44 protein-coding genes and 1 pseudogene (2 of these 45 only partly in view) are annotated in these 57,671 nt (G+C 56.1%); 28 read left to right on the forward strand and 17 right to left on the reverse strand.

Annotated features, from left to right (window positions below; genetic code table 11):
• Nucleotides 1-314: the 3' portion of an LTA synthase family protein gene (locus H8S11_RS01665; protein ID WP_186851954.1), read on the forward strand. It extends 1,513 nt beyond the left edge of the window; 314 of the gene's 1,827 nt are visible here — the last part of the coding sequence; its start codon lies beyond the left edge, outside the window; the stop codon is at nucleotides 312-314.
• A 90-nt stretch (nucleotides 315-404) separates the two neighbouring features.
• Complete coding sequence (locus H8S11_RS01670; protein WP_186851955.1) at nucleotides 405-1,091, forward strand: RsiV family protein; 687 nt, start codon at nucleotides 405-407, stop codon at nucleotides 1,089-1,091.
• Nucleotides 1,092-1,105: 14 nt separating this feature from the next.
• Here the strand turns inward: H8S11_RS01670 and ppk1 are convergent, their stop codons facing one another.
• The 3 genes from ppk1 to H8S11_RS01685 form a co-directional block, all read right to left on the reverse strand.
• On the reverse strand, nucleotides 1,106-3,268 hold the full coding sequence (gene ppk1, locus H8S11_RS01675) for a polyphosphate kinase 1 (protein ID WP_186851956.1): 2,163 nt from the start codon (nucleotides 3,266-3,268) through the stop codon (nucleotides 1,106-1,108).
• Nucleotides 3,265-4,170 carry a Ppx/GppA phosphatase family protein gene (locus H8S11_RS01680; RefSeq protein ID WP_186851957.1) on the reverse strand — a complete coding sequence of 302 codons (906 nt, stop codon included), beginning with the start codon at nucleotides 4,168-4,170 and terminating at the stop codon, nucleotides 3,265-3,267. Before H8S11_RS01680 ends, ppk1 begins: the two co-directional genes overlap by 4 nt.
• 107 nt (nucleotides 4,171-4,277) lie before the next feature.
• On the reverse strand, nucleotides 4,278-5,681 hold the full coding sequence (locus H8S11_RS01685) for an alanine/glycine:cation symporter family protein (protein WP_186851958.1): 1,404 nt from the start codon (nucleotides 5,679-5,681) through the stop codon (nucleotides 4,278-4,280).
• Between the two features lie 192 nt (nucleotides 5,682-5,873).
• Here H8S11_RS01685 and nrdR point away from each other — a divergent pair, with 192 nt between their 5' ends.
• Complete coding sequence (gene nrdR / locus H8S11_RS01690) at nucleotides 5,874-6,329, forward strand: transcriptional regulator NrdR (protein ID WP_147571434.1); 456 nt, start codon at nucleotides 5,874-5,876, stop codon at nucleotides 6,327-6,329.
• 57 nt (nucleotides 6,330-6,386) lie between these two features.
• On the opposite strand, the gene H8S11_RS01695 is transcribed toward nrdR, so the two are convergent.
• On the reverse strand, nucleotides 6,387-8,501 hold the full coding sequence (locus H8S11_RS01695) for a glutamine synthetase III family protein (protein WP_436233171.1): 2,115 nt from the start codon (nucleotides 8,499-8,501) through the stop codon (nucleotides 6,387-6,389).
• A 210-nt stretch (nucleotides 8,502-8,711) separates the two neighbouring features.
• On the opposite strand from H8S11_RS01695, the gene dapF reads away from it, so the two are divergent.
• From dapF to gdhA (H8S11_RS01725), 6 genes are all read left to right on the forward strand, one after another.
• Nucleotides 8,712-9,503 carry a diaminopimelate epimerase gene (dapF, locus tag H8S11_RS01700; RefSeq protein WP_186851960.1) on the forward strand — a complete coding sequence of 264 codons (792 nt, stop codon included), beginning with the start codon at nucleotides 8,712-8,714 and terminating at the stop codon, nucleotides 9,501-9,503.
• 92 nt (nucleotides 9,504-9,595) lie between these two features.
• Nucleotides 9,596-10,819: an LL-diaminopimelate aminotransferase gene (locus tag H8S11_RS01705; protein WP_147571431.1), complete on the forward strand. Its 1,224-nt coding sequence runs from the start codon at nucleotides 9,596-9,598 to the stop codon at nucleotides 10,817-10,819.
• A 132-nt stretch (nucleotides 10,820-10,951) separates the two neighbouring features.
• Nucleotides 10,952-11,548 carry a sugar O-acetyltransferase gene (locus H8S11_RS01710; RefSeq protein ID WP_186851961.1) on the forward strand — a complete coding sequence of 199 codons (597 nt, stop codon included), beginning with the start codon at nucleotides 10,952-10,954 and terminating at the stop codon, nucleotides 11,546-11,548.
• A gap of 332 nt (nucleotides 11,549-11,880) precedes the next feature.
• Nucleotides 11,881-13,716 (forward strand): glutamine--fructose-6-phosphate transaminase (isomerizing), encoded by a 1,836-nt coding sequence (gene glmS, locus H8S11_RS01715; RefSeq protein ID WP_147571429.1) that lies wholly within the window; start codon nucleotides 11,881-11,883, stop codon nucleotides 13,714-13,716.
• A 365-nt stretch (nucleotides 13,717-14,081) separates the two neighbouring features.
• A complete protein-coding gene (gene gdhA, locus H8S11_RS01720) occupies nucleotides 14,082-15,428 on the forward strand; it encodes an NADP-specific glutamate dehydrogenase (RefSeq protein ID WP_186851962.1) in 1,347 nt (448 codons plus the stop codon).
• 12 nt (nucleotides 15,429-15,440) lie between these two features.
• Nucleotides 15,441-16,784 carry an NADP-specific glutamate dehydrogenase gene (gene gdhA, locus H8S11_RS01725; RefSeq protein WP_186851963.1) on the forward strand — a complete coding sequence of 448 codons (1,344 nt, stop codon included), beginning with the start codon at nucleotides 15,441-15,443 and terminating at the stop codon, nucleotides 16,782-16,784.
• 46 nt (nucleotides 16,785-16,830) lie between these two features.
• Here the strand turns inward: gdhA (H8S11_RS01725) and H8S11_RS01730 are convergent, their stop codons facing one another.
• The 3 genes from H8S11_RS01730 to H8S11_RS01740 all read right to left on the reverse strand — a co-directional run bounded on the left by H8S11_RS01730 (nucleotide 16,831) and on the right by H8S11_RS01740 (nucleotide 18,474).
• Nucleotides 16,831-17,250 (reverse strand): hypothetical protein, encoded by a 420-nt coding sequence (locus H8S11_RS01730; RefSeq protein ID WP_186851964.1) that lies wholly within the window; start codon nucleotides 17,248-17,250, stop codon nucleotides 16,831-16,833.
• Between the two features lie 150 nt (nucleotides 17,251-17,400).
• Complete coding sequence (locus H8S11_RS01735) at nucleotides 17,401-17,781, reverse strand: DUF4363 family protein (protein ID WP_147571427.1); 381 nt, start codon at nucleotides 17,779-17,781, stop codon at nucleotides 17,401-17,403.
• 12 nt (nucleotides 17,782-17,793) lie between these two features.
• Complete coding sequence (locus H8S11_RS01740; RefSeq protein WP_240288094.1) at nucleotides 17,794-18,474, reverse strand: DUF421 domain-containing protein; 681 nt, start codon at nucleotides 18,472-18,474, stop codon at nucleotides 17,794-17,796.
• Nucleotides 18,475-18,711: 237 nt separating this feature from the next.
• Between H8S11_RS01740 and H8S11_RS01745 the strand changes: the two genes are divergently transcribed.
• From H8S11_RS01745 to guaA, 4 genes are all read left to right on the forward strand, one after another.
• Nucleotides 18,712-19,794, forward strand: a complete 1,083-nt coding sequence (locus H8S11_RS01745; protein WP_186851965.1) for a carbamoyl phosphate synthase small subunit — start codon at nucleotides 18,712-18,714, stop codon at nucleotides 19,792-19,794.
• The gene (gene carB, locus H8S11_RS01750; protein ID WP_186851966.1) at nucleotides 19,794-23,003 is read left to right on the forward strand and encodes a carbamoyl-phosphate synthase large subunit; all 3,210 of its coding nucleotides are present in this window, start codon (nucleotides 19,794-19,796) and stop codon (nucleotides 23,001-23,003) included. The genes H8S11_RS01745 and carB overlap by 1 nt, the downstream gene beginning before the upstream one ends.
• A 124-nt stretch (nucleotides 23,004-23,127) precedes the next feature.
• Nucleotides 23,128-23,661 (forward strand): hypothetical protein, encoded by a 534-nt coding sequence (locus H8S11_RS01755; RefSeq protein WP_186851967.1) that lies wholly within the window; start codon nucleotides 23,128-23,130, stop codon nucleotides 23,659-23,661.
• Nucleotides 23,662-23,919: 258 nt separating this feature from the next.
• Complete coding sequence (guaA, locus tag H8S11_RS01760; protein ID WP_186851968.1) at nucleotides 23,920-25,461, forward strand: glutamine-hydrolyzing GMP synthase; 1,542 nt, start codon at nucleotides 23,920-23,922, stop codon at nucleotides 25,459-25,461.
• A 291-nt stretch (nucleotides 25,462-25,752) separates the two neighbouring features.
• On the opposite strand, the gene H8S11_RS01765 is transcribed toward guaA, so the two are convergent.
• Nucleotides 25,753-26,241 carry a helix-turn-helix domain-containing protein gene (locus H8S11_RS01765; RefSeq protein WP_186851969.1) on the reverse strand — a complete coding sequence of 163 codons (489 nt, stop codon included), beginning with the start codon at nucleotides 26,239-26,241 and terminating at the stop codon, nucleotides 25,753-25,755.
• 300 nt (nucleotides 26,242-26,541) lie between these two features.
• On the opposite strand from H8S11_RS01765, the gene H8S11_RS01770 reads away from it, so the two are divergent.
• The 11 genes and pseudogenes from H8S11_RS01770 to H8S11_RS01820 all read left to right on the forward strand — a co-directional run bounded on the left by H8S11_RS01770 (nucleotide 26,542) and on the right by H8S11_RS01820 (nucleotide 37,946).
• A complete protein-coding gene (locus tag H8S11_RS01770) occupies nucleotides 26,542-26,745 on the forward strand; it encodes a helix-turn-helix domain-containing protein (protein ID WP_186851970.1) in 204 nt (67 codons plus the stop codon).
• Nucleotides 26,746-26,747: 2 nt separating this feature from the next.
• Entirely contained in the window at nucleotides 26,748-27,830 is a 1,083-nt protein-coding gene (locus H8S11_RS01775; RefSeq protein WP_072684426.1) for a site-specific integrase, read from the forward strand.
• A 4-nt stretch (nucleotides 27,831-27,834) separates the two neighbouring features.
• Nucleotides 27,835-28,137 (forward strand): annotated as a pseudogene (locus H8S11_RS14145) (plasmid mobilization protein); the annotation flags it as partial.
• Nucleotides 28,138-28,155: 18 nt separating this feature from the next.
• Entirely contained in the window at nucleotides 28,156-29,346 is a 1,191-nt protein-coding gene (locus H8S11_RS01785; RefSeq protein WP_186851971.1) for an AAA family ATPase, read from the forward strand.
• Between the two features lie 93 nt (nucleotides 29,347-29,439).
• Nucleotides 29,440-29,673: a complexin-2 gene (locus H8S11_RS01790; protein WP_186851972.1), complete on the forward strand. Its 234-nt coding sequence runs from the start codon at nucleotides 29,440-29,442 to the stop codon at nucleotides 29,671-29,673.
• Between the two features lie 629 nt (nucleotides 29,674-30,302).
• On the forward strand, nucleotides 30,303-30,542 hold the full coding sequence (locus H8S11_RS01795; RefSeq protein ID WP_186851973.1) for a DUF6061 family protein: 240 nt from the start codon (nucleotides 30,303-30,305) through the stop codon (nucleotides 30,540-30,542).
• A 227-nt stretch (nucleotides 30,543-30,769) separates the two neighbouring features.
• Nucleotides 30,770-30,994, forward strand: coding sequence for a helix-turn-helix domain-containing protein (locus tag H8S11_RS01800; RefSeq protein WP_186851974.1), 225 nt, complete (start codon nucleotides 30,770-30,772; stop codon nucleotides 30,992-30,994).
• A gap of 10 nt (nucleotides 30,995-31,004) precedes the next feature.
• On the forward strand, nucleotides 31,005-32,156 hold the full coding sequence (gene tcmP / locus H8S11_RS01805; RefSeq protein ID WP_186851975.1) for a three-Cys-motif partner protein TcmP: 1,152 nt from the start codon (nucleotides 31,005-31,007) through the stop codon (nucleotides 32,154-32,156).
• A 12-nt stretch (nucleotides 32,157-32,168) separates the two neighbouring features.
• Nucleotides 32,169-32,933, forward strand: coding sequence for a radical SAM protein (locus H8S11_RS01810; RefSeq protein WP_243200887.1), 765 nt, complete (start codon nucleotides 32,169-32,171; stop codon nucleotides 32,931-32,933).
• 10 nt (nucleotides 32,934-32,943) lie between these two features.
• Nucleotides 32,944-35,034 carry a site-specific DNA-methyltransferase gene (locus H8S11_RS01815; protein WP_186851976.1) on the forward strand — a complete coding sequence of 697 codons (2,091 nt, stop codon included), beginning with the start codon at nucleotides 32,944-32,946 and terminating at the stop codon, nucleotides 35,032-35,034.
• 5 nt (nucleotides 35,035-35,039) lie between these two features.
• Complete coding sequence (locus H8S11_RS01820) at nucleotides 35,040-37,946, forward strand: DEAD/DEAH box helicase (protein ID WP_186851977.1); 2,907 nt, start codon at nucleotides 35,040-35,042, stop codon at nucleotides 37,944-37,946.
• 327 nt (nucleotides 37,947-38,273) lie between these two features.
• Here the strand turns inward: H8S11_RS01820 and H8S11_RS01825 are convergent, their stop codons facing one another.
• The 3 genes from H8S11_RS01825 to H8S11_RS01835 all read right to left on the reverse strand — a co-directional run bounded on the left by H8S11_RS01825 (nucleotide 38,274) and on the right by H8S11_RS01835 (nucleotide 44,316).
• Nucleotides 38,274-41,861 (reverse strand): S-layer homology domain-containing protein, encoded by a 3,588-nt coding sequence (locus H8S11_RS01825; RefSeq protein WP_186851978.1) that lies wholly within the window; start codon nucleotides 41,859-41,861, stop codon nucleotides 38,274-38,276.
• Between the two features lie 32 nt (nucleotides 41,862-41,893).
• On the reverse strand, nucleotides 41,894-43,021 hold the full coding sequence (locus tag H8S11_RS01830) for a zinc-ribbon domain-containing protein (RefSeq protein WP_207721876.1): 1,128 nt from the start codon (nucleotides 43,019-43,021) through the stop codon (nucleotides 41,894-41,896).
• 449 nt (nucleotides 43,022-43,470) lie between these two features.
• Nucleotides 43,471-44,316 carry a tyrosine-type recombinase/integrase gene (locus H8S11_RS01835; RefSeq protein ID WP_147571420.1) on the reverse strand — a complete coding sequence of 282 codons (846 nt, stop codon included), beginning with the start codon at nucleotides 44,314-44,316 and terminating at the stop codon, nucleotides 43,471-43,473.
• Nucleotides 44,317-44,696: 380 nt separating this feature from the next.
• Between H8S11_RS01835 and H8S11_RS01840 the strand changes: the two genes are divergently transcribed.
• Nucleotides 44,697-48,794: a DUF6923 family protein gene (locus tag H8S11_RS01840; protein WP_186851979.1), complete on the forward strand. Its 4,098-nt coding sequence runs from the start codon at nucleotides 44,697-44,699 to the stop codon at nucleotides 48,792-48,794.
• A 124-nt stretch (nucleotides 48,795-48,918) separates the two neighbouring features.
• On the opposite strand, the gene hslO is transcribed toward H8S11_RS01840, so the two are convergent.
• Genes hslO through H8S11_RS01855 form a run of 3 tightly spaced genes read right to left on the reverse strand, consistent with a single transcriptional unit; the run spans nucleotide 48,919 to nucleotide 50,848 of the window.
• Nucleotides 48,919-49,797, reverse strand: coding sequence for an Hsp33 family molecular chaperone HslO (gene hslO, locus H8S11_RS01845; protein ID WP_186851980.1), 879 nt, complete (start codon nucleotides 49,795-49,797; stop codon nucleotides 48,919-48,921).
• A gap of 5 nt (nucleotides 49,798-49,802) precedes the next feature.
• Nucleotides 49,803-50,555: a class I SAM-dependent DNA methyltransferase gene (locus tag H8S11_RS01850; RefSeq protein ID WP_186851981.1), complete on the reverse strand. Its 753-nt coding sequence runs from the start codon at nucleotides 50,553-50,555 to the stop codon at nucleotides 49,803-49,805.
• Nucleotides 50,555-50,848, reverse strand: a complete 294-nt coding sequence (locus tag H8S11_RS01855) for a YerC/YecD family TrpR-related protein (RefSeq protein ID WP_147571416.1) — start codon at nucleotides 50,846-50,848, stop codon at nucleotides 50,555-50,557. Before H8S11_RS01855 ends, H8S11_RS01850 begins: the two co-directional genes overlap by 1 nt.
• Nucleotides 50,849-51,085: 237 nt before the next feature.
• On the opposite strand from H8S11_RS01855, the gene H8S11_RS01860 reads away from it, so the two are divergent.
• On the forward strand, nucleotides 51,086-51,643 hold the full coding sequence (locus H8S11_RS01860) for an RNA polymerase sigma factor (protein ID WP_186851982.1): 558 nt from the start codon (nucleotides 51,086-51,088) through the stop codon (nucleotides 51,641-51,643).
• Nucleotides 51,640-53,316: a hypothetical protein gene (locus H8S11_RS01865; RefSeq protein ID WP_186851983.1), complete on the forward strand. Its 1,677-nt coding sequence runs from the start codon at nucleotides 51,640-51,642 to the stop codon at nucleotides 53,314-53,316. Before H8S11_RS01860 ends, H8S11_RS01865 begins: the two co-directional genes overlap by 4 nt.
• A gap of 36 nt (nucleotides 53,317-53,352) precedes the next feature.
• Here H8S11_RS01865 and H8S11_RS01870 read toward each other — a convergent pair whose 3' ends face one another.
• From H8S11_RS01870 to H8S11_RS01880, 3 genes are all read right to left on the reverse strand, one after another.
• On the reverse strand, nucleotides 53,353-54,669 hold the full coding sequence (locus H8S11_RS01870) for a helix-turn-helix domain-containing protein (protein WP_186851984.1): 1,317 nt from the start codon (nucleotides 54,667-54,669) through the stop codon (nucleotides 53,353-53,355).
• A 131-nt stretch (nucleotides 54,670-54,800) separates the two neighbouring features.
• Nucleotides 54,801-56,129, reverse strand: a complete 1,329-nt coding sequence (locus H8S11_RS01875) for a putative ABC transporter permease (protein ID WP_186851985.1) — start codon at nucleotides 56,127-56,129, stop codon at nucleotides 54,801-54,803.
• A gap of 9 nt (nucleotides 56,130-56,138) precedes the next feature.
• Nucleotides 56,139-57,287, reverse strand: coding sequence for an alanyl-tRNA editing protein (locus tag H8S11_RS01880; protein ID WP_366460524.1), 1,149 nt, complete (start codon nucleotides 57,285-57,287; stop codon nucleotides 56,139-56,141).
• A gap of 227 nt (nucleotides 57,288-57,514) precedes the next feature.
• On the opposite strand from H8S11_RS01880, the gene H8S11_RS01885 reads away from it, so the two are divergent.
• A protein-coding gene (locus H8S11_RS01885) for a hypothetical protein (RefSeq protein ID WP_186851987.1) crosses the window boundary here: on the forward strand, nucleotides 57,515-57,671 show its 5' portion. The gene runs 14 nt beyond the window's last position; 157 of the gene's 171 nt are visible here — the first part of the coding sequence; the start codon lies at nucleotides 57,515-57,517; its stop codon lies beyond the right edge, outside the window.

The following is a 57,671-nucleotide window of genomic DNA, read 5'->3' on the forward strand; positions in this document are numbered from 1 at the left end:
TTCCCTTCTTCATCTGGGCCAACTACGATATCGAGGAGCGGAGAGATGTGGTCATCAGCCCCAACTATCTGGGAGTGCTGACTGCCCAGACCGCTGGACTGCCGCTGACGGGTTATATGGAGTTTTTGGCCGACTGCTACGAGGTGCTGCCGGCAGTCACTCCGGTAGGCTTTTGCACGGCGGGTGGAGAATTTTTGGAGGAAAAGGAATTGAACGAGGAGCAGCGGGAGTGGCTCCGAAAGTACGAGATATTGAATTACTGCGGCATGGTGGACCTGTTTGACGAAGCACGCCCCATGTTCTGCCTGAACTGACCAAGAGGGGGGCGCTGCAGCGCCCCCCCCTCTCACCCTTCGCTCTGGTGGTACATAGGATGTACCAAGAAGGATAGAGGAGGGACCGCTATGAAGGAAAGGGGAGCGGGGCGGACAGAGCCCCAGGTCCTGTGGCATGAGGAGAAGGGGAGCCTGACCCTGGAGGGAGAGCCGGTGCTGGAATATACCCTGTCCTGGCCGGAGGTCCAAAACGCCGGCCTGAGCGGCCGGTGGATTAGTCGTTACTACGACCGGCTGGCCCGATCCTGGAAACAGCGGTGGCAGAGAGAGGTGTACCTAGCCGCCTGCCTCTCTTTCGCCCAGAAGCGGGAGCGGTCCCGTCCCTTCCAGTGCTGGACGGGGCGGCTGGGAGGAGAGGTGACCGCCTTGGAGGGCGGGCTGCTGTCCATCCGGCTGGAGGGAGAGGAGATCCGTGGGGACGGAAAGCCCTGCCGGGTGACCTGGGGAGATGTGTGGAAGGTGAGAGAGGGGCGGCCAGAGCCCCTGAAACGCTTTTTTCCTGGGGAAAGGCGGTGGAAAGGCAGGCTGACCACTGCCATTCGAGAGCAGGGAGAGGCCCGCCAGACGGGCGGAGACTGCTTTCTGGACCAGGGCTGGGAGAAATACATAGGGAAGCTGCTGCCCAGCCGTGACTTCTGGCTGCAGGATGGGGAGTTGGCATTTGCCTTTCCCCAGTGCGCCATCGCTCCGGCGGCCGAGGGAACCCCAGTGTTCCGTTTCCCACTGGCAGAACGGGAGGAGCGGCCGGAAGCATAAGCAGAGGGCCCAGGTCACTCGGACCTGGGCCCTCTGCGTTCCCTTTTTCTGGGCAGGAGCCGTCGAAGCCAGGCGGGGAGCCTGTTCCGATTTGCCCTTGAGCTGCTGCCGTGGAGGGGAGGGAGGACAGGGGGAGAAACGGTTTCCTGCTGAAATATCTCCTGGCAGTTGACCGGCTCCTGTCCGTTTGCCTCACGGGGATGGTAGCCGCCGCCCGGCTTCAGTTCCCGGGCCTTGGCGTTGTCCCGCTGGAGCAGGTCAATGATGTGGAACAGCCGCCCTCGAACCCAGGGGTCCAGAACCGGACAGGCCAGCTCCACTCGGCGCTCTGTATTCCGGGTCATGAAGTCGGCAGAGGAGATGTACAGGTCTGCCTCCTCACCCCGGCCGAATTGATAGATGCGGCTGTGTTCTAGATACCGACCAACGATGGAAAAGACGGTGATCCGGTCAGTCAGTCCCGGTACCCCCGGCATCAGGCAGCAGATGCCCCGGACGTTCATGACGACCTCCACCCCGGCCTGGGAAGCCTGGGCCAGCTTGTCAATGAGCGTTCGGTCGGTGATAGAGTTGAGCTTGAAAAAGAGGTAGCCTTGGCTGCCCTTGGCGATCTCTCGGTCGATGAGGGCCATGACTCTGTCCCGAAGGCCAAGGGGAGAGGCCAGCAGGCGCTGGTATTCTCCATGGAAATTGCCGATAGCCATGTTCTGAAAGAAGGCGGCGGCATCCGCCCCAATGACCGGGTCAGCGGTTATGAGGGATAGGTCGGTATAGAGTTTGGCGGTCTTTTCGTTGTAGTTGCCCGTACCAACTTGGGTGATATATTGGACTCCGGCTTTGGTCCGGCGGGTGATGAGACAGATCTTGGAGTGGACCTTGAGCGCCTCGGAGCCGTAGAGGAGGGTGCAGCCTGCCTCCTCCATCCGCTCGGCCCAGCGAATGTTGTTCTGCTCGTCGAACCGAGCCCGCAGTTCCATGAGTACGGTGACATCCTTGCCGTTCTCCGCGGCGGCGGACAGATATTCAGCCAGTTTGGCTCGGGAGGCCAGACGGTAGATAGTGATTTTGATGGAGGCTACCTGGGGGTCAAAGGCAGCTTCCCGAATCAGGTGGAGAAAGGGGTCCATCTGCTCGAAGGGATAGAAAAGAAGGACGTCCCGTTCCAATACCTGGGGCAAGATGGGTCTCTGGGGGTCCAGGCAGGCGGGAAAGCGAGGGGAGAAGGGCGGGTCACACAGGGCGGCCGCGCTTTCAGCCGGCAGGAGGGCGGCCAGGGCATAGGCATACTCCAGGCGGATGGGACAGCGGGTCTTAAAGACCTGATCCCGGTTTAAGCCCAGGCGCTGGCAGAGAAATGGGATGAGCTTATCCCCCTTTCCCCCCTGGAACTCCAGCCGGACCGGAGAGAGGCGGGCCCGCTTTTTGACCAGCTTTCGCATGTGCTGGCGGAAATCCTCATCTACATCATAGCTCTCGTCCTCCGGGCTGATATCCGCGTTCCGGGTGACGGCCACCACGGCCTTTTCCGTGACTGTGAACTGGTCGAAGATCTGGTCAGCGTAGGAGAGAAGAAGATCCTCCAGAAGAATGTAGTGCAAGCCCCGCTCCTCCAACCGCAGAAAGGGGGGCAGGCTGGTGGGGACAGGGAGAAAGCCAAAGGAGTCCCGGCCGTCCCGCTTTAGGCATAGGGCCACCGCCAGCCCCTTGTTGGGCAGGTGGGGGAAGGGGTGGTGCAGGTCTACCACCAGTGGGGAGAGGATGGGGCGCACCTGGCTTTGAAACCAACTGTCCGCCTGCTTCCTGGCCTTGCTGTCCAGCTGTTCCATAGACAGCCGGCAGATGTTACAGGAGCGCAGCCGCAGGTCTAACTGGTCAAAGACCTTGTCCCGCTGCTTGTACAGGGGAGGGACCGCCTTGAAGATGGCCTCCAACTGCTGCTGGGGAGTGCGGCCGCTCTTATTGTCTATGTGCTCCTCTTTCACCAGGGCCATATCAGTAATAGAACCCACCCGAACCATGAAGAACTCGTCCAGGTTGCTGGTGAAAATGGCGGCGAATTTCAGCCGCTCCATCAGGGGAACGGACTCGTCCCTGGCCTCAGCCAGTACACGCTCATTAAATTTCAGCCAGGACAGCTCACGGTCCTGGGTATACCGGTAGTCCGTTGGAAGGCTCATCCCGCTTCCCCCTTTAGTACCCTGTGGTGGAGGTAGCCCTCCCGGACGCCACAGGAACTGACCAAAATCTCTTGAAGCTGGTAGGCCTGTGCCACTGTGTCCAGCACTAGAAGGCCGGGGATCAGCGTGTGGATGCGGTCAGGGGCGGCCTTGAGCAGCAGATGCAGGTGGTCGTGGTCCGGCTTTTTCAGAGTTTTCAGCAGGCGGCGAAGCTCCTGGGCGGACAGGGTATGGCAGTCCTGAGGGCGGCCAAACAGGCGGTTTGCCACCTTACAGGCCGCACGGGCCGTACCGCCCACCCCGCAGGCCTGGGGGATAGAAGGGGGAGCGGGGACAAAGTGGTCCAGCTGCTCCCTGATATGGGCCCGGATGGCCTTCCGCTCCTTCCCTGTGGGGTGTAGGTGAGCGACATACTGGCTAAACAGGGATAGGGAACCCAGAGGGAGGGAGCAGGAGGACAAGATCTGTCCCTCCCGATAGTGGACTAGCTCGGTGGAGCCGCCGCCCAGGTCGATGAGCAGGCCGCTGTTAGGCCCAGTGGGGCCGACAGCCCCCAGGTAGGAGAGACGGGCCTCCTCCGCTCCAGACAACACATCCACGGACAGGCCGGTGTCCCGCTGGAGCTGGGCCACAGCGTCCTCGGTATTGGAGATGTTGCGCAGGGAGGCGGTGGCAAAGACATGAGGCTGGTCAAAGCCCAGGTTTTTCATCAGATCCTGATATTCCATCAGGATTTGGCTGGCAGTCTGAATGCCCTGGGGCGTCATGGTGCCCCCCTCTACATAGTCGGCCAGACCGGCGGTCACCTTGCGGTTCATCAGCAGCCTGGCGCTGCCCTCCTCGCACTGATAGATGGACAGTCGAACCGTATTGGAGCCAAGGTCTACTACGCCGTGTATCATGGCAGATACCCCTTTCCCATATGAAAGATCGATGGGTACAGTGTTCCCAGATCTGACAAAAATAAAGCGATCCTCTCTGCCAAACCGGGGCAGGCGGATAAATTTTATTATAGCATATCAGGGTGGGGTTTTCTTTGATGAAATGGTAAAATAGAGGTTAAATTTGCGTGCCGCAGCTCTGTCCACTGCCGCAGGGTGGAGAGAGCCTCAGGGGCCAGCATAAGGAGGGCGGCCAGATTGGGAAGGGCCATCAGGGCGTTGGACAGGTCCACCAGCAGCCAGATAGCGCCCGGCTCCCACAGAGCGCCGGCCAGAGTACAGGCCAGAAAAACCGTCCGATAGGCCGGGAGTAAACGATCACCTCCTGAGAGATAGCGCAGGCACTGCTGTCCGTAGTAGCTCCAGCCTAGGATAGAGGAGAAGGCAAAGAGGAGGAGGGACAGGGCTACCACCCCCTCCCCGGCCCGGCCTAGTACAGAGCCGAAGGCGGCGGCGGTAAGCGGGGCACCCGTCAGCATGGATGGATTCGCCGGTTCCCACACGCCGCTGACCAGGATGGTAAGAGCGGTGACGGTACATACCACCAGCGTAGATAGAAATACCTCAAAGACACCCCACATCCCTTGTCGGGCAGGGTGGTCCACCTGGGCGGCCCCGTGGGCCATGGCAGAGGTGCCCAGCCCCGCCTCGTTAGTAAACACTCCGCGTGCCACCCCATACCGCAGGGCGGAGGCCACCGTCCAGCCAGCTCCGCCGCCCAGAGCGGCGGAGGGGGACAGGGCGCAGGTAAAGATGAGCTCCACAGCTTCAGGGATAGCCCGCCAGTTGCCGGCCAGTACAAGAGCACCGCTGCCCAGATAGAGCAGAGCCATGGCTGGGACCAGGGCGGAGGATACCTTGGCGATGCGGCCGATGCCGCCCACCATCACCAGTCCTGCCAGCAGGGTGGTGACCACGCCTGCCCAGACCCGCTCCAGGCCGAAGGCGGCCTCCAGGGAGAGGGCGATGGAGGAGGACTGAACTAAGTTGCCCCCGGCCAGAGTAGCGGGCAAACAGGCCAGAGCAAACCAACCTGCTAGCAGAGAAGAGCACACGCCGTCCCGTAGGTAAAACATGGGCCCGCCCTGGAGTCCCCCGCCGGGAGCCGGCCGCTGATACTTTACGGCCAGCAGCTTCTCCCCGCAGCCTGTCATCATAGCCAGCAGGGCCGAGATCCACATCCAGAAAACGGCCCCAGGCCCGCCCAGGGTCAGGGCGGTGGCCACCCCGGCGATGGAGCCAGTTCCCATGGTGGAGGCCAAGGCGGTGGCCAGAGCTTGGAGGGAGGACAGGCCGTCCCCCGCTTTTTTCCTACCATGGAACAGGGAACCGAGCGTGGAGCGCAGCCACAGGCGGAAACCGAAGATTTGAAAGAAACCGGAACCCAGAGAGTAGACCAGGCCGGTGAGAAGAAACAGCCCCAACAGCCAGGGCGACCAGATGAAGTCTGTCAGACGGGCTAGAAATTCCATATCGTATCACCTCGCTGTACCACAGATATGCCGGAAAAGAGGGGGACAGTCCTGTTTTTTACCCTTGTCTAGTTCTGACCTGCTGTGTTATAATAACCATATAATGGTTATAAAAACTTGATTTTGCCCTGCTCCTTCGTCGGGACCGCGAGAGATGGCGGAGAGAAAGACAATACCTGGGAGGTATGTGGTATGAAGTGTCCCTACTGTGCCTATTTGGAGAGCAAGGTCGTGGATTCCCGCCCCGCGGACGAGGGGGCCAGCATCCGCCGCCGCCGGGAGTGTCTATCTTGCCACAAGCGGTTCACCACCTATGAGACTATGGAGAGTCTGCCCCTGATGGTGGTGAAAAAGGACGGCAGCCGACAGAGCTTTGACCGGAACAAGGTACTCAGCGGCCTGATCCGGGCCTGTGAGAAGCGCCCAGTGCCCTACCATATGCTGGAGGAGATGGTCAATGAGATCGAGCAGGTCCTCCAGAACAAGATGGAGCGGGAGATCAGCTCCTCCGAAGTGGGCGAGCTGGTCATGGAGCGGCTGAAGAAAATCGACGAGGTGGCCTATGTCCGCTTCGCCTCGGTATACCGTCAATTCAAGGACATCAACACCTTCATGCATGAGCTGAACAAGCTGCTGGAGGACAAATAGGGAAATAAGAGACCTCCCCGCCGGCGGCGGGGAGGTCTCTTCATGTTGCGGACAAGATCATACTTCGAAAAGGAGGTCACCGTAGGTGGGGACAGGCCACAGGTCCTTATCCACCAGAAGCTCCAGTTCATCCACCGGGTGTCGGAGGGCGGCCATAGCGGGCACCACAGCGTCGTGATAGGCGTGGGCCATCTCCTTGATGTCCTGGATGGCGTCCACACGGTCCATCAGAGGTTTGAGCTGGTCCAGGGCGGCGGAGGCGTCGGCCAGATAGGAGCTGACTTGGATGAGCAGCTTGCGCTGGACGGTGAGGTCGGCCTGGGGACAGCCGGAGGCCACAGCGGTTATGGACTGGCCCAGCCGGGTGGTATAGGCGATAGCGGTGGGGATGTAGTGCTTGGAGGCCATATGGATCATGGTGTTGGCTTCGATCTTGATCATCTTCACATAGGTTTCGTACATGATCTCCGCCCGGGCCTCCAGCTCGGTCTTGGTGTAGATGCCGAACTTGGAGTACAGCTCCTCGGCCTTGGGGGTGGTGAGGGCGGGGATGGCGTCCACCATAGAGGGGAGGTTGGGCAGGCCCCGGCGGACAGCCTCGGCCACCCACTCATCAGAATAGCCGTCGTCGTTGAAGATGATGCGCTGGTGCTGGCTCATCCAGTCGTGGATCAGCCTGGAGCATGCCCCGTGAAAGTCCTCGGCCCCCTCCAGGATATCGGCAGCCTGGCAGAAAGCCTCGGCCACGATGGCGTTCAGGGCCACATTGGCCTCAGCGATGGAGTCGGAGGAGCCCACCATGCGGAACTCAAACTTGTTGCCAGTGAAGGCGAAGGGGGAGGTGCGGTTCCGGTCGGTGCCGTCCTTGTCCAGGACAGGGATAGTGGATACGCCGGAGTCCAGCTTGCCGCTGGCCAGCAGCTTGATGGATTCAGAGTTGGACACGATCTGTGCCACCACGTCGTCCAACTGGTCCCCCAGGAAGATAGAGATGATGGCGGGCGGGGCTTCCTGAGCGCCCAGACGGCTCTCGTTACCCACGCAGGAGGCGGAGCAGCGCAGCAGGTCGGCGTGGTCGTCCACCGCCTTCATGATACAGGCCAGCACCAACAGGAACTGGAGGTTTTCGTTGGGCGTGTCGCCTGGAGCCAGCAGGTTCTCCCCCTGATCGGTGGAGATGGACCAGTTGTTGTGCTTGCCAGAGCCGTTGACCCCCACGAAGGGCTTTTCGTGGAGCAGGCAGACCAGGCCGTGGCGGGTGGCCACCCGCTTCATGGTCTCCATGGTCAGTTGGTTCTGATCAACGGCCAGGTTACAGGTGGTATAGATGGGGGCCAGTTCATGCTGGGCGGGGGCAGCCTCGTTGTGCTGGGTGGTGGCGGGGATCCCCAATTTCCACAGCTCCCGGTTCAGGTCAGCCATAAATTCGCCCACCCGTGGGCGGATCACGCCGAAATACTGGTCGTCCATCTCCTGCCCCTTGGGGGCCGGAGCCCCGAAGAGTGTTCTGCCGGTATAGATCAAGTCACGGCGCTTGAGGTACTTCTCCCGGTCTACCAAGAAATACTCCTGCTCGGCCCCTACGGAGGGGGTAACTTTTTTTGCCTGGGTGTTGCCGAACAGCCGCAGGATGCGCAGAGCCTGGGTGTTGATGGCCTCCATAGACCGGAGGAGGGGGGTCTTCTTATCCAAGGCATCGCCAGTGTAGGACACGAAGATGGTGGGAATGCACAGGACGGTGCCGCAGGACATCTCCTTGACAAAGGCGGGGGAGGTCATGTCCCAGGCCGTGTAGCCCCGGGCGTAGTGGGTGGCCCGGAGGCCGCCGGAGGGGAAGGAGGAGGCGTCTGGCTCTCCCATGATCAGCTGCTTGCCGGTGAACTGAAGCAGGGTTCTGCTGTCCTGCGGCGGCGTGAGGAAGGAGTCGTGCTTCTCGGCGGTGATGCCGGTAAGGGGCTGGAACCAGTGGGCGTAGTGGGTAGCGCCCTTTTCCACGGCCCAGTCCTTCATGGCAGTGGCCACGATGTCAGCGGTGGCCATGGAGATGTTGCCGCCGTTATCCATCACATCTACCAATTCGGCGTATACCTTTTTGGGCAGGCGTTCCTGCATGACGGTTCTGCTGAATACGTTGGAAGCAAAAATTTCAGTGATACAGTCGCTCAAGCTGATCAGCCCCTTTCAAATTACTACCATAATAGCCTATCTCTCCCCCCTATGGCAAGAAAAAATCTTGCAAATATCCCGTCGGAGCCAAAAGAAGTTGTAGAGAAAATCCACAAAGGGGGCCACCCGGAGGGCGGCATGAGAGGAGAGGGGGACGCATAGGCTGGACCGGGGTGGCGGCGCTTGCGCGCCTTCACCCCAGAAAGGGGCGAGAATATGCGTTTTACAAAGATGGAGGGGCTGGGCAACGACTATATTTATGTAAACTGCATGGAAGGGGAGCCGGAGGATTTACCGACTCTGGCAGTCCGGTTGTCTGACCGGCACTTCGGAGTGGGCGCGGACGGACTGATTTGTATCAAACCAGGGCGGACCGGAGATTTTACCATGGAGATGTACAATGCCGACGGTTCTCGGGGGGCCATGTGTGGGAACGGCATCCGCTGTGTGGGCAAGTACGTCTATGACAGGAAGCTGACCCGGAAGACCTGCCTGACTATTGACACCGATGCCGGCCCCCGTGGGCTAGAGCTGGCGGTGCGGGGAGGGAAGGCGGAACAGGTCACCGTAGACATGGGGCAGGCGATTCTCTATCCAGAGGTGGAGCTGGAGGCGATGGGGGAGCAGTACACGGTCCACCAGGTTGGAGTGGGGAACCCTCACGCCGTCATTTTCTGCCCAGACCCAGAGGGGGTCAGGCTGGAAGAACTGGGCCCGGTGCTGGAATGTCATCCCAATCTGCGGGAGCGGTCCAATGTGGAATTTGTGTCCTGTCAGGATGGGCATGATCTCCACGTCCGGGTGTGGGAACGAGGGAGCGGGATCACCCTAGCCTGCGGCACCGGGGCCTGCGCTGCTTTTGAGGCGGCCAGACGGCAGGGATTGTGCGGAAGTCGGGCGGAGGCTCGTCTGCCCGGAGGGACGCTGGGATTGGAGTGGAGGGAGGGACGGATCTTTATGACCGGCCCAGCCCGGACGGTGTTCGAGGGAGAGATAGAGATGGGATGAAAATTTCAGTTTTCCATTGACAACCCCCTGTCCATCAGGGATAATATCAACCATTAAGACCTTAGAAACTGCCATACGAAGGAGTTGGTACCATGGTAAAGATCAATGAGAACTATCAGAAGCTGCCCGGCAGCTACCTGTTTTCTGAGGTAGCCCGGCGCATCTCTGTCTATTCCGCCGCCCACCCGGAGGCCAGGATCATCAAGCTGTCTATCGGGGATGTGACCCGGCCGCTGGCCCCAGCGGTCATCCAGGCCATGCAGAAGGCCGTGGAGGAGATGGGGACTTTTGCGGGGTTCCACGGCTATGGTCCGGAGCAGGGCTATGACTTCCTGCGGCAGGCCATCGCCCAGCATGATTATGCCGCCCGCGGGGTGGATATCAAGCCGGAGGAGATCTTTGTGTCCGACGGTGCCAAGAGTGACTGCGGCAACATCGGGGACATCTTTGGAGTAGACAACATTGTGGCCGTCTGTGACCCGGTCTACCCCGTCTATGTGGACACCAATGCCATGGCTGGCCGGGCCGGCAGCTATCAGGAGGAGTTAGGCAAGTGGGATCGGCTGGTCTACATGCCCTGTGTGGAGTCCAACGGTTTTTCCCCGGAGCCCCCCAAGGAGAAAGCGGATATCATTTATCTCTGCTTCCCCAATAATCCCACTGGCGCTGTGGCCAGCCGGGAACAGTTGAAGGCCTGGGTGGACTACGCCAACAAAAACGGATCTGTCATCCTCTATGACTCGGCTTACGAGGCATTTATCACCGAGGAGGAGATTCCCCACACCATCTTTGAGATCGAAGGTGCCCGGACCTGTGCCATTGAGTTCCGGTCCTACTCCAAGACTGCCGGCTTTACCGGCAACCGCTGCGCCTACACCGTGGTGCCCATGGAACTGGAGCGCCAGGGTGTCAAGCTGAACAGCCTGTGGAACCGCCGTCAGTGCACCAAGTTCAACGGTGTCCCCTATGTGATTCAGCGGGGAGCCGCGGCCATCTATACCCCAGAGGGCAGAGAGCAGACCCGCGCCGCCATCGCCTATTACCAGAACAACGCCAAGGTCATCCGGGAGGGGCTGTCCGCCGCCGGGCTGGAGTGCTTTGGCGGAGTCAACGCCCCCTATATCTGGCTCAAGACGCCGGATGGCATGGGCTCCTGGGACTTCTTTGACCTGGTGTTAGACCGGGCCAATGTGGCCACTACCCCAGGCGCCGGGTTTGGTCCCAGCGGCGAGGGCTATATCCGTTTGACCGCCTTCGGAGACGCGGACGCCACCCAGGAAGCGGTGGACCGCATCCGAGCCATGCTGGACAAGTAAACGCACAGAGGGAGAACGCACGCGGGGGAGTCATCTTCCGCGCGCGTTTCCCTGTCCACGGCAATTTTTTCTTTACGGGACAGGTGACCGCGTACTATAATGCAGAGGACAGCTTGGAAAGGAGGGTGAACCATGACGGAAAAGGAGAAGATGCTCTCTGGCGCCCTGTATAACGCCGGAGACCTGGAGCTGGTCTGGGAAAGGGACAGGGCCAAGGCTTTGTGTGAGAAGCTCAACGTCCTGCCCAGCGGGGACGGTCCGGCCAGAGAGCGGGTACTTTCCCAACTCTTTGGACACACCGGAGGAAATATTGTGGTAAATTCGGTCTTCTGGTGCGACTACGGGTATAACATCCGAGTGGGAGATGATTTTTATGTCAACCATAATTGCGTCATTTTGGACTGTATGCCTGTCACCTTTGGGGACAACGTGATGATCGGCCCCAACTGCGGCTTTTACACGGCCAGCCACCCGATGGACGCGGAGCGGCGTCGGGCCGGCTGGGAGTATGCCGCCCCCATCACTGTGGGCAGCGATGTATGGTTCGGCGGCGGAGTGACGGTGCTGCCTGGAGTGACCATCGGGGACGGGGCGGTCATCGGCGCGGGAAGCGTGGTCACCCGGAACATCCCGCCCCATGTGCTGGCGGCAGGCAATCCCTGCCGTCCGGTTCGGCCTATCACCCAGGAGGACGGGACGATTCAATTTCCAAGGGAATCAAAGACTTGATATGAGAGCTGAATAGGCTTTTATATACCAAATGTCGCAGAAAGAAAGGAGGACTATGGGCTTGGGCCCATCAGAAGCGCCAGTGCCCCCGGCTGAACTGGGGGACGACGAGGAGAGGGGAAAATGGCTGGGAAGGACTGTTTCCTTCAATATCCGGCCATGATCGAAAGATTCGGCGGATGCCCCTCCGTGCGGGCTCCGGGTGCGTGACACAGTCAGAAATATGCGGGCGACCGCAAAACAGAGGGGCTGTGACCGGGGGACGAGGCAAATGGCTGCGAGTTTGTCCTCTTGAAGAAATCAAACGTGTGAAATCAGGAGGAAAACAGAATATGTGCGGAATTGTAGGCTATATTGGCAAGGAGCAAGCGGCTCCCATTCTTCTGGAAGGACTGTCCCGACTGGAGTACCGGGGCTATGACTCGGCAGGGATGGCGGTCTATGACCAGGATCGGGACACCCTTTCTGTCCACAAGGCTAAGGGCCGGCTGAAGGTGCTGGCCGACCAGCTCCAGAACGGGGCGGCGGTCAAGGGCACCGTGGGCATCGGTCACACCCGCTGGGCCACCCACGGGGCGCCCAGCGATGTCAATTCCCATCCCCAGGTGAGCCAAAGCGGCAAGATCGCCGTGGTCCACAACGGGATCATTGAAAACTATGGGGAATTGAAGTCCTTTTTGATGGGTAAGGGCGTTTCCTTCCTGTCCGATACGGATACGGAGGTGGTGGCCCAGCTCATTGAGTATTTCTATCAGGGGGATCTGCTGAAGGCGGTGGGGCAGGTGCTTCACCGGATCCAAGGGGCCTATGCCCTTGGCATCCTGTGTGCCGACTATCCGGACCAGATCATCGCTGTCCGAAAAGATAGCCCGCTGATCTTGGGGTATGGAGACGGATGCAATTTTCTGGCCAGCGACGTCACGGCCATCATCAAGCATACCCGGCGGGTGGGCTATATGGAGGATGGAGAGCTGGCCGTCCTGACCCGGGAGGGCATCCAGTGCTATGACCGGCTGTTGGAGCCTGTGGACAAAGAGATATCCTATGTGGACTGGGAGATCGACGCGGCGGAGAAGGGCGGTTATGAGCACTTCATGTTCAAGGAGATCATGGAGCAGCCCCAGGCTCTGCGTCGGGCTATCCTGCCCCGTATCCGGGAGGGAGAGGTCTGCTTTGAGGACTTTGGACTCAGTCAGGACTATGTCCGGGCGATGAGCAAGGTGTACATTGTGGCCTGTGGCTCCAGCTACCATGTGGGCATGGTGGGCAAATATGTGCTGGAGCGGCTGACCCGCAGGCCGGTGGAGGTGGCGCTGGCCTCTGAATTCCGGTATATGGATCCCATCGTAGACGGGAGTACGCTGGTGGTAGTCATCAGCCAGTCGGGAGAGACTCTGGACACCATGGCCGCCCTGCGGGAGGCCAAACGGCTTGGGGCCAAGGTTCTGTCCATCGTCAATGTGGTGGGCAGCTCCATCGCCCGAGAGTCTGACGAGGTGCTGTACACCTGGGCGGGTCCGGAGATTGCCGTGGCCACCACCAAGGGTTACTCCACCCAACTGGCGGTGCTGGACCTGCTGGCCCTGTGGTTTGCCAGAGTGCTGGGCACTGTCGCCCCAGAGGAGTACCACACGATCTTGGATGAGATGACCCGCCTGCCAGACAAGATGGAGCGGGTACTGGCTGAACGGGACAGCATCCAGTACTTTGCCTCCCACTGGTTTAACCACAACTCCATTTTCTTCATGGGCCGCAACCTGGACTATGCTCTAGGGCTGGAGGGGTCGCTGAAGCTGAAGGAGATCTCCTACATCCACTCGGAGGCCTACGCCTCCGGTGAGCTGAAACACGGTACCATCAGCCTGGTGGAGGAGGGGACCCTGGTGGTGGCACTGGGGACATACGACAGGCTTTTTGAAAAGGCTATGAGCAACGTGGTGGAGGTAAAGGCCCGTGGGGCCGACGTGTTGGCCCTCACCACCGAGAGCCACAGCGGGGAGATGGAAAAGACCGCCGACGGCGTCATGACCATCCCGGATACCCATGAGCTGCTCCTGCCTTCTCTGGGCGTGGTGCCCCTCCAGCTTTTCGCGTACTATGTGGCGTTGATGCGGGGCTGTGACATCGATAAGCCCCGGAATTTGGCTAAGAGCGTTACAGTGGAATAGGCTGCTGTTTGGACAACAGCGGGCTGATATTAAGTTAAAAGAGCTCCCCTGTGTAAAAACACAGGGGAGCTCTTTTGAATGTAAAAAGGAAAAAATGAAAATTTTGGGACATAAAAAATGAAGGGATTCTGTTAAAAAGGAACCATCTTGCAGGATAATTTTCAAGTTAGTTAAAAAATAAACGAAAAATATTGAGAGATGCATATGAAATGTGAATAATCCTACAAAGATTAAAAATGCAAGAAAACAATCATTGACTTGCAAAACAGAGAAGTGCTATAACGGTATCACACTAAAGCGCCAAAGAGCAGAGAAGGGGGACATGAGGAGCGGAGCTCTGCAAAAAATTTTTAGGAGGTAACGATATGGGCATCCGAAATGAGTATTTGAATGGTCTGATGGAGCGGGTGGTAAGCAATAACCCGGCCCAGCCAGAGTTTCACCAGGCGGTGCGGGAGGTGCTCTCCTCTCTGGCACCTGTGGTAAACGCCCGGCCGGAGCTGATTTCCCAGGGTGTGATGGACTGCCTGGTGGAGCCGGAGCGTACCATCTCCTTCCGGGTGCCCTGGGAGGATGAACAGGGGAAAATCCATGTAAACCGGGGTTACCGCATCCAGTTCAACAGTGCCATCGGCCCCTATAAGGGCGGGCTGCGGTTCCACCCCTCAGTCAATGAGAGCATCATCAAGTTCCTGGGCTTTGAACAGACCTTCAAAAACAGTCTGACCGGACTGCCCATCGGTGGCGGCAAGGGCGGCGCCAACTTTGACCCAAAAGGCAAGTCGGACCTGGAGATCATGCGGTTTTGCCAGTCCTTCATGAATGAGCTGTTCAAATACATCGGGCCGGACACCGATGTTCCGGCTGGAGATATCGGTGTAGGGGCCAGGGAGATCGGCTATCTCTTCGGACAGTATAAGAAGCTGCGCAATGAGTTTACCGGAGTTCTTACTGGCAAGGGGTTGACCTATGGCGGCTCCTTGGCCCGCAAGGAGGCCACCGGCTATGGACTGTGCTATTTTGCCGACAATATGCTGCGGGAGGCGGGGCGGTCCTTTGACGGGTCCACCGTGGTCATCTCCGGTTCAGGCAACGTGGCTATCTACGCCTGCAAAAAGGCCCGCCAGATGGGAGCCAAGGTGGTGGCCATGTCCGACTCCAACGGCTATATTTATGATCCGGAGGGCATCGACCTGGACTTGGTCAAGCAGCTCAAGGAGGTGGAGCACGCCCGGATCCGAGAGTATGTTCAGCGCCGGCCTTCCGCGCGCTATCAGGAGGGCTGCTCCAACATTTGGCAGATCCCCTGTCACATTGCCCTGCCCTGCGCCACCCAAAATGAGCTCAACGGGGAGGCGGCCAAGGCACTGGTGGCCAACGGCTGCTTCGCCGTGGCGGAGGGGGCCAATATGCCCTGTACGCCTGAGGCGGTGGAGGTTATCCAGGGCTCCGGCCTGCTGTTCGCCCCCGCTAAGGCGGCCAACGCCGGCGGCGTGGCCGTGTCCGCCCTAGAGATGAGCCAAAATTCCATGCGCTTCTCTTGGACCTTTGAGGAGGTGGACCAGCGGCTCAAGACCATTATGGATGACCTGTACCGCAACGCCTCCAATGCCGCCGCCCAGTACGGCATGGCAGGTGACCTGGTGGCGGGGGCCAATATCGCGGGCTTCCTGAAGGTGGCCGACTCCATGCTGGCCTACGGCATCGTGTAAAGGAGGAATACGATGAATGAGTACGCTGTCCGGGTGGCCGCCCAGCTGCGGCGGCGCTACGCCCACGAGCCCGAGTACCTCCAGTGTGTTTTGACCTGGCTGGAGATGATCGATCCAGCCCTTGACGACCCCAGGTATGAGAAGCTGGACCTGCTCACCAGGATGGTGGAGCCGGAGCGGATGTTTACCTTTCTTGTCCCCTGGGTGGATGATAGGGGTGTGGCCCACACCAGCCACGGCTACCGCGCCCAGTTCAGCAGCGCCATCGGTCCTTATAAGGGCGGGCTGCGCTTCCATCCGGGGGTGACCTCCTCGGTGGTGAAATTCCTGGGCTTTGAGCAGACCTATAAAAACGCCCTTACTGGATTGCCCATTGGCGGCGCCGCGGGTGGCGCTGACTTTGACCCAAGGGGAAAGAGCGACCGAGAGATCATGCGTTTCTGCCAGTCCTTCATGAATGCGCTGTACCGCTATATCGGCGCGGACACCGACGTGCCCGCCGGGGATATTGGAGTGGGCAGCCGGGAGATCGGCTACCTCTATGGCCAGTATAAGCGCCTGATGGGAAAAGCGGAGAGCAGCGCCCTGACCGGCAAGGGACTGACTTACGGGGGCAGTAAGGTCCGCCAAGAGGCCGCCGGTTCCGGCACTATCTATTTTCTGGCCAGAATGCTGGAGCATCAGCGGGATACCCTGGAGGGCAAGACCATTGCGGCCTCCGGCTTTGGCAACATGACCTGGGGCGTCTGCCGTAAGGCGGCCCAACTGGGTGCTAAGGTGGTTACCCTGTCCGGCCCGGACGGCTATATCTACGACCCGGAGGGTGTGTGTACCCAGGAGAAGCTGGATTTCCTGCTGGAGCTCCGGGCCAGCGGCCGGGACAAAGTGGCGCCCTATGCCCAGCGGTTCGGAGTAGAGTTTTTCCCAGGCAGAAAGCCCTGGGAGATAAAGACAGACATAGTCATCCCCTGCGCGACTCAGAACGAGCTGGATGTGGAGGATGCGGTACGCATCCTGGCCAACGACGTGGGCTTTTATGTAGAGGGGGCCAATATGCCCGCCACCGCCGAGGCGCTGAAGCTCCTCCGGCTCAGTCCCAAGATTTTGACAGCCGGGGCCAAGGCCTCGGGCTCTGGGGGCGTGGCCGTGTCCGCCCTGGAGATGGCCCAAAACTCCATACGGTACAACTGGGACCGGGAAGAGGTGGACAATAAGCTGCGAGAGATCATGAGCGGCATCTATGACGCCTCTGCCGCCGCAGCCCAGGAGTATGGGCTGGGCTATGACCTGATCGCCGGCAACGACATCGCCGCGTTCAAGAAGATATCGGAGGCCATGATCGCCCAGGGGCTTTGATACCGGAACAAGCAGAAACGAGGGACAGCGCTGCTGTCCCTCGTTTTTATGCGTGCTCCGAAAGCCGCTGGTAGGCGAGATAGAGAAAGACAAGGATCAAAGCCGACAGAATAAGAGCCGGAGGAAAGCGGCCGAAGAAGGTCATCCACAGCCCATACCAGAGGCTGTACAGGACATGGGGCGTGAACAGCAGGAAAAACCAGCGCCTCCAGTTTCTCCGCCAGGGGGGAGAAACGGTGATCAGATGCTCCCGCCGGACAAAAATGGTGGAGTAACTCAGGATTTCACACAGGATGCTGTACGAAACGAAGATGACAACAGCGGCTCCCTCCCAGCCGGGCTTAAACAGCCGGAGCCGGACGCCGCACAGCCAATAGAAGAGCTGCGATGCCAGGACGAGGAGCTGGACGAGCATAAGAAAATACTCCGGGCGAAGAAGTTTTCTCCCAGCTTTGTGGGTCTCCATACAGCACTGCCCCTTTTCTTCTATAATAGGGCTGATAACTATTTTTAATAATTTAATTTTACCATATTAACATAAAACTGTAAATATCGAACATAAAATCGTTGATATAAAAGTGAATTTTATATATATTTGTGAATTTTTGAAAGCAAATCACAGCACATTGACCAGGCTGGCCTGCTCCATCTCAGCCAACAGCTGAATCTGTGCCGCCAGGTCGGCGTTGGCCGCGGCATACTGGTCCAGCTCCTGGAGCTCCAGATATTGGAGGACAGATTGAAAGGTCCGTAAAATCTGATCGGTGTCCGAGTGGCGCATGACCACATGGAGATAAAAGTGGCTGTCCTGCCAGTCCTGGTAGACCTGCCGGGTCAGCTCCTCCGCCTGGTCCCACTGCTCCCGCTCCACCAGAGTCTGGGCCTGGTTCAGCCGGCCGGACAGGCTGTCTGCCAGCTGTTGGCAGTAGTAGGCGTTGACCAGGGTTGCCCCGCACATGGCCGCCAGCAGGGCGACGGCGATCCAGAGACGCTTCATGGCGATCCCTCCTTATACGCTCATATCCTTCCGGGCCAGGTAGATGCTGCCCGTTTGATCCACCAGCAGCAGAAAGACGGCCTCAAGGCCGGAGCAGCCCCGCTCCTCCAGACGCTGGTCCAGCCACTTCCGGTCCCGGCCCAGAGCCCGCAGGTTATGCTCCAGCAGTCGGCCGTCGCTGATTACCACCAGGGGCAGGCCCGATTCCTCCGCCGACACCTGCAGCTGCTGGGCGGTGGGGGGCTTCTGGTTGGCATAGGGCAGGACGGACAACTGTCCATTGGTTTCCAGGATTGCGTATTTCACTGTGGCCGGATCGGTGTAACCCTTGGCCCGCAGCTCTTCCAAAAGCTCATCTATGGTCAGCCGGTTTCGGGCCATCTCCCGCTGGTCTACCAGCCCATCCCGGATGACGATGCTGGGTCGGCCGCACATGAGGGCCCGGAACCGGACGCTTTTCATAGTGAGGACGGACAGGATCATGGTCATGGCCAATAGGGCCAAAATGGGGAGGATGCCGGTGAGCAGAGGGATGCCGTAATCCTGCATAGGGACGGAAGCCAGGTCGGCGATGATGAGGGACAGGACCAGCTCGGAGGGCTCCAGCTCCCCAACCTGGCGCTTGCCCATCAGGCGGATTCCTATAATAATGAAGATGTATAGGATGATAGTGCGGATCAGTCCTGTGAACAAAAGATCACCTCGCGGTATCGATGTCCGCGCCCTTTGGGGAGGGCCGCGGGATATGGACGGCTCTTTCTTTCAGTCTTTCCCCGCCGGATGGAAAATATCCTGCAAATTGCCCAAAAGCTCCCCCGAAAATTCTGCTGAAAAAAGGAAAGATACATCTTGCCAACCAGACGATTTTTCGATAAAATAACTTGATTTAACCAAACAATAGAACTGGAACGGAAGGCGTGTGAGAATTCAATGAAAGCGACTTTGATCCTGGCCAACGGAAGCGTATTTTCCGGCGCCAGCATCGGCAGCACCTCCGACCGGATCTGTGAGATGGTGTTTAACACCTCCATGGCCGGGTACCAGGAGATCCTGACCGACCCATCCTACGCGGGGCAGGGCGTGGTCATGTCCTATCCCCTCATTGGCAACTATGGTGTCAACAGCGAGGACAACGAGTCCAGCCGCCCCTGGGTGGAGGCTCTGGTGGTCCGGCATCTGTCCCCCCGCGGGAGCAACTTCCGCTGTGAGGACACCTTGGATGATTTTTTGAAGCAGCATAATATTTCCGGCATCCAGGGTGTGGACACTCGGGCGCTGACAAAGATACTCCGCAACCAGGGGAGCATGAATGGTATGCTCACCTGTGCGGAGCATTTTAATGTCGCTGAGGCCCTGGAAAAGCTGAAAGCCTATAAAGTGGAACATGCCGTGTCCAAAGTCACCCGGACTCAGCCACAGGTGTTCCCCGCCCAGGGAGAGGAGAAATGCCGCCTGGCGGTGATGGATTACGGTGTCACTCAGGGCGTGGTGGACAGCCTGACCCGCCGGGGCTGCGCGGTGACCGCTCTGCCCGCCTCCACCCCGGCCGAGGAGGTGCTGGCCGGCGGGTATGACGGAGTGCTGCTGTCCAACGGTCCGGGCGACCCGGCCGAAAACACCGCCCTCATCGCCCAGGTGAAGAAGCTGTATGACAGCTCCCTGCCCCTCTTTGGGCTGGGGCTGGGCCACCAGCTGCTGGCCCTGGCCACCGGGGCCAGGACCGAGAAGCTGCCCTACGGACACCGGGGAGGCAACGTGCCTGTCCGGGATCTGGAGCTGGGCAGGGTATTCATCACCAGCCAGAACCACGGCTATGCCGTGGTCCGGGACTCTGTGGACCCGGCGGTGGCCCAAGTGTCCCTGGAGAATGTGAACGACGGAAGCTGCGAGGGATTGAGATATGCCCGCCCCAACTGCTTCTCCACCCAGTTCCACCCCGAGGGCAATACCGGCCCCAAGGCTGTGGAGTATCTGTTTGACCGCTTTGTTGGATCCATGGGAGGTGCCAAGTAATGCCGAAATATACAGACATAAAGAAGGTACTGGTGCTGGGCTCCGGCCCCATCGTCATCGGTCAGGCCGCCGAGTTCGATTACGCCGGGACCCAGGCCTGCCGGGCTCTGAAGGAAGAGGGGCTGGAGGTGGTGCTGGTCAACTCTAACCCCGCCACTATCATGACGGACAAGGATATCGCCGACCATGTGTATATCGAGCCAATGAATATCCCCTCTATTACCCAGGTCATCGAGAAGGAGCGCCCTGATGCCCTGCTGCCTAACATGGGCGGCCAGACCGGCCTGAATATGGCTATGGCTCTCCATGAGAACGGGACTCTGGCGAAATATGGGGTGCGCCTGCTGGGTACCAGCCCTGCCTCTATCCACAAGGCGGAGGACCGCCAGGGTTTTAAGGACTGCATGGAGTCCATCGGGCAGCCCTGCGTGGTGTCCAAAGTGGTCAACACCGTTCAGGATGCGGTGGACTTCACCAATGAGATCGGCTATCCCGTCATCGTCCGTCCCGCCTATACCCTGGGCGGAACCGGCGGCGGCATCGCCTATGACGAGGCATCCCTGCGGGAGATCTCTGAGCGCGGCATCGCCCTGTCCCGGGTGAACGAGGTGCTCATCGAGCGGTGCATCTCCGGCTGGAAGGAAATCGAGTTCGAGGTCATGCGGGACTCCGCCGGCAACGTCATCACCATCTGCTCCATGGAGAACATCGACCCCGTGGGCGTTCACACCGGCGACTCCATCGTGGTGGCCCCTACCCAGACCCTGGCCAACCGGGAGTTTCAAATGCTCCGCTCCGCCGCCTTGGACATCATCACCGCCCTGGAGATCGAGGGGGGATGTAATGTTCAGTTTGCCCTGAATCCGGACAGCTATGAGTACGCGGTCATCGAGGTCAACCCCCGTGTGTCCCGTTCCTCCGCCCTGGCCTCTAAGGCCACAGGCTACCCCATCGCCAAGGTGGCCGCCAAGGTGGCTCTGGGCTATACCCTGGATGAGATCCCCAACGCGGTGACCGGCACTACCATGGCCTGCTTTGAGCCCACCATTGATTACTGTGTGCTGAAAATTCCCCGCCTGCCCTTTGACAAGTTTACCACCGCCAGCCGCACTCTGGGTACCCAGATGAAGGCCACGGGCGAGGTCATGTCTATCGCCAACTCCTTCGAGGGCGCTCTGATGAAGGCCATCCGCTCCCTGGAGCTGAATGTTCGTGCCCTGAAGCTGGACAAGCTGGAAGGACTGTATACCGACGAGATCGAGGATATGCTGGTCCAGGTCACGGACGAACGCCTATTCGTGGTGGCCGAGGCCCTGCGCCGGGGCTTCTCTCCCCAGAAGATCAATCACATCACCAAGATGGATGTCTGGTTCCTGGACGGCTTCAAGCGCATCATCGACATGGAGGAGGAGCTGAAGGCCTGCAAGGGTGTTCCTGACGCCGACCTGCTGAAGCGGGCCAAGGAGATGTGCTTTGCCGACAGCTATATCGGCACCCTCTGCGGCATGAAGCAGGCGGAGGTCAAGGCCCTGCGGGAGAAGTACGGCATTATTCCGGCCTTTAAGAAGGTGGACACCTGCGCCGCCGAGTTCGACGCCGCCACCCCCTACTACTACTCCTCCTATGACGGGGAGAATGAGGCTGTGGACAACGGGGGGGACCGCAGGAAGGTGCTGGTGCTGGGCTCCGGCCCCATCCGCATCGGCCAGGGCATCGAGTTCGACTACTGCTCTGTCCACTCTGTTTGGGCCTTCAAGCGCCTGGGCTATGAGACCATCATTATCAACAACAACCCGGAGACCGTATCCACCGACTTCGACGTGGCGGACAAGCTCTACTTTGAGCCCCTGACCGCTGAGGACGTGCAGAACATTGTGGAGCAGGAGAAGCCCTGGGGAGCTGTGGTTCAGTTCGGCGGGCAGACCGCTATCAAGCTGGCTAAAGCCCTGACTGACATGGGAGTGCGCATCCTGGGCACCCCCGCCGACGGCGTGGACGCGGCCGAGGACCGGGAGCGGTTCGACGAGATCTTGCAGAAGTGCAACATTCCCAGAGCCAAGGGTCGCACCGTCTATACCACCGAGGAGGCTTTGGCCGCCGCCCATGAACTGGGCTATCCTGTCCTGGTCCGGCCCTCCTATGTGCTGGGTGGACAGGGGATGGAGATCGCTTACTCTGACCGCAACATCGAGGAATTCATGCGCATCATTAATATGACCGTCCAGGAGCACCCCATCCTCATCGACAAGTACCTGATGGGCCGGGAGCTGGAGGTGGACGGCGTATTCGACGGGGAGGATATCCTTATTCCCGGTATTATGGAACACGTGGAGCGGGCCGGCGTCCACTCGGGCGACTCCATCGCCGTGTATCCCCCCCTTCATCTGGAGCAGAAGCACCGGGATCTCATCCTCCAGCACACCCGGAACATGGCCCAGCACCTGGGTGTCATTGGCCTGATCAACGCCCAGTATATCCTCTATAACGACGACATCTACGTCATTGAGGTCAACCCCCGCTCCTCCCGCACCATCCCCTATATCTCTAAGGTCACCGGCGTGCCTATCATCGACCTGGCCACAAAGGTCATGCTGGGCCAGAAGCTGAAGGACCTGGGCTATGGCACGGGCATCTATAAGGAGGCCAGCTACTTCGCCGTGAAAGCCCCTGTCTTTTCCTTTGAAAAGCTCACCGACGTGGATACCGGCCTCGGCCCTGAAATGAAGTCCACCGGTGAGGTGCTGGGACTGGCCGAGACCTTCCCCCAGGCGCTGCTCAAGGCGTTCAAGGGCTCCGGAATGCGGGCTCCCAAGAAGGGCGGCCGGGTCATCCTTACGGTCAAGGATGAGGACAAGAGCGAGGTGATCTCCATTGCCCGGGGCTTTGAGGACATGGGAGTGGAGCTCTATGCCACCTCTGGGACCTGTGACGCGCTGAACGAGGCTGGTATTGAGTGCAAGCGGGTGAACCGGGTATCCCAGGCCCACCCCAATATCCTGGATATGATCGCCTCCGGGACTGTGGACCTGGTCATCAACACCCCGACGCGGGGCCGGAAGCACGACTCTGACGGATTCCGGATCCGCCGCTCCGCCGTGGAGCATGGGGTGGGCTGTGTTACCGCCATCGATACCGCTCGGGCCCTTCTCACCGTCCGGCAGCAGAGCCGCAGTGAGGACCTGACACCCATAGACATCACCAAGATCTAAGCTCCCCGCGGGGGAGGGAAATTCCCTCCCCCGCTCATCTTTTTCAAAATCTTTTTCATCTGTCCGCAACTCCGCCCTATGATTTCCGTCTTATACAATAGAAAGGATTTGGGAGGCGTAAAGGATGAAAAACGCGGTCAAAAAATGGGGACCCTTCTGTGGGATGCTGGCTATCCTTCTGGGAGGGCTGGCGGCCTTTGCCTGGTTTACCTCCCGGCCCGTGTCCCTGCGGGCGGAGGAGCTGACCCCGGCAGAGACGATGGAAGCCTATTCTGGCGCGGAACTGACCCTGGAAACCACTGGGTATCAGCTGTATCTGACCTTTTCCAATTTCAGCGATGCGCGGCTGGAGTCGGGGGCCTCGGTGGACCGGGAGGGGAAGCTCTTGTTCGATGCCGGGCTGACTGCCCTGCTGGACGGACAGTGGTACTGGGTCCCCCATAAGGAATACGACACTGCCGGGGTGGGACTGGAAGCGGAGCCGGGGGATACTGTTCAGGGACAGGTATTTCTGTCGCCCTATGGAAAACTGCCCGACGGACAGTACCGGATCACCTTCGGCTATTGGCACAGGAGTTCCGACGGCCCCCTTCAAGAACAGGACTATTATGAGTCATATGCCCAGTTCCGCGTAGAGGGCGGGAGATACATCCCATAAAACAAAAAACCCCACACCCTTCGGTGTGGCTTCTTGCACAGATCTGTTCGTGTTACCGCTCACTGGCGACGGTCTGCTGGTCCTCATAAATCAGATCCTCCAGATCAGAGCGGCTGTTCCAGTAAAAATCATTCATGGCATGACCTCCTTTCCTTGTGTTCTGCGTTTATCATAGCGCCGCTGGAGGTAAAAAGCAAGGCGGGGACGGTTAAATCTTTGTAAATTATTCCATTTTATGAAGCAAGGAAGGATGTTTCCATGTCCCATCAGACTGTCATCGTTCTGGACTTCGGCGGACAGTATAACCAACTCATCGCCCGCCGGGTCCGTGAATGCAATGTGTATTGCGAGGTAAAGCCGTACACGACCCCCTTGGCCGAGCTGAAGGCCATGGACCCCATCGGCATCATTTTCACCGGCGGTCCCAACTCTGTGTACCTGGATGATTCCCCCCATGTGGATTCGGACATTTTTACCTGGGGCGTGCCCATCCTGGGCATCTGCTATGGCTGTCAGCTGATGGCCCACGCTCTGGGTGGACAGGTCACCGAGGCCCAGGACGACTCCGCCCGGGAATACGGCAAGACCCAGACCTACTACGATACGGCCTGCAAGCTGTTCCACGGACTGCCGGCCCAGGGCATTTCCTGGATGAGCCATGGGGATTATATGGCCAAAGTGCCAGAGGGCTTCGCCTTGGTAGCCCACAGCGACGCCTGCCCCAACGTGGCTATCGCCGATGAAACGCGGGGATTCTACGGCGTTCAGTTCCATCCGGAGGTGAATCACAGCGAAAATGGTGTGGCGATGATCCGCAATTTCCTCTACGAGGTGTGCGGAGCCAAGGGCGACTGGACTATGGAGGATTATAAGAACACGGCTATCTCCGCCGTCCGGGAAAAGGTGGGACAGGGAAAGGTTTTGCTGGCCCTGTCCGGAGGGGTGGACTCCTCGGTGGTGGCCGCCCTGCTGGCTGAGGCGGTGGGAAAGCAGCTCACCTGTGTCTTTGTGGACCACGGACTGATGCGCCTGAATGAAGGCGACGAGGTGGAGGCCGCTTTCTCCAAGTGGGATATCAACTTCGTCCGGGTGGACGCCGAAAGCCGTTTCCTGCTGAAGCTGGCCGGAGTGGACGAGCCGGAGCGCAAGCGGAAGATCATCGGCGAGGAGTTTATCCGGGTTTTTGAGGAGGAGGCCAAAAAGGTGGGGGCCGTGGACTTCCTGGCCCAGGGTACTATCTACCCCGATGTCATCGAGTCGGGAGCGGGGGACGCCGCCGTCATCAAAAGCCACCACAATGTGGGTGGGCTGCCTGACTATGTGGACTTTCGGGAGATCATTGAGCCGCTGCGCCTGCTGTTTAAGGACGAGGTCCGCCAGCTTGGGCGTGAGCTGGGTCTGCCGGAATATCTGGTGTCCCGGCAGCCCTTCCCCGGCCCCGGCCTGGCCATCCGCATCATCGGGGATATTACCAAAGAGAAAGCCGATATGCTCCGGGAGGCGGACTTCATCTTCCGGGACGAGATTGCCAAAGCCGGTGAGGACAAGAACTTGAACCAGTATTTCGCCGTCCTTACCAATACCCGCTCTGTGGGAGTCATGGGAGACGGCCGGACCTACGACTACACCCTGGCGCTCCGCGCCGTGACCACCAGTGACTTTATGACCGCCGACTGGGCCAGAATCCCTTACGACGTGCTGGACAAGATTTCCACCCGAATTGTCAATGAGGTCAAGGGTATCAATCGCATCTGTTACGACATCACGTCCAAGCCCCCCGCCACCATCGAGTGGGAATAAGTAAAAAGTGGATATGAGGGCCCACAAACCCGCATAAAGACTGAGTTTTTGACTTTCAAATTCCCCATTTGATAGCAGATTGATAGCACTCGTGAAATCCCGATTTATTGAGTTTGAAAAGAAAAATCGGGTGGCTTGCGAGTAGCCCAAAATCCTCATCTTTTTATTCATAAGTAAAAGGTCTAACTGATTTTTGTTGATCAGTTAGACTTTTTTATTTTGTTCTCATTTATCTGAATTATTTGATTTTGTGCAACAAATGGCCTTTCCCGTGGCCTACAAGTGAGAGAGTTAGATCAGATCCTCCGGCGGCACCTTGGCGCAGATCTGGCTGCTGTCGTACTCCGGGTAGTGGTAACGCCAGCGGTCATAGTCCTCCTGGGAGATCTCTCCGGCCTCCAACTTGGCGGCCTGTTCCCGCCAGGTCCAGAGCATCTCGTGCAGTCGGGCGGCGTCCTTGTTCCTCCGAACATCGACCTTCAAGCAGATCTCTCCGTCCATCTCACTGATCTTGAGTCCATAGTTGTCCTCCAAGGTAAACAGCGTGTGCATCAGCCCTACATAGGAGTCTATGTCCGGAACAGAGAGTGCATGGGGCGAGACATCCAGCACCTCAGCTAAGGCGGCGGTCAGGTCTGCCTTTGGGGTTCTTGATCCTGTTTCATATTGTGCAAGGCGTACATCAGCAGACTTCTCCGGGAAGCCCAGTGACATGCCGAGATATTTTTGTGTCATTCCCCGCAGGAGACGGAAAAAGTGAATTCGTTCACCAATCGCCATATCATCAACTCCAATCTATGATTGTCCTTATTTGAAACATAGCATATTTGCTTAGTTTTGTCAAGATAATCTAAGCAAATTTATTTAATAATATTTCTTTCAAAACACTTGAACTAAGCTTATATGTATAGTATCATAAGAACACTAAGCTAATAAGTTTAGATAATATGGCGAATCAAATGGACCATCAGATTTTTGGTTGCGAAACCGAGAAAAAGTGGCAGTAGAGAGTAAGGAGGTCTTTATGAAAAGCAAAATTAGCAGGCAGAAACGATCAACGAAGAAAGGAAGGTATTTATTATGGCTAATCAGATTTTTATGCGTGTCAACGAAGTGGCAGAGGAGTTGGGGATCTCCATCCCCTTTGCCTATAGGCTCATTCGACAGATGAATGAGGAACTGGCTAAAACCGGCTGCATCACCATTGCCGGGCGAATTGACCGAAAGTTTTTCCACGAGAAATTCTATGGTACAAGATCTGAGACAGAAAGGAAGGAGAAATAATTATGGCAGCGTTCAAAAACAAGGACAATGGCACCTGGTATGTTCAATTCCGCTACACCGATTGGAAGGGTGAACGCCAGCAGAAGCTCAAGCGCGGCTTTGCCACTAAGCGAGAAGCGCTGGAATGGGAACGGGAGTTCCTGATGGAAAAACAGGCTGATGTGAACATGACCTTTGAGAGTTTTGTTGCTCTCTATGAGAAGGACATTAAACCCAAGCTGAAACTCAATACCTGGCTCACCAAGGAGAGTATCATCAAGAAAAAGATCCTCCCCTATTTTGCAAATCGAAAACTCTCGGAGATCACGGCAAAGGACATTATCCGTTGGCAAAATGAAATCCGGGAGTTGAGGGACTGCCATGGCAAACCTCTGTCGAAAACTTACCTGAAGACAGTTCACAACCAGCTTAGCGCCATTTTCAACCATGCTGCCCGGTTTTATGGCCTGAACCTCAACCCAGCCCGACAGGCTGGAAATATGGGGGCGGAGGAACGAAAGGAGATGTTGTTCTGGACTCGAGAGGAGTACACGCGATTTTCCGAAGCCATGATGGACAAGCCGTTGTCCTTCTACGCCTTTGAGGTATTGTACTGGTGTGGTGTCCGTGAGGGAGAGCTGCTGGCCCTGACCCCGGCAGATTTTGACTTTGAAAAGCGCACAGTCACCATCAATAAGTCTTACCAGCGGCTCAATAAGCAGGATGTGGTCACTACGCCTAAAACACCCAAGAGTAACCGCGTGATCCAGATGCCGCAGTTCCTCTGTGATGAACTCCAGGACTACCTCAAGCAGCTCTATGGAGTGGAGCCGGACAGCCGGATGTTTCCCATCAGCAAAAGCTATCTCCACCGAGAAATGGACCGTGGCTGTAAGCAAACTGGGGTGAAAAGGATTCGCATACACGATTTGAGGCATAGCCACATCAGTTTGTTGATCGACATGGGCTTTACCGCCCTGGCTATTGCAGAGCGTGTGGGGCATGAGAGTATCGACATCACCTACCGATATGCCCATCTGTTCCCCACCCGACAGGTGGAAATGGCTGACAAGTTGGATTCACTGAAAAATGAGAAGGGGGTGTAAGAAGATGTCCAAGAAGAACTATGACAACCACAACCGCTGGAGAAACAAGACGGTGGCTTTCCGAGTATCGGCGGAAGAGGATCTCCAACTGGAAACCCTGGTGAAACTCACCGGCCTGACCAAGCAGGATTACATTATCCGTCGGCTATTGGAACGAGATGTGGTGGTGCAGGGCAACCCAAAGGTTTACAAAGCCCTGCGGGATCAGTTGTCTGCCGTGCTGGACGAACGGCGCAGTATCGAAGCCGGACAGGGCGTGAACGACGAGCTGCTGGACACAATCCGAATGATTACAACTATTATGAACTGTAGGAGGAATTTGACTATGACCGATGAGAAAAAGAAAATGACCGCCCAAAGCTCATCTGTTGGCGCAGATGATGGGCAGTCAATCTCAAAAAACTCTGAAAATAGTATATCCATTTCTGAGCAAAAAAGCAACGATGAAATTGTAAACTCCCAGGACAGTCTGGAAGAAATGTACCGCAAGATGCAGCGCATGACAGACCCCCGATACCTGCATACACTCACAATGACAGAGCTGTTCCAGACCACCTATAAGAGTAGGCCGCCGGTGGTGGAAGGCCTGCTTTACGCAGGAGCATATATCCTTGCCGGAGCGCCCAAAATCGGTAAGTCCTTCCTAGTAGCTCAGATTGCCTACCATGTCAGCACCGGGCAGGATTTGTGGGGATATAAAGTCCATCAGGGAACGGTGCTTTACCTTGCGCTGGAAGATGATTTTCAGCGTATCCAGAGCCGGATGTTTATGATGTACGGCGTGAACGATACCCTCAACCTCCACTTCGCCACCGCCGCCGGGAAGATTGGGAATGGATTGGATGAACAGCTGAAGAATTTCGTGCAGGAGCACCCGGACACCAATCTCATTATCATTGACACTATGCAGAAAATCCGTGAGGTAGGCGGTGAAGCGTACAGTTATGCCAGCGACTATGAGATCATCGGCAGAATCAAGCAGTTTGCCGATCAGCATGGAATCTGTGTTCTGACCGTTCATCACACCCGGAAGCAGCAGGCAGACGATTCCTTTGAGACGATTTCCGGCACCACAGGATTGCTGGGCTGTGCAGATGGTTCGCTGCTGATGCAGAAGAAAAAACGCACGGAACTGGACTCTACTATCAAAGTTGTGGGGCGGGATCAGCCGGATCAGATTCTCTATTTGAAGAAGGACCCGCAGACCCAAATCTGGAATCTGGAACGCATGGAAAACGAGTTGTATAAAGAACCGCCGGACCCGGTGCTGGATGCAGTTGCAAAGTTGGTTTCTCTTGAGTGCCGGGAGTGGATCGGCTCTCCATCCGAACTGGCTGAAGCCATCCAAACGGGAATGGCCTCCAATGCCCTCACTAAGTATCTGAATGTCAAGGCAGGCAGACTGCTGGAGGAATACCATGTTGGCTATGAAAATAAGGCCAAACATTCCGGTCGGCAAGTGAAATTGACCTATATGCTGGTAGAGCCAATCTCCTGTGAAGTAACCGAAGAATAAGGGGCGCGACGATAGCGACGGTCGCGACGGTGAAAATGATACCGTCAAAAACACCGTCGCTATCGTCGCAACCGTCGCGGAAAGGAAATGAATATGAAAGGTGTACAAATTACCTATGACCTTTTTGTAGCTTTGGTGGAGTATCATCTGGCCTATGACGATGATTATGACGAGGAAATTCATCGGGGGTTGGAGCAAAAGTTAGATGCGATGGTGCGGCATGAACTGTATGCAAAATATAAGACCGCGCCCACCGCAGAAGAACGGGAGCAGGCCCGGCAGGAATACCTGGATAAGCGAGGGATATTCCCGGATTTTCGCTGGTAACAGGTGCTTACTTTCATACTAATCTCGCGGATGAAATTAGCACCAAAGTCAATCTTCTCCCTGTTGGCTTGAACAGGAGCGTGACACGCTCCTGTTTTTTCCTGGCAAAAGGAATGGCAAACGGCAGTTTTGGCAAAGAAATTTCGCTAAAAAGCATCTCGGATGAGGTGGTGTTTTGCCACCCCATTATCCCAAAGGGTGCCCCATTTTAGGGCACCCCAAAATCACCATAGGATGTCGCGTTTCACGACACCCCATGCCCCAAAAACAGAACACAGGATGCGGAGTAAAAGAGAACGATAGGTAGGCATTTTGCCCATACATCAAGCGAGGGCTACTGTGTTTTACGGCAGCCCGCAAAGTAATAAGGGTGGAACGATTTATTCCAGGGGATCTTAAAGGGGGCGGCGTTTTGGCATCCCCTTTCAAAGCGTTCGCAGAACGCGCAGCCACAGAATGAAATTCTGTGTTCAAAAGGGGCTTGGGGGCGCTGCCCTCAACAAGCAGACGGCAGGAAATGTGAGTGTGTATTAACACTCGCATTGCTTGCCTGTATCTAAAACAACCGAAACAGCCCTTGTGCCGCTGCGGAAAATCAACCGAAATTTAAGCATTGGGAGGTAACGAGTATGAGAAAAATTTTGTCCTGTGAGTTTAACCTAGACACAGCCTGCGTGGAACTTCGACTGGATGATGGGATGCTACTCTCCATCGACTGCGCTGCCGTGGAAAACGAGGTGGCAAATAGTATGTGCCAGCGGTCAGAACTGGACTGGCTGATCTACAACGATTCGCTGGCCTATACGGAACTGATTTTGAATGGTGATCCGGAACTGTATCTGAAGGCAGTGACAGAAAAACTTTGTTAGACTAACGGTAAAGCAAATCCGCTAGAAGCGGTATCGAAAAAGATGCGCCTCTGGAGGATTTTTAGTTGCCCCAAAAGAGAGCTTTGACAAAGCGGCAAACAGAATTTTGTATTTGATAGAGAATATTCCTGCATTTATGAAGAAAATCTCTTGCTTGTTGATGGTGGATTAAGTTATACTATTAAGTATAGCTTGTTGCGCTTTTATAGAACTGCGAGGTGACTGCATTGGAAGTCAGTTTCAAAAAATTATGGAAGATGCTAATTGATAAAGACATGAAGAAAAAAGATTTGCAAGCATCTGCCGGAATTAGCTGGGCGTCTGTCACAAAGCTTTCAAAGAATGAGAATGTCAGCATGGAAGTGCTAATGAAGGTATGTCAGGCCATGAATTGCGACATTGGGGATATTATGGAGTTAATCCCCACAGAAGACGATACAAAACAAAAATGAGGTGGATTTCATGGTCAACAAAAGTTCAAAGTCTTTGATTAGTAAAGCAAGCCAACATACCATAAAGAAATTTGAACTGATTGAAGAGTATGTTAAATCTTGGGCTCAAAAGTTGATGCTGAATAACTTCTGCAACACATTGGTTTTCATTGATTGTATGTGTAACAGCGGCATCTACATCAATGATGAAAAGGGTCAGCAAACAGAAGGTACTCCTGTAAGAGTTGCAAAGGTGCTTTTAGATGTTGCAAGAAATTACCCCGGCAAAAATATTGAGATATATTTGAATGATATTGATCCATTAAGGGTTAAGGAAATCAAGAAACATTTGCCTAGTGATGAGCGGAATTTTCGTATCATTACCCAAGTTGGAGATGCCAGTGAATTTTTGCATATAATCGGTCCACAACTTTATGATGCCAAGTACCTCCATTATTTCCTTTTGTATGATCCCTATGATGCTTCTATTGATTGGGAGGCGTTGTTTCCCTTTTTTAGAAACTGGGGAGAGGTCCTAATTAATCACATGGTATCAGATCCTGTCAGAGCAATTACCCAGGCAAAACGCAAATCAACAAAGGAAAAATACGAAAATACATACCTTGCAGATTTTGAAAAACTAGTGCCTTATGGTAGTGATAAGAAGGCTTACGAGAAGCGCGTGAGAGAAATCATTACCACACTGAAAGGGAGCCGTAAGTATTATGTAGCGGCATTTCCGTTTTACAATAGCCAAAATTCCCAAGTGTACAGTCTCCTTCATTGTACCAGTAATGAGGAAGGCTTCAAATTATATAAGAAGTGTGCTTGGAAAGTTTTTGGTGGACAGTCATCAACCAAGCACTTGCACAGCAATCCTGATCAGCTTGTTATGGATTTTGGGGTAGGCACAAGCGGAATCATTTCTACTCAAACTGACGAATCGTGCTTTACTGTGCGGGACATTGCGAAATATCTCAGCCGAGAATTTGCTGGACGCCAGGACGTACTGCTTGACGAACTGTGGGACCATCTTGATAGCCATCCAGTATTTCCATCTGATGGATTTAGAAAAGAAATCAGAGCAGAGCTAAAAAGTATGTACGGCGTCAAACAACGATTAGAATACAACCCCACAACAGGAAAAAAAGAGTACCTACTTTCTTTCCAGAACCGAGACTAAGGATGAAATAATTTGAAAACTATTATACGAAAAACCATGCTCTATCAAACCGGTGTTGAGTATGGTGACTATACCATGAATCATATACAGGGGTGCTCGCATGGTTGCAAATTTCCCTGCTATGCATTTCTGTTAAAAAAAAGGTTTGGACAGATAAAGGATTATGAGCAATGGCTGGAGCCTTGCTTGGTATCCAATACCTTAGAGCTATTGGATCGAGAAATTCCTCGGCTCCGTGATAAAATACAATCTGTCCATCTTTGCTTTTCAACAGATCCATTTATGAATGGCTTCCCTGAAGTAAGTACAATGAGCATTGCAGCAATTCGTAAATTGAACCAAGCGGGCATTCGATGCACGACACTCACCAAAGGTATCTTACCGATGGAACTGGCACAGCTTTCTTCCGAGAATGAGCACGGGATAACATTGATCTCCCTACATGAGTCATATCGCGTGAAAATGGAGCCAGGTGCAGCTCCTTATGCAGACCGCTTAGGTGCTTTGAAAGCGTTGCATGATGCTGGATGCAAGACATGGGTCAGCATTGAACCATATCCCACTCCAAATTTGATAGAACAAGATTTACAAGAGATTTTAGATGCTGTGAGTTTTGTAGATAAGATTATCTTTGGTAGGACTAATTACTGCAAAGAAGCGAATTCTTACAAAAATCATAAAGCTTTTTACAATCAGATGGCAGCTCAGGTTATGGGATTTTGTGAAGAACACGGTATTCAATGCCATATAAAAGAGAAAACCATTACAGAAGGATGAGGGAATAGAAATGGCGCTTTTACAAGATTTGATCCAACAAATAGATGATCCAGCGCTGCGTGAGCGGATTTTGCAGGAAACAAATAAATTAGTAAAACAAAAGAAGTTTGGATTGGTGTTTGAAGAACACTTGCCGGAGTGTACGCCTCTCTATGATGTGCCAATTCGAGTTGGCTCTAAAGTTGCGCGAAAAATTGGATATGTCAGCGATATTTATACTGTCCTGAAAACAGAAGGTAGTGCCGTTCTGTGTGATCGCCGGGAAACACATGAACAGGTGACTTTCCAAAGGGATGAAATTGTGGCAATCGCAGAATTTGGAGAGCCAATTTATCCGACGCTCAGACCTTTGGATTATGTAGAGAATGCGCCTGATAGTGATCTTTGGCATACATTGATTGAAGCAGATAACTATCACGCACTCCAACTTTTAGAATATCTATATGCAGAAAAGGTAGACTGCATCTATATTGACCCCCCATATAACACGGGAGCTAAAGATTGGAAATATAATAACGATTATGTTGATAGTACGGATGCCTATCGCCATAGCAAATGGTTGTCCATGATGGAAAAGCGTTTGAAGCTGGCGAAGAAATTATTAAATCCGGAAGACTCGGTTTTAATTGTAACCATTGACGAAAAAGAATATCTACATTTGGGATGTTTACTAGAGGAAATTTTCTCTGAAGCTGAAGTCCAGATGGTATCCTCGGTAATTAACCCAAAAGGTTCTGCCAGAACTGGAAGATTTTCAAGAGTGGATGAATATTTGTTCTTTGTATTTTTAGGGAAATCGGAAGTTTATCCCTGTGAATCTGACATGCTGCGGGAGGTAAATGAAGATAAGCGCAGCGTCCGCTGGGCTGGTCTAATGCGAAATGGCGAAGGTTCAACACGGGGCCGAATTCCCAGTCTGTTTTACCCTATTTTTATTGATAAAACCACTGGGAAATTTCATTCTGTAGGAGAACCACTTAAGCCTGAACAGGATAGAAAAACGGTTATTTGCCCAGAAGGAACTATAGCAATGTTTCCGGTCAGTGGTTCTGGTCAAGAATTGCAGTGGCGACTATATCCGCCATCTTTCCTTAATTATTTGGAAAAAGGATATATTCGATTTGGAAAGCGCAACAAAAATGGCACACGTTCCGTATCTTATCTCCAAGATGGAATGATTAAGAAAATTGAAAATGGCCAAATTATTGTAACGGGGAGAAATCCGGAAGGTGATTTAGAACTTGAGTATGCAGATTCTCTAGGTACAAAAAAACCAGCTACTATTTGGAATTCAGTGTCCCATTCAGCCAGTGAACATGGAAGTAGCTTTATTAAGAATGTGTTGCCAGGTCGGAAATTTACATACCCAAAATCGCTCTATGCTGTCCATGACGCTATACGATTTATAACCAAAGAGAAAAAGGACGCCATTATTGTTGACTTTTTTGCAGGCTCCGGCACCACCCTTCACGCAGTCAATCTCTTAAACGCAGAGGACAACGGACATCGCCGTTGTATCATGGTGACAAATAACGAAGTGTCTGCAGATGAGTCTAAGGCTTTGCTTAAGCAAGGAATTAAGCCCGGTGACGAAGAATGGAACAAATTAGGGATTGCCCGCCATGTGACATGGCCTCGAACTGTGTGTAGCATCGAAGGTCACGATATAAACAACAATTCTCTGAAAGGCAACTATATTGGCTGTGATATTCCCATGTCCGATGGCTTCAAGGCAAACGCTGCCTTCTTCAAGCTGTTTTTTTTGGACAAGACATCCGTTGCCCTAGGTAGGCAGTTCAAGGAACTTCTCCCTGTCTTGTGGATGAAGGGCGGAGCCATCGGTAAATGTCCTACGGTAGATGAAGGTGACTTGCCCAACATGCTGATTCTGCCAATCAACAAGATGGCTATACTAATTGATGAAATCTACTATCCAGAATTCGATGAGCAGATAGCACTATATCCTGAAATTCAAACAGTATTCATTGTGACGGATTCTGAACCGGCTTATCGTGAAATGATCCGTAATTATAACGGGAAAGACTGTTACCAGCTATACCGTGACTACTTGGATAATTTCCGTATTAACACAGGGAGGTGATTAAGGTGAGAGTTGAATTATTTCCTTTTCAGAAGAGAGCCCTCGCTGATATTCGTATGAAAACAGCGGAAGCTATGGGCAGTTATCATCGAACCCACGCACCTCAAGTAGTTTCCTTTACTGCGCCTACTGGCGCGGGCAAGACGATTATTATGGCGTCTCTGATTGAAAGTATTTTCTTTGGCGACGAAAACTATGTAGAACAACCCGGCTCCATTATTGTATGGTTATCTGACTCTCCACAGCTGAACGAGCAGTCTAAGCAAAAAATTGATGCAAAAGCGGATAAAATTCGGCTTGGCCAGTGTGTTACGATCAGCGAGAACTCTTTTGACCAAGAAGTATTTGATGATGGTCATATCTATTTCCTAAATACACAGAAGCTCTCTGCAACATCGAAGCTAACCAAAAATGGTGATGGGCGTACCTATACTATCTGGCAGACTATTGCAAATTCCGTGCGTGATAAAAGCGACAGACTTTACTTTGTCATCGACGAGGCACATCGGGGTATGCAAGGAAAAGAGGCCAGCAAGGCTACTACCATCATGCAAAAGTTTATCAAAGGCAGCAGTGTGGATGGTATCCCGCCCATGCCGGTAGTAATTGGTATGTCTGCAACGCCTCAGCGATTCAATGCGTTGGTAGAGGGAACTGCTTCTACGATTCACAAATGTGTTGTTACAGCGGATGAAGTACGCGCATCAGGCCTTCTAAAGGACAGAATCGTTATTACATATCCCGAAGAGGATGCCGTTAACAATGATATGGCGATCCTACAAGCAGCAGCGGATGACTGGAAAGAAAAATGGGAACATTGGACACAGTATTGCTATGAGCAGCATTATGCCTATGTCAATCCGATTCTGATTGTGCAGGTATTAAACGGTAGCGGGAAAAAACTGACGGACACGGACTTGGATGATTGTCTTAGCAAAATCGAGGAACGAACAGGAGTTAAGTTTGAGGCAGGCCAAGTTGTTCATACTTTTGGCCAGGCAGCCGCTAATATTCAGGTAAATGGCCTTGATGTCCGTTATGAGGAGCCGTCTCGTATTGCCGACGACCGTAACATTCGTGTTGTATTTTTTAAAGAAAACCTGTCTACCGGCTGGGACTGTCCCCGTGCAGAAACCATGATGTCTTTTAAGCATGCCAATGATGCAACGTATATCGCGCAGCTTCTTGGGCGTATGATAAGAACGCCTATGCAGATGCACATTGAGGTGGATGATGTCTTAAATGATGTTCATCTTTATCTACCTTATTTTAACGAGGATACTGTTAAGGATATTGTAGAGGCGCTCCAAAACAGTGAAGGTGGCGAAATCCCAGCAGATATTGTTGGGGAGTCTACGGCGGGGAAAAAATTTGATACTCTTACGGTTAAATCCGGAAAAAAGGGCAAATCAACTCCTTGTCCAGGACAGCTGACATTGGATGGACTATTGCGTAATCCGGCGAAAAGTGATTTGAATCAGAACGCCAATCCTGTAAGTACCGAAACTTCTGATAGACCCAATTCTACGATGAGAGTAGAACCGGCTATTCAAAAGCCACAACAAGAGCTGCAGAAATCCAATCAGGTGCAGCCAGTATCAGGTGCTGAAAACCAGCCAAATCCTGAAACACATATTGATAATGTGACATCTTTTGATAGCTCCTCTGTGAGTGATTATGCACCAGCTATGATGGAAGGCCCTGATTCCTCCACAAGCGAAACTCCTGCGGATTTATTTGACAGGGAAGCGGTAATGAAGTTCATAAATGATTCAGGTCTGTTGTCGTACAATGTACGGTCGTTGCGGATTAGTAATTATTTGAAATCATTATATAAAATGGCGCACCTACTTACTATGTCTAGACTGTGGCGAGAAGCTATCCGTGAGGTACAATCTGAAATCGCTGACATGATCCATACTTATGTACAAGATTTGAAGGCCAAGAAAAAATATGAAGACCTAGTGCTGCAAGTCAAACAGTTCAAATTAGCTACGCAGATATTTGATGCCTTTGGTGAAACGGTTGACAACTACTCAGTGCACGATCTGTTTACTACGACAGACACTGACATAGACCGTCAATTCCGAATTGCGGATATAAAGCTGGGGAATGAAGGCATTGGTATGTTTTATGGCAACAAGTACATGGACGATGCTGATCCGAGTGGATTTAAAGTGGATGTTATTCTATTTGTTGCCGATGACGAATGCATGATTAAATTACACCAATATGCCGAAGCTCGCTTCCACCGCATGAATGATGATTATAGAAGGTATTTCGCAACCATCACTTCAGAGGATATACGGAGGCAATACGACCGAGTCGTATCAGATGGAGATGTAGTCAGCAAACACAATTTCCGTTTGCCGGAAACAATTCAAGTTCCCCACGAAAGTGGAGGAAAAGAATATAGGGACCATCTTTTTGTAAGTGAAGATACTGGGATAGCGAAGCTAAAGCTAAATCCTTGGGAATCGGGTGTCCTCGAGGAGGAACAAGGGAGAAAGGATTTTGTTTGTTGGATTCGGAACCCGTCCAGAGGCTCATGGGCCTTGTGTATTCCTTATGAGATGGATGGTGAAACGAAGCCTACATATCCAGACATCATTATTGTAAGAACTGATAAGGTGCTCGGATATGTAATAGATATTCTGGAACCACATAATCCTGCCTACAAAGATAATCTTGGAAAAGCGAAAGGGTTTGCAGAATATGCAAGACAGAATCCAGGTGTTGGCAGGATTCAGTTGATTCGCATGAGCGAGGATGCAGCTAAGAATAAGCGGTTTAAACGACTCGATATGTCCAAGAGTGCCATCCGAGATAAAGTATCACATGCTATGAGCAATGATGAACTGGATCATATTTTTTACACAGATGGATTTTTTGCGGATTCAATTGAAGATTGAGAAAAACTATGCTACAATACTTTTAAGCCACCCAATCGTGCATCTCAAGCAAAACCCCTGATAGGATGGCCTGGATAGATTTTTGATAGCAAAAGTCCGAATAGACCTTAGGATAAGGATAATCTGCATCAAATAAAACCACGACGAACTAAATCCCCTATACAAAAAAGTTTAGAAACGGATTTAACTCGGCGAGTGGGAGTAATTGTGGCAAAAGTCAGCGATAGTGAAATTTTATCTAAATTTAGGAGGGAGCCGTTCCAGTTGGAACGGTTCCCTCCTTTGTGCTCCTTAATTAGAAGGCGGGCAGGGGATAGATGGGCGCTGTTACTTCAACCTAGTCCAATCCTCCATGCCGTCGGACTTGGTATAGTTGTGGCTGTTGACAGCCTCCATGATCTGGTAGTAACCCCAATAGCCCTCGGCCACGTCGGGGAACTGACGGAGGCTGTCGGCGTGGGCGTCCACATAGTCCTTGTCTGCCGCCCGAGCCAGCATATTGTTTACGATGGTGGTCACTTCCGACCGGGTGATGGTGTTGTTGGGGCGGAAGGTGCCGTCGCTGTACCCGCCGATCCATCCATATTGGGAGGCGCTCATCACATAGGGATAGAACCAGTCGCTCTCGGACACATCGGAGAAGCCGGCTTCTCCTTCGCTCACTCTGTGAGCGAAGCCCATGGCGATGGTAGTGAACTCCGCGCGGGTAATGGCCCGGTCTGGGTCAAACCGGCCGCCGCCTACGCCGTCCACCATACCCAGGGAAGCCAGGGTGTTCACCGCCTTGGCGTACCACGCCTCGGTGGGCACGTCGGAGAAGGATACGGTAAGCTTCACATCCTGGTCCAGAAGCAGGGCGTAGAACATCTGGGCCACCTCCGCCCGTGTCATGCTCCGGTTGGGGCCAAAGGTGCCGTCAGGGTATCCGGTCAGATAGGCCATGTGGTCCTCCGCGTTGAGCCAGTTGGATACGCCGGTGTGGTCAGGGTCAGCCACCGGCTTGACAGCCCGGAACTGGGCCTGAATGGTGTGCTTCTCCCGGACGTTCTCAAAGGTGTAGGAGCGAACGGCCCCCACGCTTTCTCCGTCCACAAGCACGTCGGCGATCTCATACCCGATGTCCGCCCGGATGGTGAAGGTCTTGTCGCTGCCACGGGCAACACGGACGGAACCGCTGGGGCTGATGGAGCCGCCATCCTCCGCGCTGGCCGTGATGGTGTAACGGGTGGTGCCGCCGCCTCCGCCGGAGCTGCCGCCGCTCTCTTTCGTCCAGGCTAGGGCGAAGGGGGAGAAGCTGCCGTTAGCAGTGTCCCCGCTCAGGGTGAATTTCACGCCCTTGTCTGTCTTGGCGGCGGAAATCGAAACCACGTTGGAGTCATCGATCAGCTTTTCCATGTCCTCCGCTGTATCGATCTGGTACTCCCGGTGCAGACCCTCGAAGTGCAGGACGCTAAAGGTGTAGTCGTTGTAACTGCTCTTGACCGCTTCGGGGTAGGGCCAGAAGATGGTGATATCCCGGTCTGTGCTTACCCAGGCGTTGCCGTCGTGCTCGTTGATGAGGTCCAGATACTTGAACTCATACTGATTTTCTGTGAGGGCATGGCCTGTTTCAGCCGCGCGCTCTGCCAACAACGCTTGCGTGTCGGCCTGGGCCGCAGCGTCCCGTTCGAGAATATTGTCAAAGAGCAGGGCAATCTGTGGGTTGGCGTCGGGATCGGTTGTATCCGTGCCCAGCACGCCCAGGTCCTCTTGGCCGTTGGTATAGAAATGCGCGCCATCGGGAATCACGGCCACAGCGATTCCGTCGTCGGTATCCACGCCGTCCTCACTGTGGACCACGGGCTGAGCAATGTCTACGGTGTTGTCCAGAACTTTGTCCGGATCGGATACGCTGCGCACGGTCAGGGTGCCGGGGTAGAAGTCGATATCCACCGGGTCCCCGTCCTTAGTTTTCACAGTGAGCTCGTTCAGGTTGGTGGCAACAATCTCGTACTTGCCGGCCTGGCCGTCATCTTCCACAGTATCATATTCGTTGTCTGACAGAGCGTTTGCCTCTGCCTTTGGGACAAAGCCCTCCTCCAGCCAGGGCAGAAGGACGATTTCTCCCTCCTCAATGTCAGACAGGACGTACTCTACGCCCGCTTTGCCAGTGACAACGATTTCACCCAAGGTGACGTTTTCCGCACCCGTCACCTTGTAGCGGGCCGTGGGGAAGGAGTCGTCGTTGATGGAGTCGCCGCCGGTATAGGCCGTAATGTCCTGGGATTCAATCGTGATGGTCTTGGGCTCTATGACCGTCACCTGGAAAACGTAAGAATTGGTTACTGTCGCCTCGTAATCGTTGTCGCTTCCGAAGTCGATAAAATTATAATGTGATTTATAGAAGAGTTTTGGCTCTCCACCATTCCTGACGATATAGCCGTAAATCTCTACCATGTACTGGTTGGGGCTGATTCTCTCATGGTCTTTACTCTCAATGGGAATTTCTGAACGTTTTGTCTTTACACGATTCAGGATGCCGCTTCCCTCGCTGTTAGAGAAGATATCTGGCTCCGCAATGCTGCGCGGGCCATTTGGGGTCTGGTCGTACTCGTCCCACCAGCAGTATTGGAAGTAGACATATTCATCTTCCGTGCTGCCCTGTTCTTCCAGAAGCAGCGGATGGGACACCAGTACCCCGGCGGTGTGTTCCTGGTCATCTAGCTCTACGGTCAGGTTCCCGTTTGCCTGAGCGACGCCGTCCACCGAAAACTGGACTGTGGGGTTTTGCAGGGAATAGGACACCTTGGCCTGCGGGTTTGTCTGATTGGTATCCACTTTCCCCGTGTTTGTCAATGCGCTGCTGCCCAACATCCATTGTATATCGTAGCCAAGCTTTTCATCCGGTGTATTATCCAGAGTGGGGAGTGTATATGCTGTATCCTTCTCCCAAAAGTCAGTACCCTCAATCCGGGTATACTGAATAGACTGATAGTTCAGCTTTTCCTGCTGAATACCTGTGTCGCCAAATCGAATCGTCAGGGGATGGGTCATGGCATTTCTGGAAGTGCCTGTTGGATTGCAGTTAACTTTGTAATCCAGATAGCTCTCGCCATCATTAAAAATGATCAGCAGGTTGCTGTTTCCGGTATGGAACGCCTTACCGTTATAACCGGAATAATTCGAACTCCAGCCGTCTCCCTGCCGTTTTACCACGATCTGGGAGATGCGTCCGCTGTAGAATGACTCGCTGCCGATGGTCTCCACAGATTCTGGGATAACGACCTTCACATCCATTCCGGCGGAAAAGGCATCTTTGAAAGTCTGCTTTCCGATGGCTTTCAGGCTGTCCGGCAGTTCAAAGACCGTACTCTCCTCGCTGTTCGCTGTGCGGACAAACTCCAGCCCTGAACACCCATTGAAAACACTGCCGCTGCTGCCGTCAGCCGCCCCCAGGACCTCAAGGGTATCGGGCAGGATCACGCCGGTCAGACCCGTACATCTGCTGAAGGCGCTCTTTTCTATCGTCTGTACCTTTGTCTTAGATAAATCCAGTACGCCGATAATGGGCGCACCCATCGCCGCCTGACTTTCAATGGTGGTCAGACTGGTCGCTTCGGAGAAGTCGATCACGACTTTGGATTTTCCGAGGTTCGAAAATACATTCGTACCAACCGTACCACCCGAACCAATAGTCGTCACGCTGCTCGGTATCTTGATGGAGAAATACATCTCGTCTCCACTCGGATTAACACGTGAAAGCCAGTCGCTCGAGACCCCCCTATAGGCAGTCCCGTCGATGACCATGCCCTCCTCCGGCACCGCCATCGGATCATCCGGCGAGAGCCCGCTCCCGCCTGCCGCCCAGACTGACACCGGACCCAGGGAGAGGACCAGCGCCAGAGTGAGCAGGATCGCTGTCAATCGTTTCTTCATGTACTCATTTCCTCCTTGCGTATTAAGGTGTTTCATAGGTTCAAATGCGGCCTGTGCCGCTGTTTGACTGATTGGCCGGGGGCGGGGGCCCGCCGGCTTCGGGCTTTGCCCGCGCAGACGGGACAGCCGCTGTGCTGCTCTCCCGTCCGGGAGTAGATGGCCGCCTTCCACACGTGTCCATAGGGGCACTCCCACCATACCTTCCGCCGGCTCCCGGCCGTCACCTGCTCCGGCGTTAGGCTGCCGTTGAGCGTCCAGTACCACTGGGCCGCCACCTCCGGCGCCAGAGTAGCCAGGTCGTTGAAGCCCGCCAGCGCCTTCCGCCCTGCACAGTAGGGGCAGCCGCTTCCACCCATGGTCCGGGCCGCCGCCACCGCCTGGTAGTCGTGGCCCTTTTCGCACCGCCACCACACCTTCCGGTTGCTGTACGGCGACACCTGAGTTGGGGCCAGGGCGCCGTTCCGCATTGGGTGCCACTGGGCGGCTACCTCCGGGTAGAGGCTGGCCAGGTCGTTCTCCCCAGGGATTACCCGCTTGCCCGCGCAGTAGGGGCAGCCTGTGCCCCCAAAGGATCGAGACAGGACTCTGGCTTGCCACTCATGCCCCCGACAGCATTTCCACCATACCCTTCGGCGGCTCCCAGCCGTCACCTCCTGAGGCTTCAGCGACCCGTTCCTCGTGGGGTGCCATTGGGCGGCCAGCTCCGGGTGGGTAACAGCCAGATCGTTCTCCCCAGGGGCAGTTACCCGGTTGCTGCACACCGGACAGCCGCTGCCGGCTGTCCGGGACTTGACCACGGCCTGCCACTCGTGCCCTTTTTTGCATAGCCACCAGACCAGCCTGTGGCTGCCGGGGAGCACCTGGTCCGGGGTGAGAGGGGCGTTTTTCGTGGGGTGCCATTGGAAAGCCACCTCCGGAAAGCGGGATGCCAGGTCGGTCTGGCCGGGGACGGCCAGCTTCCCAGAGCAATAGGGGCACCCGGCCCCCGCGCTCACCCGGGCGTACACGGCGCTCTGCCACTCATGCCCCTTCCCGCACCGCCACCAGACCCGGCGGCTGCTCCCGCCACTTACTGTGTCCGGCGTCAGCGGCAAGTTTTTCGTGGGGTGCCACTGATCCAGTAGTTCCTCACGGCCCGTTTGCCGACACAACTGATGCATCGTTTTCCGAATATCCTCATCCCCTTTCCGCGCGGGACAAAAAGGCCCAGCCTACAAGGGCTTCTTGACCTTCGGGACAGAATCAGCCTTCTGTCATAATAGGATAAGGTGTTAAAAATGCTGCCTTGTCCATTAACACTTGGAAGGATGACAAAATCAGCCTTCTGTTCTGGATAAGGTCGGGGAGAGCGGCCCTTTTGTCCTCAATAGCCGCTTCATGGGGCGGAAAAAATAAAAAAGCCGCTCTGGAGAGCGACTTTTTGTCAAATCATGGGCATGGAAACACAGGCCGGCGAAAAAATGGATTCGTCGGTCCTGATTTTCATGCCTTGGAAGGCAAAAACACTTGCTTTTTCGGCCTTCCCCTGATATGATTATTGTTATGTAATGGATGTATCAGCCTTTTCCTCTCAATTTTTTGGGACAGAAGGCTGATTCTGTCTATAAGGCTAGGACACCAGCCTCAACCGCTCCAAGGCGCGGGCGTGCTCGGCGCCAGTAGAGATGAGGTAGATACGGGTCGTTTCAATGGAGGAGTGGCCCAACACATCGGCCAGCTTGGCCACGTCCCGGCATGCCCGGTAGAAGGTTCGGGCGAATAGGTGGCGCAGATTATGGGGAAAGACCTTGGAGGAGGCTACCCCAGCTTTCTGGCAGAGCCCCTTCATCTCCGCCCAGATCTGTTTCCTGGATAAGCTCTTTCCGCCTCTGGTGAGGAATATCTCACCGGAGGCGATTTTTTGTTTCCTGGCGTATTTCAGCAGCTTGCGGCACAGCTTGCCAGGGATGAGAATGGCACGGATCTTGCCCTTGAGAGATATCTCTGCTCTGCCCCGCTGGGCGGCCTCCACAGTGAGATATCTTACCTCGGACACCCGGACCCCGGTGGCACAGACGCTCTCCAGCAGCAGCTCCAGCCGCTCCTTTCCGGCCGCGCCCGCCGCCGCTACAAGACGGCCGTACTCCTCCCGTGTCAGCTCCCGGTCCGAGTCCCGGAACAGCCGCCGCTGCAGCTTCAGGTGACGCACCCGGCAGTCCGCCCAGCCGGCAAAGGCCAGAAAGCGGTCCAGCGCCGTCAGCTTGCCGTTCACCGTAGAGGGAGACTGGCCCTCCTCTAGCAAGCGCTCCTTCCACCGGGCAACGGAGGCCTTGGTTACTACGCCGCCCGCCAGAAAGGACGCGAACTGCGCCACATCCCGCAGGTATTTCTCTACCGTCGCCGCGCTTCGCTCCTCATCTTCCAGCCGCTTCCGAAACCGGATCAGATGCTCTCCGCTGATACTCCTGTTTTTCATGTCCCGCTCCTTTCCATGTTTCCTCTTAGTGTAACCGTTCAGGGTCGGTTCGTATCCTCTTTCGCAGGGCTGATGTTGCAAATTGATACCAAACATACCAAAGGGACAGGAACCTTGTGCCCTGGAACGACAAAACGCTCTCTTACATGAAAAGATGTTTCCATGTGAGAGGGCATTTCATCCATCGTGTATTGCTCAGGAGAAAATAGAGTCTGGGCTATTGCTGGCAGGAAAAAAGATCGCTCCTTTTGAAGCCGTTTCTGAGGCGGGAGCCTTCGAATACCCGGTCCAAGTGCCCGAAGAAGGCGTCATGGCATAATATGGAGTGGCGGCGTAGGCCAATTTTCAGCCGCCAATTTTAACAGGGAGATGTATTTCAAATGCCAGCCACCATCACCGGGGTCGTCTATGACGACCTGGACCGAAATGGTCAGTTTGACGGGGGCGAACCGGGGATCCCCGGCGTTTCCATGACATTATACAGGGCCGTAGGCAGCTGTACTACTGTGCAGACCGATGCCTTTGGCCGCTATTCCTTCTCTGTGGCGGCCGCCGGCAGTTATACGATATATGAGCCGGTGGTCCAACCCACCTCATGTCCGCCCTCAGCTTTTCCACAGCCGGCGGGCTATCTTCACTCCAATACTCCGCGCAAAGCGGATGTTACCGTGACTGCCGCTCAAGTGGAATCCAATGCGGAGATCTCCGGACAGAACTTCGGACACGACGCCCTGAGCGCGCCGCTGCCCTGCTCCAGCCGGATGATTCAGTTTGTAGGGCGGCCCACCAACTGGTACGACATCGATCTGGTCACGGGGCAGTCGGTGCTGCGCGGGGCGGTAGACCCAGCCCACGATGTAAACGCCATTGGGTACAGTCCCCTGGATAACTATCTCTATGGCTATGACCAGACGACCAACAACCTGGTGCGTGTAGATGGGGACGGGACCCTGACCCAACTGACTCGCCCTAACGGAATGCCGGCTGCCGGCTACAACACCGGGACCTTTGACGCGGCCGGATTCTTTTACCTGTATATCAATGACGCGGCCCGCTACTACACAGTGGATCTGCGTCCCGGTTCGGCCACCTATTTGAAGCTGGTAGACCCCAGAGCGGGCTATGTGGAGCAGGCGGCAAACTATGGCACGCCCTTGTCCTCCGCGGTCAACATCAGTGACTGGGCCTACGACCCGGCGGACGGAAACCTGTATGGTGTGCAGCGCAACGGGGTGCTCACTCGAATCGTCCCCACCACTGGCCAGGTCACGGCCCTGTCCACCACCGCCCCCAATCCAAATGCGTCTTTCGGCGCGGTGGTCATAGACAGCACCGGGACTGTCTACGCCATCGCCAACAACGACGGAACGGTATACCGCTATACCCACAGTGGCAACACTGCCGTAGGAGTGCCCTTCTCCACCACCTTTTTTGCCTCCTTTAACGACGGGGCCATCTGCCCCCGGACAGTGGTGGAGCCCACAGCGGACTTGCAGATGACCAAGACGGCGGACCCCAATCCCGCTACTGCGGGGGGACCGCTGACGTACAGCATCAAAAACTATAACAATGGCCCCGACCCGGCACAGGATGCCCAACTCACTGACACAGTCCCCCAAGAGATGCTGTCCCCCCAGTTCTCCATGGATGGGGGAAGCACCTGGCAGCCCTGGACCGGCTCGACCCCTCTGGGAGACATCCCGGCAGGGGACAGCGTCACAGTGTTGATCCGCGGGACCGTGGACCCAGCGGCCACAGGGAGCATCGTCAATACCGCCGTAGTCAGTTCTCCTACCTTTGACCCGGACCTGTCCAATAACACAGACACCGTGGAGGTGCCGGTGGGGGAGGAGGCGGACCTGTCTCTGCTGAAGCTGGGCGCTCCCAAACCCGCCCGTCCGGGGGACCGGGTGACCTATACTTTCGCGGTGGGCAACGCCGGCCCCTCCAGTGCGGTAGATGTCACCTTAGAGGATCAGCAGCCCGCTGGACTGGACGGCCTGGAGTGGTCGCTGGACAACGGAGCCACTTGGCAGCCGTGGAGCCCAACTCTCCCCCTGGGGACTTTGATACCAGGGGTGGCCAGAGTGGTGCTGCTGCGGGGCGTAGTCAGCCCTGCGGCCGGCCAGACCATTGTCAACACGGCTGCCGTGACCAGTCCCACCCCGGACCCGGACCCCAGTAACAATACCTCCACGGATATTACACCCGTTGACCTGGCCGCCGACCTGGCGGTTACCAAGACCGGGGCGCCCAGTCCGGTATCTGCGGGCGGGGTACTGACCTATACCGTGGAAGTTTCCAATCTGGGGCCGGCGGACGGACAGAACGTCCGCCTTACCGACCCCCTACCTGACCAGCTGTCCAACGGGGAGTATTCTCTGGATGGTGTGACCTTCCGATCCTGGACCGGGTCTCTGTCCCTGGGCACCCTGCCGGCGGGCGGCGCACGGACCGTTGTCCTCCGGGGGACGGTGAGAGCGGATGCCGCTGAGACCATCCAGAACACCGTGACCATTACCAGCGACACTCCAGACCCAGATCCCACCAACAACACAGCCACGGAGCTGACCCCAGTAAACACTGCCGCCGACTTGGCAGTAACTAAGATCGCTTCCCCGAATCCGGCTATCCATGGTCAGTTGCTGACTTATTCTATCCTGGTCCAAAATCTGGGCCCGGACCCGGCGGTGGATGGCCAGATCACCGATATGCTGCCCGCCCTTCTGCTGGGGCAGGAGTTCTCTCTGGACAACGGGGCCAGCTGGCAGCCGTGGACGGGAAGCTATGCCCTGGGGACCATCGCCAATGGGCGGCAGATACAGGTGCTCATCCGGGGGACGGTGAGCATGGACGCGGAGGGCCTGGTGGAAAACACCGCGACCGTGTCCAGCAGCACCCCGGACCCGGACCCCGGCAACAACAGTGACACGGTACGGATCCCGGTAGACGTTTCCGCTGACCTGGCGGTGGTCAAGACGGGGCTGCCGGTGGCGGTTCGGGCGGGGGAGCCCCTGGTCTATACCATGATAGTGACCAATGCGGGCCCCTCCGCTGCCCAGGACGTGGAACTGGCGGACCAGACGCCGGGTGCCCTTCTGGGGCCCGAGCTCTCCGTGGACGGAGGGATCACTTGGGTACCCTGGTCCAGCCCCTATCCGCTGCGTACCCTGCTGCCGGGGGACAACAGGACAGTCCTTATCCGAGGGACAGTGTCCCCCTCGGCCCAGGCTGGCCCCCTGTCCAACACCGCGGTAGTATCCAGCACTACACCGGACCCAAATCCGGACAACAACACGGATACCGCACCGGTGGAGGTGGAGCAGTCCGCCGATCTGAGTGTGGTAAAGGAGGGCGGGACCTCTCCCGCGGTGCCCGGCCAGCAGTTCCAGTACACCATCACGGTGGGAAACAGCGGCCCCTCGGACGGACAGAATGTGATTCTGACCGACTCGGTTCCGGCCGCCCTGCTGGGACAGGAGTTCTCGTTGGATAACGGGGCCACCTGGGCACCCTGGTCCAGCCCCTATGGGTTGGGCATCCTGCCCGCCGGACAGAGCCGCTCGGTCCTGCTGCGGGGCACTGTAAGCACAACTGCGGGAGATACCCTGGTCAACACAGCGGTGGTGGCCTCTACTACCCCGGACCCGGACCCCAGCAACAACAGTTCCACTGATGTGACTCCGGTGCTCCAGACGGCTGACCTGGCGGTGGTCAAGACGGGGCCCGTGGACCCGGTCCAGCCCGGTCAGAGCTTGACCTATACTATCCTGGTGACCAACCGGGGGCCGAGCACTGCCCAAGGGGTAATATTGGCGGATATCACTCCGCCGGAGCTGTCCAATGTAGAGTTCTCCTTGGATGGCGGAGCCACCTGGGGCCCCTGGAGCGGGAGCTATCCTATTGGAGAACTGCCGGAGGGTGGGGCGCGGTCCTTCCTGATCCAGGGTGGATTGGCGGTGGAGGCCCGAACCAGTGTCACCAACACGGCCGTCGTGTCCAGCACTACGCCGGATCCAGATCCCACAAATAACTCATCCACCAGCGTGGTACCCATCGCGGGCGGCACGGATCTACAGTTGAGCAAGTGGGCGCCAGGTTACGTCCAGCCTTGTCAGACGCTGGTCTATGTGCTTCAGGTGACCAACCTGGGGCCAGAAACGGCGCTGCAAGCGGTAGTGACAGACCAACTGCCGGCGGAGTTGAATGGGGTGATGGTGTCACCCGACGGCGGCGGCACCTGGCAGCCCTGGATTGGCAGCTACGAGCTGGGGGATATCCCCTCCGGGCAATCCCGGTCCTTGCTGCTGGCCGGGCAGGTGGATGCCTGTGCCCAGGGCGTCCTTGTCAACCGGGCGGCGGTAACTGCTCTGTCCCTGGAGTTGAGGCCCGAGGACAACGAGGCATCGGCGGCCACGGTGGTGTGGAGGCCCTGGTGCCAGGGCCCGATGCCCCGGCACCGCCAACTGCCCTGCTGAAAAGAGAGATGCCGGAAGGATATCCTTCCGGCATCTTCTAAAATTAAAACAGAGTCCTGGAGCCTCACAAGCTGTTTACGAAAAGAGAAGATCAGGGCTGACCCGCCTGGGCCAGCCCTGATGCTCACATATTGGCCAAAATGTCCTCCAGTTCCTCCCTGGAGTAGCGGTACACTTTGTCGCAAAACTGGCAGGACAGCTCCGCCTGGCCCTGCTCGGCGATCAGTCCGGACAGCTCTTGCCGCCCCATGCTGATGAGGGCGCGGGTCACCCGGTCTCGGGAGCAGTAGCACCGGTACTCCACCGGATGCTTCTCCAGGATCTCCAGCTCAAAGTCCTTCAGTACCGCTTTCAGCAATCCCTCGCCGTCCAGTCCATCGGCTAGAGCGTGGCTGACCGAGCCCATGGCATGGACCCCGGCCTCTATCTTGGATATCATCTCCTCGTCGGCGCCAGGCAGAAGCTGGATGAGATAGCCGCCGGCAGCGGTGACAGACTGGTCCAGCCCTACCAGTACACCCAGGGCACAGGCGGTTGGGATCTGCTCGCTCTCCACAAAGTACATGGCCAAGTCGTCAGCGATCTCACCGGAAAACAGACCGATAGACCCCACATAGGGCTCCTTCAGTCCGATGTCCTTGATGACGGTAAGGGTGCCGTCGGTTCCCACCGCGGCCCCCACGTCCAGCTTGCCCCGGTACTTCTCCATCAGGTCCACCTGGGGGTGCTGGACATAGCCCCGGACGTTGCCCTCATAGTTGGACACCGCCAAAATGGTGCCCAGGGGGCCGCCCCCTTTGATTTGAAGGGTGAGGGAGCCCTGCTCCTCCTTGAGCATGTCGCCCATCATAGAGGCCCCCAGCAGAGCCCGCCCCAGGGCGGCGGTGGACATGGGCAGCAGCTTGTGGATGTTTCGAGCCCGCTCCACCACGTCCCGTCCAGTGACAGCGACAGCTTTGACCAGGCCGTCGCCGGTTATTGCTCTTACGATTTCGTCGCGCATAGGTATTACTTGTCCTTTCTCGCGGTGAAAAAAACGCGCTGTTCCCCGTCCACGGGGGGACGCATTTTCAATTCTCCGAATATCCTGATCTGGGAAAAACCCGCCTGCCGGAGCATGGCCGTCAGCTCCTCCGTGGTGTAGGCCCGCTCCCGGTGGAGCTCCTCCCCCCGCTCCCACTGGCCGGTCCTTTCGTCCAACTGGAAAATATCCATGAAATAGGAACAGATGCGGCCGCGCCGGGAGTACTCCGCCCGCCAGACGCAGTAGGCGTCCTCAGTTTCATCCAAAAAGACCTGACCGTCCAGCCCCTCCAGCTTTTCCACCGTGTTTACGTCAAAGAGAAACAGACCCCCAGGCATGAGAAACAGGTGGACCCGCTCAAAGGCCCGCTGGAGCTTTTTCGGATCGGTAACATAGTTGACGCTGTCCAGGCAACACACACAGGCGTCGATGGTGCCGTACAGGTCCAGCCTCTCCATGGGCTGGCACAGGAAGATGGGCTCAATGGGGGCGGTGCCCCGGTTTTTCTCCGCCGCCTCGGCCAGCATCTCCGGCGACTGGTCCACTCCGATCATCTCATAGCCCCGCAAGGCCAGCTCCCGGGTGAGGGAGCCCGTGCCGCAGGCCAGGTCCAGCACCGTCCTGCCTGGCAGGGGCTGGCGGCGGAAGTGCTTTTCGATATAGTCGGCCCAGGCGGGATAGCGGACATCATAGGTCAGCTGGTCATAGCAGCCGGCCAGAAAGCGGTAGCTGTTCATCACCGCCGCTCCTTCAGGCGGGGGATGACCCGCTGATAGCCCTCCGCCCCGTAGTGGAGGCACCGGTTCACCCGGCTGATGGTGGCGCTGGAGGCCCCAGTCTTTTCCAGAATGTCGCTGTAAATCAGGCCCTCATCCAGCAGCATGGCCACTTCCATCCGCTGCTCCATGGCCTTCAGCTCGGACACGGTACACAGGTCCTGGAGAAAGCGGCGGCACTCGTCCTCGTCCTTCAGGGTCAAAATGGCGCGATACAGGGTATCGCTGGCCTCTTTATCCAAAAATTTTGACATAACAGGCTCCTTTCTCCCGATGATTCCAAGGGTGGGGGATATCTCCACACTTCTATATTTTAACAGGCTACCATGTGAAAGTAAACAAAAAAATACAGCCAGGGGACCGGCACCCGAGGTCCGCCCCTCGTAGCTTTTTTCACCGGCCCATGATAAAATAAAAAATCAATCCGATGTCATATCGCACGTTCTTTTACGTCTAGAAGGATGAATAGGATTTTGGAAGGAGGTGCGGCCGTGGAGGACACAGACATCATCCAGCTGTATTGGGCCCGGGACGAGGGGGCCATTGCGGCCACCGACGAAAAATACGGCACGCTGTGCCGCTCTCTGTCCCACAATATCCTGGCCAGCCGGGAGGACGCGGAGGAATGTGTCAACGACACCTGGCACCGGGCCTGGAATACCATGCCGCCCCAGCGGCCTGCCTCCCTGCGGGCCTATCTGGTCCGATTGGTCCGCAATTTGTCCATCGACCGCTGGCGGGCCCGGAAGAGCCAGAAGCGGGGAGAAGGGCTGGAGGCGCTGGTACTGGAGCTGGAGGACTGTGTGCCAGCCGTCCCCAGCGCCGAGGAGGAGACAGAGGCGCGGGAGCTCTCCCGGACCATTGACCGCTGGCTGGACGGTCTGCCGAGAGAGGACCGAGTTCTGTTTGTCCGCCGATACTGGTACGGACAGCGGCTGGATGAGCTGTCCGGTCAGCTGGGCTGGTCCCCAAACCGGGTGAGCCAGCGGCTGCTCCGCCTGCGGACGGGTCTGAAGCGGTATCTGGAGCGAGAGGGGGTAGTGCTGTGAGTGACAAGAGTGAGAGGATCTTTCAATCTCTGAGCGACATTTCAGACCAGAAGGTAGATGAGGCGGCCCGGAGACCGGCCGGAAAGCGGCCCGCCCCCCGTTGGAGGCGGTGGACCGCCCTGGCCGCCTGTCTGTGCCTGGTGGCGGGGGCGGCAGTGTGGTATCTGCCCCGGATGGGGGGGAGCTCATCCAACAACGGCCTGGGCGGGAGCGGAGCGGACGGGGTGACCAATTTCATGTCCTATGCAGGCCCGGTGTTTCCCCTGACCTTGGCGGAGGAAAACGGGGCTGTCACCGCCCAGCGGGAGATCACTCTGGACTTTCAACCCTGGGTACCCCGGTGGATCTCTAATGAGGAGATGGCCGCCGAAGAAGCGGCCTGGGGGGAGGAGAGCTACGATAAGATCCTAAGTGATCTCCGGGAGAGCTTCCCCGATGGGGGTTACTCCAGCCGGTCCACGGACCTTCTGATCCGCGACCGCTATGTACTGACCAATCACTCCGACCAGGAGCAGAGGGTCCAGGTGCTCTACCCCTTTGTCAGCTCCCTGAGGGACTTGACGAAGCGGATGCCAACCCTGTCTGCGGACGGCGAAGAACTGGAAACTGTCCTTCACCCCGGCGGATACTCCGGCGGCTTTCAGGACACCGAGGGACAGACAGATGGGGAGCGGCTGAACCTGCGGGGGCTGGACTCCTGGGAGGCGTACCGGGATCTTCTGTCCGACGGCTCCTATCTGGAGGGAGCCCTGGGGGATTACCCAGACCTGACAGGCGTGCCGGTGACGGTCTATCGATTCACCGATCCCTGGGGGCCGGAGCAGGACGAGAAGGCCGACCTTCCAAACCCTACCCTCCGGGTGGAGTTCGAGCTGGACTATGACAGGACCACTGTTCTCTCCTACGGCTTCCATGGCGGCTTCTACGATCGGGAGGCGGGGATCATGGGCCAGAGCTTCTCCATTCCTCAGGAATGGGAACGGGATCACGACCGACCCTATTATTTAATTGTCCTGGGGGACGACGTGGCCAATATGACCACCCAGGGCTATAACACCGGGGGCTGGGACACGGACAAAAAGATAGAGGCCGGGGTGGATATCCAGCGGTATGAGAGCGATCTGGATACCGCCCTTCGGGAGGTGGCCGCCCTGCTCTATGAGACGGATATGGAGCGGTGGAGCAAGGACCTGTGGGGCCTGCGCCACCCCGCCCAGGCCACGGTGGACTTTGAGATGTACTACGGCCTGCTGTGCGGCTATCTGATGAGCTACGGCCTGCTGTCAGAGGACCCGGCGGAGCGGTATGAAACCGGCTGGCTGGAAGAGGTGGACTTTGAAGTGGCAGACCGTGTATGTTATCTGGAGGGGGAAGTGACTATCCCCGCTGGCGGGACAGTGGAAGTGACTGCCCAACTGGTCAAGAATGCCAGCTTCGATTTCTATTGTGCTCACACCGAAAACGAGGGCGTATACGGCTATGACCTGGTGACCAGGCTGGGCTCCGCCCTCACCTTTACCGGCCAGAGCGCCGTTCTGGAGGACCGGGAGCAGATCAAGATCGTTCGGCAAAACTTTGGGTTTGAGCCTGAGAGCGGGATACGGACCGTGGAGCTGAATCCGGAGGAGGAGCACTACTATCTGGCGGTCCGGCGGGTGGAGACAGAGGAATAGGAAAAGACAGCGGACTGTGACCAGTCCGCTGTCTTTTTATCCCGCAAGCCCCCAGCCGTCCGGCTCGCTGGGGAAGTCAAAGCTGGTGCTGAACCAGGTGATCTCATCCCCCTCTACTCGGGAAGCGGGGAGAGAGGGGGTGACTATCTGCCGGCCGTACTGGTCGGTGACCAGGGCGGCGAAGACCAGCTCATCCCCCTCCTGGAGATCCAGCTCCACGGAGGGAAGGTGGAACCACTGCTCCGCCTTCTCAAAGCCGTGATGATTGTCTGGACGGCTACATGGCTCCAGCCAAAAGAGCAGTGCTCGGTTTCGGAACAGTCCGAGCTGGACCTGCTTGACCTGGGATTGACCAATATCCTCGTTGACCGCAGAGACGGAGGCGGACAGCCCTGTGAGGAAGCCATAATTCTCTCTCACATGGAACAGGCCGTCCTCTCCACGGGGAATATTTAACAGGGCACTCTCCAAAAGAGAGATACCTACCGCTGGTAGACTGCTGCCGTAGAGAGAGGAATAGTTACCCAGTAGTTGAGTCTGGCGTGTTCCCTGGTCCACCAGGACTGCGGATAAGGTGATGCTGTCTGTCAGAGGGCAGGTGATCTGGCCGGAGAACTCCTGCCCCGGTCCAGGAACGGCGGGAACGTCCACCAACCCATCCCCGGTATCAGCATGGAGAAGGATCTCCAGCCCCTCAGTATAGGTCTTGGGCACCACACGGACCGAAAAGGTGACAGTATTGGACGCCAGGTCGGCGGACTGGATATTGGTAGCGTAGTCGGCCACCAGACTGTTCTGGGATTTTAGGATCTCCTCCACCCTGCTGGTAATGGAGCCGATTTGACTATTGACCGAGTAGGTAATATTGCCCACGGAATTGGCCAGGTCGGTGTATTGGCGGTCCAGCTCCTTCAACCGGGCGAAGAGGGAGCGCCCGGCCAGAAGGACAAGCAGCAGGGCCAGACAGGCGGCGCCGTAACGCAAGCGCCTGTGGCGGGGGGAGCGGCTTTCCCGAACCTTCTGCTCCACCAATTCCGACACCCGCTCCTGCTGTTCCGCGGTGAGCTGGCTGGACTGCTGATAGCGGGACAGGATCTCCTCGACCAGTTTCAACTGGGCAGGGGAAAGATCGTTGGAGATGTGCTCCTCCTGGTCCTCCTCCACACCGAGCAGCCAGCCGACGGATACATGGAACAGGCGGCTGAGAGCCACCAGTTTGTCCACATCGGGCAGACTGGAATCAGATTCCCATTTATAAATAGACTGTCGGGATACGCCGAGAGCCTCGCCCAGCCCCTCCTGGGACAGATCCAGCTCCCGGCGCTTGGCGGCGATACGTTGTCCGGTCGTCATGGTCATCGGCCTCCTTTGCATTCACCCTAGCAAAAAGGGGAGAAAAAGACCACCTCCTCGCGGTTTGAATCCTGCTAACCAGCGGTTTACATTCTCCGGAATCCATTGGGGCGCAAGGAGTTTAGAGGACCTCAGTCCACCAAAATAGCATTGGGATAGATGCGCTCCATGCGGCTGTCTGGGAAACGGCGGTCCAGAAGCTGTCCCAGCGCGGTGTCGGGCGGAGCGTCCATAGTCTGACGCTGGGTGTACCGTCCCATGGCCAGACAGGACACGGCGATGTTGACCACCATAAAGAGGATGAGGACCCAGGAGAGGACCCGGCCGATCCGGAGAGGGAGCCGCTCGATCCACTGGGAGAGCCGGGGGTAGATGGACTTGAGCCACACGACAGCGGCGATGCCCCAGAAAAAACAGTATAAAAGATTGATGCGTCCGCCCAGATTGAAGGGCAGGTGGCTGTAATCCCAAAACACCGTGCCGAAGACCAACTCGGTAAAAACGGAGCAGAGATACTCATAGACGCCGCCCACCACGGTTCCAACAAGAAAGACGTAGCTGTCGCTCTTGTGCCGGTACTTGTACAGAACAGCGGTGAGCAGGACGGCCCCCAGCCCCCAGACAATGGAGAAGGGGCCGTAGACCACGCTGCTTCGGCTCATCCACACCCCGGCCGTGATACGGCAGAAGATGGTTTCAATCATGTCGCCCAGAAAGGCGCCGATCAAAAACAGCCACAACAGCTTGTAAAAGCAGCAGCCCTGGGCAAAGACTCCGGACGTTCCTTTTTTGGCGGTTCTGCGGCGGGCCTGTTCCTCCAGCCGCTCCCGCCGTAGGCCGTAGGCCCTGGCCATACGGCGCTGGATATACCGGGTGACGGCGTTATCCAGATGGTCGGTGAGACGACGGAGCCGGAGGGAGAGCTCACTGGGCTCCTTCAGACTGGTATTGAGCTGGAGCAGGGCGGCCAGAGAGGTAAGCAGGTCGCCGGCCAGCAGACAGAACAGGACCAGCAGGATGAGCTGACCGACAGAGCGGGGAATCAGTCCGGCCAGCCTGACCAGCAGGGGGTTGCCAAAATAGAGGCACAAAAGGGCCATCCCGCCCCAGAGAAGGGAGTATCCCAAACAGATGTGACCCTCGAATTGAAAGCGGTATCTGGAGTAGTCCCACCACTTCTGGCCGGAGAGATGTTCCAGTAGGATGCCGGTGAACAGTTCAAGGCCGGTGGCAATAATCAGGCCAAAGAGAAAGAGAAAAAAGGGCGTATTTTTCAGTTCGGGCAGAAAGATGGCGAACAACACAGCCGCCAGGCCGTAAACCGGGGAGAAGGGGACATTCAAAAACCCCCGATTGATAAGCCGCCGCCGTTTGGCGGCCGCCAGAGCGGTTTCACCCAGCCACCCCAAAAAGGAGTAGGCCAGAAAGAACCAGAGAAGCTGATATACTGTATATTCCATAGAAACTCCTTATCCAGCGGCGGAAAAGAATGCCTGGATAGCCCCATGGTCCGCCTGGACCGAGCCCTGGACAAAGCCGGGCTTGCCGCCACCACGGCCGTTGAGGCTTTGGTTCATCTCCTTGGCAAAGGCACGCAGGTCGCCCTCCAGTTGGCCAACGGCGTACTTGTAGCCCTGACCATCCACGCCGGAGAAGCAGGCACACCGCCCGCCACAAGTCTGGAGGACGGCGTCGCACAGGCGGCGCAGACTATCAGGGGTCAGGCCCTCCTCAAAGAGAAGCACATCTCCTGCCCCAGTGAGCTGACGGGCCAGGGAAGCAAAGCGATCCTCCTCCATGGATAGAAGCCGGGACTTCAGAGCGGCGTTCTCCTCGGTCAGCCGCTGGACCGCTGCCCCAGTTTCAAAGGCCTTGGCAGACAGAAGGGTAGACACCTGGTGGTTCTGCGCTAAAATGCTGTTTACATAACGCAAGGCCCGACTGCCGCACACCAGTTCGATGCGTACCCCCTCACGAAACTTCTGAACGGACAGGAGCTTCACAAAGCCCACCTGGCCGGAGGAGGCCACATGGGTGCCGCAGCAGGCGCAGGTATCAGCGCCGGGGAAAGAAACGATTCTTACCCGGCCAGTCAGCGCCTTTTTGCTCCGGTATTCCAGTGTTGCCAGCTGTTCCGGAGAAGGGAAGGTGATGGAGATGGGGTGGTCTTCCCAGATATAGCGGTTGGCCGCCTCCTCCAGCTCCTGGAGCTGGTCTCCGTCCAGCAGTACGTTTAAATCGATGGTAATGAAGTCGCTCCCCATGTGAAAACCAACATTGTCGCACCCCCACTTAGCGTGGGCGATGCCGGACACGATATGCTCACCGGAGTGGTGCTGCATCAAATCGAAGCGGCGTTCCCAGTCAATCTGCCCCTCCACCTGAGCGCCGGGCTCCAAAGGGCCGTCACAGGTGTGGACTACCCGGCCCTCACGCTCGTGGACCTCCAATACCTGGACCGGCCCAAGGACGCCCAGGTCATAGGGCTGACCGCCCCCCTCGGGGTAGAAAGCGGTCTGGTCCAGTATTACGTCATAGCCTCGCTTGCCTTGTATACAGGACTCTACATGGGCGGAGAATCGGGTCAGAAATGGGTCTTGTTCGTAGAGCTTTTCCATGGTCATGTCCTCTCTCTATATTTTTTGTATCATAGCACACTGGGGTTGGAAAGGCAAATTGGAAAGATGTTTCGTTTGAGAATATGATTTCAGGTGGGCGGCAGGAAAGTTTAATGCGGATTTAATGCGGCGGCATTTTGCTTAATCCCATTTTTTTATGAAATGGAATAGGATAGGCTCATCCGAAAGGGCAGGATTCGGATAATAAAGTACAGAGGTGAGTCGTTATGATAGCTGATTATATGTTGCTTCGACTGGTGATTGCCACTATCGTTATTTTAGTAGCGTCTGTTCTGGCTCTGTCCGTGAAGCTGGTATCTAGGATAGTCCGGTCTGCCGCCCATAAGAAGTCTGTAAAGGCATATTCCTGGGACAGGAGTAAGA

This window comes from Flintibacter hominis (assembly GCF_014287965.1).
GTDB classification, from domain to species: domain Bacteria; phylum Bacillota; class Clostridia; order Oscillospirales; family Oscillospiraceae; genus Lawsonibacter; species Lawsonibacter aceti.

What these genes read in the sequence shown, in the direction of transcription:
- H8S11_RS01815 (WP_186851976.1), top strand. Translation starts at nt 32,944, where the DNA reads ATGGCGCTTTTACAAGATTTGATCCAACAAATAGATGATCCAGCGCTG.
- H8S11_RS01745 (WP_186851965.1), top strand. Translation starts at nt 18,712, where the DNA reads ATGAAAGCGACTTTGATCCTGGCCAACGGAAGCGTATTTTCCGGCGCC.
- H8S11_RS01685 (WP_186851958.1), bottom strand. Translation starts at nt 5,681, where the DNA reads ATGGAATTTCTAGCCCGTCTGACAGACTTCATCTGGTCGCCCTGGCTG.
- H8S11_RS01710 (WP_186851961.1), top strand. Translation starts at nt 10,952, where the DNA reads ATGACGGAAAAGGAGAAGATGCTCTCTGGCGCCCTGTATAACGCCGGA.
- ppk1 (WP_186851956.1), bottom strand. Translation starts at nt 3,268, where the DNA reads ATGAGCCTTCCAACGGACTACCGGTATACCCAGGACCGTGAGCTGTCC.
- H8S11_RS01775 (WP_072684426.1), top strand. Translation starts at nt 26,748, where the DNA reads ATGGCAGCGTTCAAAAACAAGGACAATGGCACCTGGTATGTTCAATTC.
- dapF (WP_186851960.1), top strand. Translation starts at nt 8,712, where the DNA reads ATGCGTTTTACAAAGATGGAGGGGCTGGGCAACGACTATATTTATGTA.
- H8S11_RS01825 (WP_186851978.1), bottom strand. Translation starts at nt 41,861, where the DNA reads ATGAAGAAACGATTGACAGCGATCCTGCTCACTCTGGCGCTGGTCCTC.
- nrdR (WP_147571434.1), top strand. Translation starts at nt 5,874, where the DNA reads ATGAAGTGTCCCTACTGTGCCTATTTGGAGAGCAAGGTCGTGGATTCC.
- carB (WP_186851966.1), top strand. Translation starts at nt 19,794, where the DNA reads ATGCCGAAATATACAGACATAAAGAAGGTACTGGTGCTGGGCTCCGGC.
- tcmP (WP_186851975.1), top strand. Translation starts at nt 31,005, where the DNA reads ATGGTCAACAAAAGTTCAAAGTCTTTGATTAGTAAAGCAAGCCAACAT.
- H8S11_RS01875 (WP_186851985.1), bottom strand. Translation starts at nt 56,129, where the DNA reads ATGGAATATACAGTATATCAGCTTCTCTGGTTCTTTCTGGCCTACTCC.
- glmS (WP_147571429.1), top strand. Translation starts at nt 11,881, where the DNA reads ATGTGCGGAATTGTAGGCTATATTGGCAAGGAGCAAGCGGCTCCCATT.
- gdhA (WP_186851963.1), top strand. Translation starts at nt 15,441, where the DNA reads ATGAATGAGTACGCTGTCCGGGTGGCCGCCCAGCTGCGGCGGCGCTAC.
- guaA (WP_186851968.1), top strand. Translation starts at nt 23,920, where the DNA reads ATGTCCCATCAGACTGTCATCGTTCTGGACTTCGGCGGACAGTATAAC.
- H8S11_RS01830 (WP_207721876.1), bottom strand. Translation starts at nt 43,021, where the DNA reads ATGCATCAGTTGTGTCGGCAAACGGGCCGTGAGGAACTACTGGATCAG.
- H8S11_RS01730 (WP_186851964.1), bottom strand. Translation starts at nt 17,250, where the DNA reads ATGGAGACCCACAAAGCTGGGAGAAAACTTCTTCGCCCGGAGTATTTT.
- H8S11_RS01785 (WP_186851971.1), top strand. Translation starts at nt 28,156, where the DNA reads ATGACCGATGAGAAAAAGAAAATGACCGCCCAAAGCTCATCTGTTGGC.
- H8S11_RS01680 (WP_186851957.1), bottom strand. Translation starts at nt 4,170, where the DNA reads ATGATACACGGCGTAGTAGACCTTGGCTCCAATACGGTTCGACTGTCC.
- H8S11_RS01850 (WP_186851981.1), bottom strand. Translation starts at nt 50,555, where the DNA reads ATGAACAGCTACCGCTTTCTGGCCGGCTGCTATGACCAGCTGACCTAT.
- gdhA (WP_186851962.1), top strand. Translation starts at nt 14,082, where the DNA reads ATGGGCATCCGAAATGAGTATTTGAATGGTCTGATGGAGCGGGTGGTA.
- H8S11_RS01705 (WP_147571431.1), top strand. Translation starts at nt 9,596, where the DNA reads ATGGTAAAGATCAATGAGAACTATCAGAAGCTGCCCGGCAGCTACCTG.
- hslO (WP_186851980.1), bottom strand. Translation starts at nt 49,797, where the DNA reads ATGCGCGACGAAATCGTAAGAGCAATAACCGGCGACGGCCTGGTCAAA.
- H8S11_RS01770 (WP_186851970.1), top strand. Translation starts at nt 26,542, where the DNA reads ATGGCTAATCAGATTTTTATGCGTGTCAACGAAGTGGCAGAGGAGTTG.
- H8S11_RS01735 (WP_147571427.1), bottom strand. Translation starts at nt 17,781, where the DNA reads ATGAAGCGTCTCTGGATCGCCGTCGCCCTGCTGGCGGCCATGTGCGGG.
- H8S11_RS01790 (WP_186851972.1), top strand. Translation starts at nt 29,440, where the DNA reads ATGAAAGGTGTACAAATTACCTATGACCTTTTTGTAGCTTTGGTGGAG.
- H8S11_RS01670 (WP_186851955.1), top strand. Translation starts at nt 405, where the DNA reads ATGAAGGAAAGGGGAGCGGGGCGGACAGAGCCCCAGGTCCTGTGGCAT.
- H8S11_RS01755 (WP_186851967.1), top strand. Translation starts at nt 23,128, where the DNA reads ATGAAAAACGCGGTCAAAAAATGGGGACCCTTCTGTGGGATGCTGGCT.
- H8S11_RS01840 (WP_186851979.1), top strand. Translation starts at nt 44,697, where the DNA reads ATGCCAGCCACCATCACCGGGGTCGTCTATGACGACCTGGACCGAAAT.
- H8S11_RS01835 (WP_147571420.1), bottom strand. Translation starts at nt 44,316, where the DNA reads ATGAAAAACAGGAGTATCAGCGGAGAGCATCTGATCCGGTTTCGGAAG.
- H8S11_RS01880 (WP_366460524.1), bottom strand. Translation starts at nt 57,287, where the DNA reads ATGGAAAAGCTCTACGAACAAGACCCATTTCTGACCCGATTCTCCGCC.
- H8S11_RS01795 (WP_186851973.1), top strand. Translation starts at nt 30,303, where the DNA reads ATGAGAAAAATTTTGTCCTGTGAGTTTAACCTAGACACAGCCTGCGTG.
- H8S11_RS01855 (WP_147571416.1), bottom strand. Translation starts at nt 50,848, where the DNA reads ATGTCAAAATTTTTGGATAAAGAGGCCAGCGATACCCTGTATCGCGCC.
- H8S11_RS01765 (WP_186851969.1), bottom strand. Translation starts at nt 26,241, where the DNA reads ATGGCGATTGGTGAACGAATTCACTTTTTCCGTCTCCTGCGGGGAATG.
- H8S11_RS01870 (WP_186851984.1), bottom strand. Translation starts at nt 54,669, where the DNA reads ATGACGACCGGACAACGTATCGCCGCCAAGCGCCGGGAGCTGGATCTG.